Below are 52332 nucleotides of genomic sequence, written 5' to 3' on the forward strand. Positions count from 1 at the left end.
GGCGCGCGCCTTCGCGTCCCGATCTCACCCAATTGGGGGGTTGGGGACGGGGTTGGCTGGTGTGCCGGGTGCGCGCCTTTGCGTCCCGATCTCACCCAATTGGGGGGCTCAGGGACGCAGCGCGAGGAGCTCGAGGAGGCGCGCGGCCTCGTCGGCGACGGCGTCACGGGCGGCCCCGAGGTACTTCCGCGTGTCGACGCTGGGGCGCTCCTCGAGGCTGCGCTGCATCGCCGTCGTCCACACCTGGTTGAGGTGCGTGGCGATGTTGACCTTCGTCATGCCGGCCCGGACCGCCGCGACGAGTCCGTCATCGGGGACGCCGCTCGACCCGTGCAGCACGAGAGGCACCGGCACGACGGCCGCGATGTCCGCGATGAGGTCGGTGTCGAGCACCGCGACCCGCTCGGTCATCGCGTGCGAGCTCCCGACAGCCACGGCCAGCGCGTCGACACCCGTGTCCGCGACGAACTGCGCCGCGTCACGCGGGTCGGTCCGGACACCCGGCGCATGCACGCCGTCCTTGCCGCCGACCTCACCCAGCTCGGCCTCGACGCTCACCCCGGCCTCGTGGCACAGCGCCACGACACGGGCCGTCGTCTCGCGGTTGACGTCGTCGGGCAGCTTCGACCCGTCGAACATCACCGACGTCAGCCCGAGGCGTACGGCCTCCTCGACGAGGTCGACGGACTCGGCGTGGTCGAGGTGCACGACCACGGGCTGGGTGCACGCCTCAGCGATGGCCAGGGTCGCGGCCGCGATCGGGCGCAGCGACCCGTGATACTTCACGGCGTTCTCACTGATCTGCATGACCACTGGCAGCGAAACGCGTTCTGCGGCAACGGCATACGCCTCGGCATGCTCGATCTGGATGACGTTGTACGCGGCGACGGCGTGCCCGCCGTCGCGAGCAGCGGCCAGGACGGGGACGAGTGGCGACAGCGGCATCAGCTGGCGTCGTCGAGGATGATCGAGCGGGTGAGGTTGCGCGGCTGGTCGGGGTCGATGCCGGCCTTCGCGGCACGCATGACGCAGAAGCGCTGGAGCCGCACGAGCTCGGCCATCGGGTCGATGTCACGGTGCTCGAAGTGCGCCCCGGTGCGCCGCACCTCGTCGGCCAGTCCCTCGGGCACCTCGCCGAACGCCCAGGTCGCGCGCCCCGGCGCCGCGATGCTGATCGGCCCGTGGCGGTACTCCATCGCCGGGTAGGACTCCGACCAGAACTGCACCGACTCGCGCAGCTTGAGCGCCGCCTCGTTCGCGATGCCGTTGGTCCAGCCGCGACCGACGAAGGTCACCTGCTCGACGTCGACGAGCCCGTCGTATGCCGTGTCGTCACCTTCGGCGAGCACCGCGCGGGCGTCGCTGATCGCCGCGTCGAGCGAATCTCCCAGAGAAGCGCGAAGGAGGGCGAGAACCGTTGTGGCGAAACGCGTCTGGACCACCGACTGCTCGTCGACCTCGGGCAGCAGGATCGTCGACTCGGCGGCCTCCGCGACGGGCGTTCCGGGCGTCGCGACGATGGCGACGTGCGGGGTGCCGGCCGCTCGCAGTGTGTCGACGACCTCGATGACCTCCGTCGTCGTGCCGGAGCGGGTGATGACGACGACACGGTCGTAGCCGCGGTCGAGGAAGTTCTCCGAGGCGGCGAACGCATCGGTGACGCCGTGACCCAGGGACTCACGCAGGACGGCATACGACTGACCCATGAACCACGACGTGCCGCACCCGATCGTCGCGACGCGCTCACCGCGCTGGGGGAGGAGGTGCGCGACCTCGGGTAGGCGGCCGACGACGGAGGCCCAGTCGTCGGGCTGGGTCGCGATCTCGCGCTCGAGATGGGTCATGGGAGTCCTTCACGCCGGAGGTGAGTACGGAATTGCACGAACTTGATCAGATCGTACGGGCAACGAGCAGTCTCGCTCAACAGAACGACGAAAAGGAGCCTGAGCCACCTCAACTTCGGCGCCTAGGCTGCACCCATGACTGACGCCACGCTCGCCGACTTCTCGGCCACGACGCTCGAGGGCGACCCACAGGATCTCTCCGCCTACGACGGCAAGGTCGTGCTCGTCGTCAACACCGCCTCGGAGTGCGGCTTCACCCCACAGTACGAGGGCCTCGAGAAGCTGTGGCAGGACTACCGCGACGAGGGTCTCGTCGTCCTGGGCTTCCCGTGCAACCAGTTCGGCGGGCAGGAGCCGGGCGATGCCGCGCAGATCGGCGCGTTCTGCCAGCGCAACTACGGCGTGACGTTCCCGATGTTCGACAAGGTCGACGTCAACGGCGACGACGCGCACCCGCTCTTCCAGTGGCTGCGGCAGGAGAAGGGGGGCCTCCTGGGCAGCAAGATCAAGTGGAACTTCACGAAGTTCCTCATCGGCCGCGACGGCAAGGTCATCGACCGCTACGCCCCCACCGCGAAGCCCGAGTCGCTCACCGGCGACATCGAGAAGGCGCTCGCCACCACCTGACGCGCATCCGGCGAGCCCTAGGGTGGGATCCGTGAGCGACACACCCACGGAAGCCGTCGTCCTCGAGCGCGTGGAACGGGTCGACCTCGTCGACCTGCACTGCCATGGGGCCCTCGGGCACGAGTTCGGGCACGACGCCGGTGGCTCCGCAGCGGCTGCCGGCTACCACCACGCCGCCGGTGTCGGGACGCTCGTGGGGTCGCTGGTCTCGGGCTACCCCGACACGCTCGTCGGCCAGGTCGCGACCCTGGCGCCGCTCGTCGCGTCGGGTGAGCTCGCCGGGATCCACCTCGAGGGGCCGTTCCTCTCGGAGGAGCGCCGCGGCGCGCACGACCCGTCGGCTCTCACCGACCCGGACCTCGAGCTCGTCGAGACCCTGGTCGCCACGGCGTCGGACTCGGGCGCGCCGAATGCATTGGTGCAGTGGACCTTTGCGCCGGAACGGCCGGGCGCGGACGCCTTCGTCTCGGCGCTCGCGCGGCACGGCATCCTGCCTGCGGTCGGTCACACGGACGCCGACGCGTCCACGGTTTCGACGATGCTCGCCACGATCGCGGACACGTGCGGTCGCCCTCCGCTCGTGACGCACCTCTTCAACGGTATGCCGCCCTTCCACCACCGCGCCGGTGGTCCCGTCGCCGCTGCGCTCGCCGCCGCGGGGCGGGGCGACTGCGTCGTCGAGCTCATCGCGGACGGCGTGCACCTGGCTCCCGACGTCGTGCGGATGGTCTTCGAGACGGTCGGCCCGGAGCGGATCGCGCTCGTGTCCGATGCGATGGCCGCGACGGGGCTCGGTGACGGCGCCTACCGGATCGGGTCGCTCGACGTCGCCGTCGCGGACGGGGTGGCGCGGCTCGTCTCGCCGGACGGTGAGCCGGGGTCGATCGCCGGGTCGACCTCGACGCTCGCGGACTGCGTGCGGTGGTGCATCGACGTCGTCGGCCTCCCCGAGAGCGACGTCATCACCGCCGCCTCGACCACCCCGCGAACTGTCCTCACATCCTGACCGTGTCGTCGCGACTGTCCCGAACCGTCCAATTGGGTGACTTCGGGACGCGACGGTGAGCGGCGGCATCCCCGCGCGCATGTCCTGAACCGTCCAATTGGGTGACTTTTTCCCGGGTGGGCGGCCACCCGCTGCGCTCGGCGCGTCCAATTGGGTGAGTTCTTCGCGGGCGGTGAGCGGGCGGCTCAGTCGCGGAGCATCGCGCGGAGGGTCTGGATCGTGTCGGCCTCGTCGGCCGGTTTCACGTCGGGCACCGCACCCTGCCGGGGGGCACCCTCGACGCGATACCTCTTGACCCGCGCGAACCGCAGCGCCACCCCGCCCGGGTAGCGCGACGACCGCTGCACGCCGTCGATGGCAATCTCGACGACGACCTCGGGCCGCAGGGTCAGCGCCCACCCGGTGTCATCGGTCGCGAACTCGGGGAACGTCTCGGTCTGCCAGCGCAGCAGCTCGTCGGTCAGACCCTTGAACGTCTTGCCGACCATCACGAACCCGCCCGCCGGCCCGAACTCGCCCTCGGGGTCGCGCGCGCCGAGATGCAGGTTCGACAGCCACCCCTGTCGCCGACCCGACCCGCGCTCGACCCCGATGACGACGAGGTCGAACGTGTGCACCGGCTTGACCTTGACCCAGTGCTTGCCGCGACGCCCGGCGGCATACAGCGAGTCGACCGCCTTGACCATCACCCCCTCGTGACCGTGCGCCAGCGCATCGCGCGAGACCCGTTCTGCGACAGCAGGATCCGCGGTCACCTCACCATCGATCCGGTATGCCGGTGCGATGCGTTCCAGGGTCGCGAGCCGGTCCCGGAGTGGTCGGTCGATGAGGTCCTCACCGTCGAGGTGCAGGACGTCGAAGAAGCGCGGCGCAAGGACCTGCTCACGAGTCTCGCCGGCACCGAAGCGGCTCATCGTGTCCTGGAACGGTCGCGGCGCGCCGTCGTCGTCGAGCATGAGGGTCTCGCCGTCGAGGATGACCGACTCGACGGGCAGGGCCCGAGTGGCCTCGACGATCTCTGGCACGCGGGCCGTGACGTCGGCGAGGGATCGCGTGTAGACCCGCACCTCGTCACCGTCGCGGTGCACCTGGATCCGGGCGCCGTCGAGCTTGTGCTCCACGGACGCCTCGCCGGTGACCTCGAGCGCTGCCTCGGCCGTCGCTGCGGTGGAGGCGAGCATCGGCTGGACCGGCGTGAAGACGCGCAGCCCGACGTCGGCCAGCGCCTCCGGCGAGGTGAGTGCCAACCGCACCGTCCCCGGCAGCGAGCCGCTGAGCATGACGGCCCGACGCACGTCCGCAACGGGCAGCCCGACCGCCTTGGCCAGGCCGTCGGTGAGGACACCCTCGAGGGCACCCGTCCGGACCTCGCCCGTGAACGCCCTGACGAGGAAGTCCTGCTCCTCCGCGCTCGCCCGCTCCAAGAGTGCCGTCAGCGCGGCACTGCGCGCGCCCGCAGATCCTGAGCCGGCGAGACCGGCGATCTCGTCCAGCACCGCATCGACGTCGGCCACCGTCAGCGGGGTGTCGCCAGCACCGCGCACCCCAGCCGACCTCTTCGCGGCGAGCACGGTCCGGTAGCCGAGTCCGATCGACCCCTGCCGCAGCTTGCCGAGCAGCAGCCCGACCGCCGCCTCCGCCTCGGCCGGGTCGAGGTCGCGCAGCACCTCGGCGAGAACCTGCGTCTTCGTCGTGCGCGACCGGGTCGCCGCGAGAGCGGCGGCCGCGTCGACGAGGCGCGCGAGCGGCATACCGCCGTCAGGCATGTCGGGCCTCCTGCCGGGTCTGCCAGTCGGTGTCGAGCATGGCGTAGGAGTACTGGTCGACCCAGCCGAGGTCACGGTGCAGCGTCACAGCACGCTGATGCCCCTCTCGCGTCATCCCCACACGCTCCATGAGAGCCGCCGATGCGGAGTTGGGCGCGTAGCAGTCCGCCTCGACCCGATGCAGCCTCAGGCTGTCGAAGCAGACCGACAGCGCCGCCAACACCGCTTCGGTCGCGAGGCCGCGCCCGCGCACCTCGGGGTCCATCGACCAGCCGAGGTTCGCCTTCGTGGCGCGAGCTGCCTCGACGACGTCGCTCTGCGCCCACGAGTCCATGACCCGGACGTGCAGGTCCATGACGACCCGCCCGTCCCACCGAGACCCGGACCCGTCGTGCAGCTCGACGGCGAGGATCGTCGCGAGCTTCTCGGACGCGCCGAGCCGCTCGAGGTAGACGTCGAGGTCGGGCCACGGGTTGTTCATCCACCGCCCGACATCCTCGCGCCGCCGCCAGGCGTGCCAGATGACCTCGAGGTCGTCGTGCGTGGCCGGGCGCAGGAGCAGCCGCTCCGTGCGTACCGGCCAGTCGACGTCGGCCAGCGAGGGGAGTGCCCGGGCGCTCACCCGTCCCGTCACACCGCCGCGTCGGGTGGGCCGGAGGGCTGGTCACCGGCGATGTTGACCATCCACTGGATGCCGTAGCGGTCGACGCACATGCCGAACTCATCGCCCCACATCTGCTTCTCGAGCGGGACCGCGACGTTGCCGCCGTCGGAGAGCCCGTCCCAGTAGTGCCGCAGCTGGTCGCCGTCGTCACCGGAGAGGCTGATCGAGATCTGCGAGCCCTGGCTCGACGGCATGCCGGGAGGGGTGTCGGCGCCCATGAGCGTCAGGCCACCGGGGGCCGTGAGCTGCGCGTGCATGACGCCGTCGGGGTTGGCCTGGTGGTCGGGGTTGCCCTCGGAGAACTCGCCGAACGTCGAGACGTTCAGCTCGCCGCCGAAGACGCTCTTGTAGAACTCCATCGCCTCGCGGGCGTTGTCCTGGAACTGGATGTACGGGTTGAGTGTCGTCGCCATACGGCTCAACGTAGACCCGTCCGCCGACACCCGGGAAGGGTTCGCGTCGCCCGGATGCCGGCGCCGCATTTCTGCGCCGGTCGCGCCAACGGCGCAGGTCGTGGTCGGGGGCCCAACACCAGCGGGGCGACTTATTGCCCGTTTGTGCCGTCCCAGCGCGGGTGCGCCGTCCCGGGAAGGGCACAAACGGGCAATAAGTCGAGAAACAGGTCCAGCAGGGTCAGCGGCCGTGACGACGGTAGGCGTGGATCACCGACGGACGCGGCTGGCCGTCCCCGCGGTACGGGAACTGCGAGACGACGTTGTCGGGCGACGCGCCGTCGACCTCGCCGGGGTGCTGCACCGCGACGATGACCGAGTCCGGGCCGAGAATCGTCGGGCCGCACGTCTCGGCACCGACCGGCACCGACAGGAACTGCCGCAGCGCACCGGAGTCCTCGCCCTCGACCGGCATCGCGTAGAGCGCGTCACACCAGCCGAGCGTTCCCGGCATGCCGTCGGTCGCGATCCACAGGTTGCCCGCGCCGTCGAAGGCGACGTTGTCGGGGCAGCTGATCGGCGACACCTCGGACTTGTCGTAGCCGTCGAAGTACGTCTGCGGGTCGTTCGGGTCGCCGGCGACGAGGACGATCTTCCACGTGAACGTCAGCGAGCCGTGGTCGCCGCCGTCCTCGGTGAACTCGGTGACGTGGCCGTGCTTGTTGTTCGCCCGCGGGTTGGCCTCGTCGATCTGGGCGGCCGTGCGACGGGTGTTGTTCGTCATCGCGGCGTAGATCTTGCCGGTGACCGGGCTCGGCTGGACGTCCTCCGGGCGGTCCATCTTCGTCGGGCCGACCTTGTCGGCGGCGATGCGGGTCCACACGAGGACCTCCTCGACGCTCATGCCGGGGACCTTCGACCGGCCGTCGACGACGAGCGGAAGCCACTGGCCGGTGCCGTCGTACTCGCCGTCCGCGGCGCCGTCACCGGTGAGCTTGGCGACGTAGAGGTCGCCCTCGGTGAGGAGCGTCATGTTGTGCTTCTTGTCGCCCTCGACGTACTTCGCCTTCGAGATGAACTTGTAGATGTAGTCGAACCGCTCGTCGTCGCCCATGTATGCCGCCGCGCGCCCGTCCGCGGTGAGCGCGATCGTCGCGCCCTCGTGCTTGAAGCGACCGAGGCTCGTGTGCTTCACCGGCGTCGACGTCGGGTCCTCCGGGTCGACCTCGACGACCCAGCCGAACCGGTTGACCTCGTTGGGCTCCTTCGTGACCGAGAAGCGATCCTGGACGCGTTCCCAGCCGCGGCCGCTGGAGGTGATGCCGTAGCGCTTGAGCTTGCCGTCGGGGTCGGGGGCGCCGGTGGCGTCGAAGTACTGGTTGAAGTTCTCCTCGCCGGAGAGGTAGGTCCCCCATGGCGTCTCGCCGCCGGCGCAGTTGTTGAGCGTGCCGAGGATGCGCTCACCGCGCGGGTCCGCCTTCGTGCGGAGGTGGGCCGAGCCGGCGGCCGGGCCGGTCACCGCGAACGGCGAGTCCGTGTGCAGGCGACGGTTGCGCTTGCCGCCCTGCACCCAGCGCCACGCGCTGCTCGCGTTGCGACGGGCGACCTCGGTGATCGTGATGCCGTGCGCGGCCATGATGATCTCGAGCTGCTCGTCGGTGAGGTCGTCCGAGGAGCTGATGCCGCGGAACATGAGCTCGTCGTTGGTGTACTCGTTGTTGAAGGCGAGCAGGCCCTTGTGGGCGCCGTTGTTGCCTGCGCCGCCGAGGTGGAACTGGACGTAGTCGCAGTTGTAGCCGGCCTGCTCACGCTGCGCCTCGGGCGTCTGGTTGTCGAAGTCGAACGCAGGCGTGTCCGCGAAGAGCGGGTCGCCCCACGAGATGATCGGCGCCCACGCGAAACCCTCGGGCACCTTGACGGCGTCGACGTTCGCGGGGGTCGGGGCGATGCCCTCGAAGCCGAGCGCGCTGCCCTTGGCCGGCTTCTTCGCGAGGCCCTTGCCCTTGCCCTTGCCGGGGGCAGCGGCCGCGGTCTGCGGCAGCGTCCACGCGGTGAGGCCGACGAACGCGGCGCCGACACCTCCGGCACGGAGCGCGGCCCGGCGGGTGACACCGGCGGCGACGATGTCGCCGAAGTACTCGTTGTCGGACGTGTTCGGCACGTCCTGGGCGCAGGCGTTGCCGCACCGGTACTGACAGGTCATCGAGCTGCGGCCGCCCTCGTGGGCGGAGGTGAGCAGCGGGAGCATACGGACGGGAGTGGTCACGGCGGGTCCTTCGTCGGTGGCGGGGAACAGGGGATTCAGCCCGCCCTCGACGCTATGGAGCCACCGCTCCCGGGGTCGGGCCCTCCGGTGAACTCTGTATGACACCTTGGGGACGGCTGTGTGACCGCTGTCCGGGCACTACGGGCACTACGGGCGCTCCGGGCGCTGCGGAGGTCAGGTGCGCCGCAGCACTCCGTTGTCGAGCAGGGCCGTGATGCCTTCGGCGACGATGGCGGCTCCGTCGGGGTGCGCGCCAAACTCCGCGATGACCGCCGTCCGCGCCTCGCCGACCGTCACCGGTTGCGCCGCGAGCCCCCACACGACCTCCCCGATGGGGCCGAGGTGGACGACCTCGTCGCCGATGAGCACGACCGAGCCGCCCTCGCCGTGCAGGGCGTCGCACCAGGGCCCGCGCACGATCCGGACGTCGTCGGTGAGCGACCCCGCCGCGGCAACGTTCGCCTCGCCGTCAACCGGACCGTCACCTCCCGCGCCGGTCTCGCCGTGAGCCGGGTCGACGGCCCGGTCGACGGCCTGCCCGGTGGCCGGGTCGCTCACCGCGGGCTCGATGTCGGTGCGTGCCTGACCCGGGGTCGTGAACCACGGCTCGCGCTCGCTGCCGCCGACGCGGCCCGCGAGCAGGTCGGCGAGGAGGTCGACGCAGTCCTCGATGTCCCGGTAGCGCAACACATAGGGACCGCCGCCGAGGCTGAGCAGCTCGGCCAGACGCTCCAGAGGTCGGTCGAGCATCGGCAGCGAGGACGTCTGTCCCGTCACGGCGATGAGCGCCTCGACGAGGGGCAGCGGCTCGAGGGACGGCTCGGACGGGGTCGCCTCGCGGGCGAGGACGACCACCGAGGAGAGGTATGCCGGCCCGCTCGGCTTCCGCAGGTCCGCCTCGTCCGGGCTGAGCTCGTGCTTGTCCCAGGGGGCCCCGGGGTCGGTGATGACCGACACCGGCTTGGGGTAGGGCGAGACCGTGCCGTCGTCCTCGATCGCGACCGTCTCGTCGGTGAGGTAGCCGAAGCGTCGCCCGAGCACCGTCACCGCGGTCGACTTGCCCGCGCCGGAGCGCCCCACGAGCGCGACGGCACGGTCCTCGTCGCTCACGCCCGCGGCGTGGAGCAGCATCGCGGTGCCGCGGCGGCGTTCGAGCGATGCGAGCGTCACGGCGCGCGAGACGGCATACGGGTCACCGCTGGGCACGACGAACGGTTCGACGCCCTCGTCACCCGGCCCGGCACTCGGGACGCGACAGCGCTCCCACAGTTGCCGCAGCCGTGCGGCCTCCTCCTCGGAGACCTCGCGGAAGTCGAACTGCCAGCGCACCCGGATCACCTCGACCACGAAGGGCTGGCTCGGCTCCCCACTCACCCCGTCATGGTGCCAAACGGGACGGGTCCCCGTAACCGGTTCGCGCAGGTCATACTGGTTGAACCCTGCCCTGAAGGATCCCGAATGACTGACCTCCGTACCGAAGCGGTCACTCCCCCGCACGAGGCGCTGCTCTCCGAGATCGGCGGCGTGCTCTCCTCCGTCGACGAGCTCCAGGAGTATCTCGACCGGCTCGTCAACGCCGCCCGCAAGCACATCGACGGCTGTGACGAGGTGGGCGTGACGCTCCTCGTCGACGGCCGCCCGTCGACCGCTGCCTACACCACCGTCACGACGCTCGAGATCGACGCGATCCAGTACCAGCTCGACGAGGGCCCGTGCCTCGAGGCGGCGCGGGAGCGGCACGAGGTCATCGCGTCGCTCTCCGAGGGTGACGACCGCTGGCCGAGGTTCACCGAGGCGGTCCGTCGCGACGGGATGAAGTCGCTCATGGCTTTCCCGCTCGTCAGCGGCGGTGAGTCGGTCGGGGCGCTCAACCTCTATGGCAAGGAGGAGGACGCCTTCGAGCACTTCGAGATCTCCTTGGCGCGGACGACCTCGCAGCGGGCCGCGGACGCGCTCGTCTCGGTGCTGCACCTCGACGGCGCGCAGCGCCTCGCCGGCCAGCTCGAGCAGGCCATGGCGAGCCGCGCCTCGATCGAGCAGGCCAAGGGTGTGCTCATGGCGCTGCGCGGCATCGACGAGCACGAGGCGTTCGAGTGGCTGCGCCAGGTCTCGCAGAACCGCAACGTCAAGGTGCGCGACCTCGCCGAGCAGGTCATCAGCGGCGTCATGAAGCAGGACGCGTCCGCTGCGGCCGAGACGACGGACGGGCACCGTCCGGAGCGGTCCCCGGCAGGCTGACGCACCGACGGCCTAGAGTCGCTTCATGGCCCGCCCGCACCTCGCCGCCCTCGTGGAGGACGCGTGGAACCGTCGCAAGAGCGACACCCTGCGTGAGCGTGGCTGGGGCACGAAGATCGTCCCGCACACGGGCTACGGCAACGTCACCTTCGTGCGGGTCCTCGCGCGCGTCCTCATGTCGCGCGACCCCATGCGCGAGGTGTCCGGTGACGCGGCCGGCAGCGTCCAGTCGCTGAAGTCGGCCGACGAGGAGACCCGCGGGTGGCGCGCCTTCGTCACGGCGCCGGCCATCGACGTTCCCGTGAGCGTGCGCATCGGTGAGCGGGTCATCGACGGCCGCACCGACCGCTCCGGTCTCGTCGACCTCACCATCCACGGCCACGGGCTCGGACCGGGCTGGCACCAGGTGGAGATCTCCTCACCGCTCGCCCGCCCGAGGCAGGCGTCGGTGCTCGTCATCGGCACGTCGCAGACCTTCGGCATCGTCAGCGACATCGACGACACCGTCCTCGCGACCTCGCTGCCGCGCCCGCTCATCGCCGGGTGGAACACCTTCGTCAAGGCCGAGGGCACCCGACACCCCGTGCCGGGCATGGCGACGTTCTATCGCCGGCTCATGGAGGAGCACCCGGGGGCGCCGATCATCTACCTCTCGACGGGCGCCTGGAACACCGCACCGTCGCTGACCCGCTTCCTGCGGCGCAACGGCTACCCGCCCGGCCCGATGCTCCTCACCGACTGGGGCCCCACCCACACCGGCTGGTTCCGGTCCGGTCAGGACCACAAGCGCTCGGCGCTCGCCCGCCTCGCCCGCGAGCTGCCGCACGTGCGCTGGCTCCTCGTCGGGGACGACGGACAGAACGACCCGAAGCTCTACACCGAGTTCGCGTCGCGTCGACCCGAAGCGGTCCGGGGCATCGCCATCCGCCAGCTCTCGGTCGGTGAGCAGGTGCTCTCGCACGGCATCCCCGTCGCCAACGACGACCTCGCCCCGGCTCCGACCGAGGACATCGCCGCCCCCGTGGTGCGCGCGCCGGACGGCTACGCGCTCTCCCGGCTCGTCGGGCCGATCGTCTCCGGTGACGTCGTCGGCGCCGACGTCGCCGCCGATGCGTCCGCCGGGGTGCGCGCACTCGAGGCCTCCGACATGTGGGGGGTGTGAGCGGTGCCCGAGCTGCCCGAGGTCCAGGCCCTGGTCGACTTCCTCTCGGCTCGCACGTCCGGGCTGGCGGTGACCGGGGTCGAGCTGGGCTCGATCTCGGTGCTCAAGACCTTCGACCCGCCGCCGGACGCGCTCGTCGGGGCGCCGGTGGAGTCGGTGACCCGGCACGGCAAGTTCCTCGACCTCGACTGCGGCGGGACGCACCTCGTCTTCCACCTCGCCCGGGCCGGGTGGCTGCGCTGGTCCGACGCGCTGTCCGAGACCCGGCTGCGTCCGGGCAAGTCCCCGATCGCCCTGCGTGTGCGCCTCTCCGACGGGTCCGGCTTCGACCTCACGGAGGCCGGGACGAAGAAGTCGCTCGCGGCATACGTCGTGTCCTCGCCGAGCGACGTGCCGGGGATCGCCTCGCTCGGGCCCGATCCACTCTCGGATGCGTTCTCGCTCAGCGCTTTTCGTGAGATCCTCGAGGGGCGGCGCGCGCAGATCAAGGGCGTGCTGCGCGACCAGTCGATCATCGCCGGCGTCGGCAATGCCTACAGCGACGAGATCCTGCACGTCGCCAAGCTGTCGCCGTTCGCCATCGCCGCGAAGCTCTCCGACGAGGAGACCGAGCGGCTGTATGCCGCGTTGCGCGAGACGCTGTCCGCTGCGGTCCTCGCGGCGTCGGGCAAGCCGGCCGCCGAGCTCAAGGACGCCAAGCGCGCCGGGATGCGGGTGCACGGCCGGACGGGTGAGACGTGTCCCGAGTGCGGGGACGTCGTGCGCGAGGTGTCGTTCGCGGACAGCTCGCTGCAGTACTGCGCGACCTGCCAGACCGGAGGCAAACCCCTCGCCGACCGCCGCACGAGCAAGTTCCTCAAGTAGCCCGGTCCGCCGGCTGCCCCCTCCTGCCCGCACCCCACCGGTCTCAGCATTATCGGGTCACCCGATACCGTCCCGCTCCACCCGACAAGCCTTCTCGGGTGGAGTGGGAGGTCTTCGCCGCCCGACCTGTCCGGTCCTGACCATCGGTTCACCTGATCGTCGCGCCGAGGTCGCCGGGCCGTCGCTGACGTCGCGACAGGGTGGACGTCATGCAGACCACTCGCCGCACCGCCCTTCGCGCCGGCCTCGTCGCCGGTTCCGCCGCCCTCGTCCCGGGCGCCGTCCTCCTCGACCAGCGGCCCAGCGCGGCCCTGGACCAGCGGCCCAGCGCGGCCGCCGTCATCCCGGCATCGAACCCGTTCACGCTCGGCGTCGCCTCGGGCGACCCGGCGCCGGACGGCTTCGTCATCTGGACCCGGCTCGCGCTCGAGCCGCTCGCCGCCGACGGTCTCGGTGGTATGCCGTCCTCCACCTACGTCGTCAACTGGCAGGTCGCGTCGGACGAGGGCTTCGCCGACGTCGTGCGCGCCGGCGCGACGAAGGCCGACCCGGCGTGGGCGCACTCGGTCCACGTCGAGGTCGCCGGGCTCGAGCCAGGGCGGGAGTACTGGTACCGCTTCCGCCTCGGCCGCCACCTCTCGCGCTCGGGGCGCGCCCTCACGACGCCCGCGCTCGGGTCGTCGCCGTCGTCGCTGCACATGGCCTTCGCGTCCTGCTCGAACTACCCCGCGGGTCTCTTCACGGCATACAAGGAGCTGGCGGAAGAGCGCCCCGACCTCGTCCTCCACCTCGGCGACTACCAGTACGAGGGCGGCGGTACCGGCATCGGCCGCACCCATGCCGGCCCCGAGACCAAGACCCTCGCCGGCTACCGCCAGCGGCACGCGCAGTACAAGACCGACCTCGACCTCCAGGAGGCGCACGCCGTCGCGCCCTGGCTCGTCGTCTGGGACGACCACGAGGTCGACAACAACTACGCCGACGACATCGCGTCCCGTCCCGTCGAACAGCCCGGGTTCCTCGAGCGGCGCGCCGCGGCATACCGCGCCTACTACGAGAACATGCCGCTGCGGCGGCGCTCGGTGCCGGCGGGCCCGGACCTCGACCTCTACCGCCGCGTCGCCTGGGGCAACCTCGCGAACCTGCACATGCTCGACACCCGGCAGTACCGCTCGGACCAGGCATGCGGCGACGGCTACAAGAGCTGCCCGGCCGCCGACGACCCGGCGCGTTCGCTGCCCGGGATGGAGCAGGAGCAGTGGCTGCTCGACGGTTTCCGCTCGTCGCAGGCGCGCTGGGACATCCTCGGGCAGCAGGTGTTCTTCGGTCGTCGCGACAACGACCCGACGGCGAAGACGACCGTGTCGATGGACGCGTGGGACGGCTATGGCGCGTCGCGGCGCCGCATCACCCAGGGCTGGATCGACGCCGGGGTGCGCAACCCGGTGGTCCTCACCGGTGACGTGCACGCGCACTGGGCCAGCGACGTCTACCTCGACTGGGACGCCATCGACCCGTCTCGTCCGGTCGGTGCCGAGCTCGTCACGTCGTCGATCACGTCCGGTGGCAACGGCTACGACGAGGCCGACGGCCGTCACCCGTGGGCCGACTGGAACCCGAACCTGCGGTTCTGGACGAACCTGCGCGGCTACGTCTCGACGACGATCACGCCGACCGAGATGACGGCGCGGTTCCGGTGCGTGCCGTTCGTGACGACGCCGGGTGCCGAGGCGTTCACGCGGGCGACGTTCGTCATCGAGGACGGGGTGCCGGGGCTGCAGGAGGTGCAGGCGGCGCCGCGGCCCGAGCGGATGTCGTCGCGTACCGACGCGCAGAAGATCGCCGACACCATCCGCGCCGAGACCCACGGCGACTGAGCCACGGGGAACACGGCGGTGAGCCGCTAGGGCGGTGAGCCGCTGAGGCGGTGAGCCGGCGAGCGTTCGGCGCGCGGACGGCATACCCGCGCCTCTCGCGCGACCGGCGCAGATCGTGACAGGGGGCGCAGCGATGGCTGCGCCCCTCGTCAGCTTCTGCGCCGCCGGTGACGGATGCAGCGTCGCTGGTGACGGGCGGGGCGCCGCGGCGGATTGGGTAGCGTCGGGGCATGAGTGAGTTCCAGCAGGTCCAGATCACCGACCTCGCCGACGACGCCCCGATCCTCGACATCCGCGAGCAGGACGAGTGGGACCGCGGGCACGCGCCGGGGGCCGTGCACATCCCGATGAGTGAGCTGCCGGCGCGGATCGACGAGCTCGCACCGTTCCTCGACCGGGACGAGCCGCTCGTCGTCACCTGCCGCAGCGGTGGCCGGGTGTCGCGGACCCTGCCGTGGCTCGAGCAGCAGGGCTACGACGTCGCCAACCTCGACGGCGGCATGCGCGCGTGGCATGCGGCGGGCAAGTCGATGGAGACCGCCGACGGCAGCGAGCCGCAGGTTCCCTGACCTGTCCCTTTGTCGTATGCCGTCCGCGCCCCTCGGTGCACACGCCGGCTGGCTCACCTGTGCCTGCCGGCCGGAGTGCGCACCAACGGGTCATACGTTGTCGACGGGTCAGCCGCCGGCGTAGGGCTGGAACTCCGAGGTGACCGCGAGGTCCTTCGGCGCGAGCCAGGGCTCGACCGTCGTCAGCACCTTGTCCCACGTCGCCTGGTCCAGCGCCGTCACTCGGACAGTGAGTCGCCCGGTCTGCGCATCGGGTGCCGTCGTGATGCCGAGACCGGCCTTGGTCAGCGCCTCCTGCGCAGCGGTGAGGTCGGCCTGGGTCGGGGCGTCGCGCTGCTCGACGCAGAGCCCACCCGGCCACACGGTCCGCAGCTCCTTGTGAGCCGCCGCAGCATCACCGGTGACGAGGACGTTGTAGAGGTCGGAGCCGTTCGACACCCACGAGCCGATGTAGCCGTCGAGCGACTCGAGCTTCTGCGACAGCGCAGCCTGCTGCTCGGGGGTGCCTCCACCCTTGCGCCCGCCCCCGGCATACGGGTCCTCGCACAGTTGCGGGAAGGCGCCGTCGGACGGCCGCGGGTCCGGGTCGCTCGGAGCTCCGGGCGGCGGAGTGAGACTCGGGGCGCGGTCGAGGGTGACGGTGCCCTGCTCGCCCGCGTCTGGGTCGTACGTCCCGACGACCCAGACCATGCCGGTCCACGTCACGCCGCTCGCGCGTTCGGGCTTGAGTGCGTCCCAGTCGATGTCGCCGACAACGGTCGGGCCGCTGCACTGGGGCGGGTAGGACTGCGCCATGACGAAGCACAGTTCGACCGGGCTGGTCGAGGACTTCTGGTAGAGCGAGCCCTGCGCGACGACGAGGTCGTCGGCCTGGACGATCTGTCCCTGGGCGGGGCCGGGGCCAGCGGTGGAGTCGGCGTCCACACTCGATGATCCCGACGGCGAGGGTTGCTGCGCGGTGCCGTCGGCGGGCTGCGCGTCGCCGCAGGCGCTGAGGCCGAGCGCGAGGGCGACAGCGGCGAGCGTGGTCGCGACAGTCGTGAACGGGCGGAGGCGAGGGATGGCTACCAGCGTCATGTCATTGGGACGGAGCTCGGGGCTGTCCGGTTCCCTGTGTTCCCTGTGCGTCGGCATTGCGCGTCGGCGCCCATGAGACGTCATGACCAGACGGCGCGTCACGACTCGACGGTCACGGGTCGCCCGGTATGCGGTCGCGCAGGACCGCCACGCCCGGCCCGTCGAGGTCGGCCAGGGCGTGGGCGCGGCCGGCGACGGCCATCGCCACGGCTTCGCTCGCGCCGCGAACCTCGTCTCCCTCACCCCATGCCCAGTCCTGGTCGGTGGCGACGAGCCGGAGTCCGCGCAGCCGGTCCTTGGTCACGAAGCCGCGCATGGCTGGCTTGGACGTGAGGAAGTCGAGCGTTGCGCGCCACGCATCGAGATCGGGACTGACGTCGATGCCGAGGGGCCGTGCGGCATCGCGCAGGTGGATGGCGGAGTCGGCCATCGGTCCGCCGGACCCGGTGAACGGCACGGTCAGCTCGGTGTCGGCGAGATCGCGCAGCCGGGCGACGAGCTGGTCGGTCGGTCGCGCCGAGCGCTCGCGGGTCTGCTCGTCGACGTAGCGCCCGAGGTCGCCGCGGTAGCGCACGATGATGCCCAGGACGCTGCGCCACGTGAAGTCGGACTCCAGCGGCGCGATGAGATGGCCCGCGATCTCGCGGACGGTCCACCCCTCGCAGAGGCTCGGCGTGGCCCACTGCTCCGGAGTGAGCGCTGCCAACATGTCCGCGGCGAGCAGCCGGTTGCGGGTCGCGATGGCGTGGTGGGGGTCAGCCATGGTTCTCCTCGTCTTCGTGGATCGCTCGGGCTTGGCGCACACTGCCTCGTCCTCAACACTCTGGTCTTGACCCGTACTTTGGAACAACGCCGAAGCACTGGGCTGCGGGGTGTGGGATCGGAGTGCTCTGATCTTGCGTCGTGCTTCGGGCCACTGGCGGGCCGGGGTGATGTTCTGGTCCTGTCTTGCGTTGCTCTGGTCTTCCGCCGTGCTTCGGTCCACTGCACCCCGGGCTGATGCTCTGATCTTGCGTCGTGCTTCGGGCCACCGCACCCCGGGCTGATGCTCTGATCTTGCGTCGTGCTTTGAGCCACCGCGAGCTCCCTTGCTGCCCACCGCTGGGCAGTCGGGCGATGCGCGCCGTCGCGAAGGCGGCGGACAGGTCCGGGCAGGGCAAGCACGGCCTTGGCAGGTCGGGGTGCGGCGGCGCGCGAGCACGCGCGAGGGAGTTGGGGTGAGTGGCGGGGGCGGGGCGGGTCAGCCCTAGGGTTGTCGATGAGGGTCGTCGCGTCGGTGGGGGTCGTGGAACCGGATCGTCCAGGCGCCGCGGTCGTCGCGGTGGAGGGTCCAGGTGAGGTCGGTGCGGTCGATCCAGCGGTGGTGTTGTCCGCACAGGGGGATGGCGCGGGTGAGGTCGGTGCGCCCGCCGGATGCCCAGGGGTCGAGGTGGTGCAGCTCGGTCCAGGCGAAGGGGCGGTCGCAGCCCTGCACGGCGCACGAGTCGTACAGGTGCGCGAGGGCGGCTTTCTGGTTGCTGGTGAAGCAGCGGCGTTGTCGGCCGAGGTCGAGGGGTTGGGGGGTCGCCGGCGAGGACCAGCGGTAGGAGCCCGGCGCCGCAGGCGAGGCGGCGCACGTCGCCGGCGGAGACGTGGTCGCCGACGTCGGTGCCGGCGGCGCGCAGCTGGCCGCGCAGGGTGTCGATGCTGGTGGTGACGACGATGGTGGCGGCGATCTTGTCGTCGAGGTGGTCGGTGGGCAGGTGCCCGAGGAGCTCGGTGAACGCGACTCCGCGCCGGTGTTGCCAGTCCAGCTGCTCGCCCTTCCAGCCGGCGCCGTCGCTCGACGCGGTCCCCACGCTCCCCGCGGTCCCCACGCTCTCCGCGGTCCCCGCGGTTGCCCGGGTGCCGGCAGCGTCGCGGGTGAGGGCTCCGGTGCGGCGGCGGGGTGCGGTCATGGCGTCGATGATCTTCTTGAGCTGGGCGCCGGCGAGCCAGGGCACGGTGAACTGGCCGGTCATCGTGCCGTCGTGGTTGTCCTTGACCCAGAACGCTGCCGCCTGCCACGCCCAGTCCTCGTCGCTGGTGACGAGGGTGTTCTCGTGCGCGTCGACCTCGACCGGGTCGGAACTGACGACCTTCAGGACGCGGCGGGCGGCGATCCGCAGCTTCGCCGGAGTCCGGTTCTGCGCGAGCCGGAGCAGCTCCGCCTCACACTCGTCCCGTCCGCCGGCGTCGACGGTGTCGGGCAGGTCCCGCAACGCGGCCACAATGACCTTCGCGTGCGCCGCCGAGATGTCCCCACGATCCAACGCTCGCCCGGTTGCGGTGCGCCCCGCCTGCCCAGCCTCCGCAGAGCCGGTTCCTGCCTCGCCGGAGGTGTCGGGTCCAGGCCCGGTGCCGGGGTGGTCGCTGACAGCGGCGAGCAGCGTCCCACCCGGCGCGCCCGCGTCACCATCGGCGTCGAGGCCAGCGGGCCCGTCGCCGAGCTCGGCCGCCATCGCCGCATCCGCGGCGGCATCGCGCTGGTTCTGCTGGGTGTGCCGAGACACCCACGACCCGGTGTCGGCGAACCCTGCCGACTCGGCCACCCCGTCACTCTCGGCGCGCGCGATGATCCGCAACCGAGCCGCCTCCACCCTCCGCCCGAGCCGTTCCAGCTCGGTCAACGGCCCCTTCCAGTCGCGCCCGGCCCCGCCGGTCACCGCGCTCGACGCCACCGACGCCAGGATCCGATCCACCGCCGCGTGCCCGTCCGCGATGGCAGCCGCGACCGCATCCCCACGGGGCGGAAGGACGGCTGCGGTGCTCATAGAAACAGTCAAGCAGCCACCACTGACAACGCCCTCGGACGAGGTTTGTCAGTCGAGACCCAGAGCCCGCTCCAGCTGCCGGCACGCCTCGATCGCGGCCATCGTGTGCTCGGCATGGAGCGAGGCGGCCGCGCTCCCCGACGCCTCGGCGAGGGCCACCTCCACTAGACGGGCCCTCGCCCGCACGTCCGCTGCGAGCAGGTCACCGAAGTCCTCGCCATTCTGCGACACGCCTCCCAACAGCGCGTCGCCCACGGAGGCGTCACCGTCCGGGGCAGCGACCTCCAACACCCCGAGAACCCGCCGCTGCTCGGCCGCGAAGCCCTCGAGAACCTCGAGCACCGACCCGCCGGCAGCGGTTGGCCGATCAAGGTCCCCGCGGCTCGCCTCGGTCAGGGATGCAGCGATGTCCGCATTGATGCGGTGCAAGATGGTGATGTCCACGGCTCCTCCGTCCCGGTCGGGCCAATCGTCTACCACCGTAGACGATTTTGATCTACCGCGGTAGAGGAGTCGCATGACCAGCCCCGAACGAGCGTCCACCAGCGATCCCGACCTGGGGGCTCTCTTCGCCCGGATCCTGCCGCGGCTCGCCGAGCTTGAGGGGCCGATCCTTCAGGACGTCGGCCTGTCGATGTGGGAGTACGCCATTGTCACAGAGCTCGCGACCGGCCAGGCCCTCTCGCAAGCGGATCTGTCGAAGCGCACTCGCCGCGACCCCACCCGCCTCGGCCGTCACCTCGACGACCTCGAGGGACGTTCTTTGATCACGAGGGAGGCGGCCGACGACAAGCGGCAGCGCACGGTGACGCTCACGCGAGCCGGCCGCGCGGCATACCGCACTGCCAAGAAGCGCATCCGGCGCATCGAGGACGAGCTCCTCGCCGAAGCCCTCACACCGGCACAGTCGGCCTCCCTGCGGCGCGGTCTCGCGCGGCTCGCCGACGTCTGTGCGCCGGACGAGGCCTGACAGACCTGACTGACGACCGCGCCGCGGTGAGCGAGCGACCGCGGTGAGCGTCACGGCATACGAACGACAACGTCGTATGCCGTGCCGGTCACCTTGACGAGAGCGCCACGACCCACGTCGCCGCCACGCCGCTGAGCATGAGGACGAAGGCGAGCGGAGCTGCGGCGGCCACACCGGCGAGGGCGAGCGCGAACGCGAGCACGGCGACGGCGGCGACCAGCCCCACGACCACCCACCCGGCGCGCAACCGGTTCGCCGGGAGACTGTGCAGCGAACCCGCCGCAGCCGCCCAGAGCGCGCTCCCGACCGCCACGAGGAACAAGGTCTCGGGACCGGTCGTCAGGGCGAGCCCGACCGCGACGAGCGCGGCGACCATGAAGCCGAGGGAGGCCATCGTGGCCCGCTTCGTCATCGTCGGCAGCAACCCGCGGCCATAGGGGCTGGCGAGCAGGACCGCGTTCATCAGCGGTTCGATGAGCCAGCTGATCGCGACGACGGTGATGACGACGCTGACGGCGACGTTCGTGAGGGTCGATCCCTCACCCGCGCGCAAGATCCGGATGAGGAACAGGGGCGCGAGCAGGGCGGCCCAGCGCGCCCCACCGGGCAGCGAGTCCAGCCAGTCGGAGTAGCGCCACATCCAGCGATAGAGCGGGTTGCGCGCCTTCATCGTCAGGGCGAGCTGCTCACGCGCCTGGGCGTTGGTGGGGTCGAGGCGAACGGCGTCCCGCGACGACGCCACCGCATCGCGACTCGAGCCGCCACGCAGGTCGAGCAGGGCGTTGATGCGGTGCGCGTCAGCGCAGTTGGGGTCGATGGCGAGGGACTCGGCGACCGCCTTGCGAGCCTCCTCGGGGCGACGGAGATCGAACAGCGCCCCGCCGATGGCGGCGGGGATCTCGGCGTCCTCGGGGTCGAGCGCCCGCGCCCTGGTGAAGCTCTCCAGAGCCGGCCCCGGCTGTCCGAGGTTGTGCAGCGCGTGTCCACGCTGGACGTGTAGGTCGGCGAACTCGGGCGCGAAGTACAGGGCACGGTCGAAGGTCTGCAGGGCCTCCCGCTCCTGTCCGGCGGCGCGCTGCGCGATCCCGTGGATGTACAGCACCAGCGGGGAGTCCGGCGCCCGGTTCACCGCATCAGCCGTAATGGATCGCGCCTCGTCGACTCGCTTCTGGATGAGCAACGCGCGCCCGAGGTCGACCATGACCCACGGGTCCTCGGGGGACTGGGCGAGGGCGCCGCGCAGCAACCGTTCGGCCTCGGCGCCGCGGCCGAGCTCGAGGAGCGCGCGAGCGCGGGCGTGCTCGGAGTCGGACTGGGTGTCGGTCATGGGGTCCCCCGGGGGTGAGATGGTGGCGGTCACCCTACTGAGCGGAGTGCAGTTCGCGCGGGGCTTTGGGATGAAGCATCGAGGAATCCTTCGCAGAAAGCTGTCCGTCGGATCAGCGCAGGCCCTAGCGTGCTCGATGTGTCGAACGAGCCAGTCATCGCCGCCCTGCGCGCCTCCCTCGCCGCCGACCCGGGCAACCACGACGTACGGGTCCACGTCGCCAGCCTGTTGAGCGCCGACGGGCGCACCGATGAGGCGCTCGCGGAGGCGTCGGCGGTGCTCGCCGGACGTCCCGACCACCTCGGCGCGTTGACGGTGGCCGAGTCCGCGGCGCGCCGCCTCGGCGACATCGACAGAGCGGATGCGTATGCCCGCCTGCTCGCCGCCCTGGGCGGCTCACCGTCCAGCGCCTCGCCTTCGCAGGGCGGGGACCCGGCAACGGGAGCGGGTGCACCCGGGCGCGCGGACGGCATACGGGAAGCGGACGGCATACGGGGGGCGGACGGCATACAGGGGAACGAGCCAACGGTGAGCGACGGGGAACCGGAGGGGAGCGACTCGTCGACCGACCCCGTGGAGATTGCCTATGCCGGCACGATGCCGGACTCGCCGGAGGACCTGTTCGCGGAATGGAGCGAGAGCGAGGCGGCGCGCGAGCCCGAGGTCGGCACCTTGGGTCGCCCGGGCGTCACCCTCGCCGACGTCGGTGGGCTCGCCGACGTGAAGAAGCGGCTCAACCAGTCGTTCCTCATGCAGATGCGCAACCCGGAGCTGCGCGCGACGTTCGGCAAGTCGCTGCGCGGCGGTCTCGTGCTCTGGGGCCCGCCGGGGTGCGGCAAGACGTTCATCGCGCGGGCGGTGGCGGGGGAGCTGGGCGCGAGCTTCTACGAGGTCGGGCTCGCCGACGTCCTCGACATGTACATCGGCAGCAGCGAGCGGAACCTGCGCAGCATCTTCGACGCGGCACGGCGCAACCGGCCGTGCGTCCTCTTCTTCGACGAGCTGGATGCGTTGGGGCAGAAGCGCGCTCAGCTCCGTGGTGCGGGCGCGATGCGGGGTGTCGTCAACCAGATGCTGGCCGAGCTCGACGGCGCCTCGACTGACAACGAGGGCCTGTTCGTCCTCGCCGCGACGAACCATCCGTGGGACGTCGACTCCGCGCTGCTGCGTCCAGGACGGTTCGACCGCACGGTGCTCGTCCTTCCTCCGGATCGCGAGGCGCGGGAGGCGATCTTCTCGCTCCACCTGCGCTCGCGGCCGATGGACCGGGTCGATGTGGGACAGCTTGCCAAGGCGACGGACGGCTACTCCGGCGCCGACATCGCCCTCGTGTGCGAGCAGGCCACCGAGTCGGCGATGGAAGAGTCGATGGCGGCGGGCCAGGTGCGGCCGATCACCGCGCAGCACCTGCGTGACGCGGTGGCCAGTGTCCGGCCGAGCATCGGTGAGTGGATGGAGACGGCGAAGAACTATGCGCTGTACTCCAACAGCAGCGGTGAGTACGACGAGCTGACCGCGTACCTCAAACGCCGGCGACGCTGACTGCGGGCGTTGCGGTAACGCGGCGCGGCGCGACACGGCATACGGGCTTATTCGGATGTATGCCGTCCGCGCTAGAAAGCGCGATACGGTCCGATCGTGGATCCCATCCGTAATCCCTATGCCCCCGGCGCCGGTCAGCGCCCGCCCGAGCTCGCCGGTCGTGACGAGCAGCTCGACGCGTTCGAGGTCGTGCTCGAGCGGGTGTCGCGCGGGCGGCCCGAGCGCTCGATCGTCCTCACCGGGCTGCGCGGTGTCGGCAAGACGGTGCTGCTCAATGCGTTGCGGTCAGCGGCTGTTCGCGCGAAGTGGGGCACCGGCAAGCTCGAGGCGCGGCCGGACCAGTCGCTGCGGCGGCCGCTGTCCTCGGCGCTGCACCAGGCGGTGCGCGAGCTCGGTCACCCGAGCGAGAACGAGGTGCAGCACGTCCTCGGCGTCATCAAGGCGTTCGCCCAGCGGAGCGCGCCGGCCGGGGCGAAGCTGCGCGAGAAGTGGAGTCCGGGCATCGACGCGCCGGCCGTGACCGGACGGGCAGATTCCGGCGACATCGAGATCGACCTCGTCGAGCTGTTCACCGACCTCGGTGGGCTCGCGGCGGACACGGGACGGGGGATCGCGGTCTTCATCGACGAGATGCAGGACCTCGGGCCCGATGACGTGTCGGCGTTGTGTGCGGCCTGCCACGAACTGTCGCAGTCGGGTCTGCCGGTCATCGTCGTCGGGGCCGGGCTGCCGCACCTGCCGGCGGTGCTATCGGCCTCAAAGTCATACTCCGAGAGGCTTTTTCGATACTCCCGCATCGACCGGCTGCCGCGGGCGGCGGCCGACGCGGCGCTGGAGCTGCCCGCGGAGGACGAGGGGGCGGCATACGACTCTGCAGCGCTCGACGCGATGTATGCCGCGACCGGCGGCTACCCGTACTTCATCCAGGCGTACGGCAAGGCGGTGTGGGACGTCGCCGCGGCGTCGCCGGTGACGGCCGAGGACGTGCGGGTCGCGGCGCCGGAGGCCGAGTCGGAGCTGGCGGTCGGGTTCTTCGGGTCGCGGTTCGAGCGGGCGACGCCGGGGGAGCGGGAGTACCTGCGGGCCATGGCCGACGTGGCGTTCGCGGTGGCCGAGGCGGGGGAGGAGGCGCTCGACGAGATCGAGTCCGTTCCGACGGCCGACGTCGCGGCACACCTGAAGCGCAAGCCCCAATCCCTTTCTCCCGCAAGGGATGCACTGCTCAAGAAGGGGTTGATCTACTCCGGCGAGCGCGGGCGGATCGCGTTCACCGTGCCGCACTTCGGGAGGTACCTGCGCGAGCAGACCGGGTGAGTCGGGCGACTGAAGGCCCGTTGGTGCAACTGTTCGTTTTGTTCGTTTCGATGTAGGCTGAGGGCACTCTCAGGGAGGTCGCCATGAGCCGCACACGCACAGCTGCAGTGTCTGCACCGCACACCTACATCGCGAATGACCGCGAGGACGCGCAGATCCTCGACATCGTCCGAGCCTTGGAGGCTGCCGGCGGTCGTGCGCCGAAGGTGACGCCGTCGCTGGTTGCAGCCGACGGGACGCGCCTCGAGCTCCCGCCTGCCATGTTCGCCGTCCTCAAGCAGGTCGCTGAGGCCCTTGCCGACGGGATGGGTGTGTCGGTGGCGCCGCTCAACGCGTTGCTCACCACCCAGGAAGCTGCCGACTACCTGGGCATCTCCCGGCCGACGTTGGTGCGGATGCTCGAGCGGGGCGATCTCCCGATGGAGAAGCCGGGACGTCACCGTTTCGTGCGCCTCAGCGACCTCGTGGAGTTCCAGAAGCAACAGCGTGCGGACCGACGACACACGCTGGCCGAGATGCAGCGGCAAGGTCAGGAGGATGGCCTGTACGACGCCACGGATGGTCCCCCTCCTCGGACGCGCTGACTGTGGCGTTCCCGGTCTTCTTCGACACGTGCGCACTCTTCGGTGGCACGCTCAACGACACCTTCCTCCGATTGGCGGAAGTCGGCGCGTACCGGATTTTGTGGTCGGAGGACGTTCTCGTTGAGCTGGAGCGGAACCTTGCGCGCAGGGTGGGTCCGGAGGCGGCGGCCCGTCGGGTCTCCGCGATGCGTACTGCCTTCCCCGACGCCTCCGTTGTCGACTACGAGGACTTGGTGGTCTCGATGACCTGCGACCCCAAGGACCGTCATGTTCTGGCGGCCGCGGTACGGGGTCAAGCGGAGGTCCTCGTCACGATGAACACCAAGGACTTTCCCGCATCCTCGGTCGATCCCCATTCGTTGACTGTCGTGCACCCAGATGACTTCTTGCTCGATCAACTGGACCTCCACCCGTCGCGCGTTCGCCTCGCTCTGGTCGGACAAGTCGTCGATGGGAGCCGCCCGCCACTGACGATGTCGAGACTTCTCGGGATTCTGGAACGTTCCGCCGTGCCGCGCTTTGCTACCGAAGCGAGGCGTCGTGACTTTCAGGTGACCCAAGATTCGGATGACTGAGGATCTCTGGCGGCGACCGACGTGTTCCGCATCGAGATGACGAGCTCCGCGGGGCGACCGGCGCTAGCGGTCCCGGCCTGTCGGCCTCCCGCTAGCCTGACGTGCATGTCCCCCAGGACGAAGGTGGTCGACGTCGACCTCGCGCGCCTCACCGTGCGCCCGCTCGACGCGTCGACCTGGGACGCCTACGCCGCCCTCATGGAGCGCCACAACGGCGTCTTCGGCGGCTGCTGGTGCACCTTCTTCCACACGATGTCGGCCGACAAGACCTACGACGCCGATGACAACCGCGCCCTCAAGGAGCGCCTCGTCCGCGCCGGCCGCTCCCACGCCGCCGTCGTCATGGACGGTGACGAGGCGATCGCGTGGTGCCAGTTCGGGCCGCCCGCCGAGCTCCCGAACATCTACCACCGCAAGGACTACGACGCGACGACGACGCAACCGCCCGACTACCGGATCACCTGCCTCTTCGTCGACAAGCGCTACCGCCGCAGCGGCGTCTCGGCCGTCGCGGTCCAAGGCGTCCTCGACCTCATCGCCGAGGCCGGCGGCGGCACGGTCGAGGCGTACCCGCACGACAACGCCGGCGCCCGCGTCTCGGTGCTCTACTCCGGCACGCGCGCCCTGTTCGAGCGCGCCGGCTTCACCTACGACCGCCCGAAGGGCACGAAGAACTGCGTCATGACGCGGGTGGTCTGACCGCCGCGTGCCGCGGTCACCCGCGTGGTCGCCGTCGACTCAGTCATTCCGTATGCCGTGCAGCCGAGCATGCAGTTCCCTCACCTCGGCCTCGAGCTGCGGAGCCGGCCCGTCGACGGTGACGCCCGGCGCGACCTCCTGCACCGAGAGTGGCCGGACCGGCGACGGTCCCACGCCCCACTCGCGAAGCCACTCGACGAGCTGCTCGGTCGAGACGGCATACGCGATCCGCCCCAGCCCGACCCACGCGTGCGCGGCGGAACACATCGGGCAGTGCTCGCCCGAGGTGTAGACCGTGCAGCCGGCCCGGTCCTCGGGCGCCACGTGCTCGGTCGCCCACCTCGCGAGCTCGAACTCCGGGTGCCGCGTCTGGTCGCCGCCCTTGACGCGGTTGCGGTCCTCCCGCAGCACCTGGCCCGAGGCGTCCACGAGGACCGAACCGAACGGCTCGTCCCCGTCGTCGAGTGCCTCGCGCGCCAGCTCGACGCACCGCCTCAGGTGGGTCAGGTCCGTCTCGTCGAGAGCCATGTCGAGATCGTGGCACAGGAGAGCAGGAGAGCAGGAGAGTCGCCCCGGTGGCCGCGCATCACGACGACGATGCCTCGAGGCGCTTCGCCCACTCGATGAAGAGGCGCGTCTCCGCCGGCCCGAGGACGTCCGGATGAGCCGCCGCATGCTCGATCGCGGATCGCGTTGTGCCAGAGCCTTTTTCGTATGCCGTGGAGCCGGTGATCGCAGCGATCACGCCTTCGCGGACCGCGGCCGAGAGGGCGTCGTCCCGCTCGCCGGTGACGATCTGGCGCAGGGTGACCCCGATGTTCGCGACGAGCACGTGCGCCGCCGCCTGGTCCGCCGGGACGACGAGCCGTCCCTGCTCCTCGGCCGCCTCGGTGATGGCCCGCAGCAGCTCGCTCGGGCGGGACTGTGCCGGGGGCGAGTAGCCGGGCCGGACCGTGCCGTACATCAGTGCGTAGAAGCCCGGGTTCTCGAGCCCGAACTCGACGTGCGCGTCCCAGCCGGCGCGCAGGTCACGGATCGGGTCGCCGCTGGACTCGGCCGACTCCTTTCGCGCGAGGTACAGGTCGAAGCCACGCTCGACGACCGCCTCGAGCAGCCCCTGCTTGCTGCCGAAGAAGTGATAGAGCGTCGGCATCTTCACGCCGGCGGCGTCGCACACGGCGCGCAGCGAGATCTCCTCGCCCGGAGCGGACGCGATGAGATCGGCCGCGGCATCGAGCAGCCGCGTCCGTGTATCGCTCTGCACCTCCGCTGTCACAGTGCTACATTAGCGGTGTAGCACCGATATACACGGATCGATCACCGCTACACCCGACATCCCGCACCACGAGCCTTCAGGAGCGACAGTCATGACCGAGCACACCCTCCAGGGCAAGAACGTCCTCATCGCCGGCGGCGCGAAGAACCTCGGCGGCCTCATCTCCCGCCAGGTCGCGCAGGCCGGCGGCAACGTCGCCATCCATTACAACTCCGAGTCGAGCCGCGCGGATGCCGAGCAGACGCGCGCCGACGTCGCGGCCGCGGGCGGCAAGACCGTCGTGCTCACGGGTGACCTCACCCAGCCCGCCAACGTCGAGAAGCTCTTCGCCGACGCGACCGAGGCCCTCGGGCCGATCGACGTCGCCGTCAACACCGTCGGCAAGGTCCTGCGCAAGCCGATCGTCGAGACGAGCGAGGAGGAGTACGACTCGATGTTCGACGTCAACGCCAAGGCCGCGTACTTCTTCATCAAGGAGGCCGGCAAGAACCTCGCCGACGGCGGCAAGGTCATCACCATCGTCACCTCGCTCCTCGGCGCGTTCACCGACGGCTACTCCACCTACGCCGGCGGCAAGAGCCCGGTCGAGCACTTCACCCGGGCGGCCGCGAAGGAGTTCGCCGAGCGCGGCATCTCCGTCACCGCCATCGCGCCCGGCCCGATGGACACCCCGTTCTTCTACGGCCAGGAGACGCCCGAGCGCGTCGAGTTCCACAAGTCGCAGGCGATGGGCGGTCAGCTCACCCAAATCGAGGACATCGCGCCCATCGTCCACTTCCTCGCGACCGAGGGCTGGTGGATCACCGGCCAGACGATCTTCGCCAACGGCGGCTACACCACACGCTGACCACGGCGAGAACCGCTGCGGCACAACGCAAGACGCGCGGCCGGCATACCGATCTTCCGGTATGCCGGCCGCGCGCCTTCGCGCGAAGCCTCGCCCGCGCGTCGCCGCGCCCAAGCGTCGTCGCGCCCGTCGGTCAGGCCGTCACGGAGTCGCGACCGGTCTCGACATGACCGGTGAGCCGCAGCCGCCAGTCGGAGTCCTCGGCGACCGTGAGCTCGACGTCGTACCAGCCCTGGTCGGTCTCCCACACGAGCTTCTTCGTCGCGCCGGCCTTGAGCCGCACCGGCCGCGACCCACCGCGATACGCGAGCGCCGACACCGTCACGACGAGATCCTCCGACCCGCGGTTCGTCAGCACCAGCCCGAGGTTCGGCCGCTTCTCGACATACTCGTGCGACACGACGAGGCCCGCCGCAGCACCGGACAGCGCACCGGCAGAGTCCATCCAGAACCGGTCCGGACCCTGCACCGTGACGTCCCAGCGCCCGTCAGCCGCCCCGAGCGTCACCGTCTCGGGCGAGCCCGCCGCAGCCACGACGTACTCCGGGCGAGACGCGCTCGCGGCATACGGGTAGACCGCGAACGGCACGTCCGTCGCCGCCCCACCGGCAACCCACACCGACACCGAATTCCCTTCCACCGCAACGGAAGCCGACGGACGATAGGGCAGCGCACGCGCCGGACGGCGGCCGGGCTCCTGCAGCGGCAGCTCCTGATCGGACGGGGCCGACGGACGCCACCGGGCACGCTTCGACGGCACCGGCCCCGGCTCGGCCAGCGCGGGCGGCGACCCCTGCCGGGCGAAGTCGAACGCCGACGTCAGGTCCGAGCAGACCGACCGCCGCCAGTCCGAGATGTTCGGCTCGCGCACGCCCGTGACGAGCTCGAGGAACCGCAGCGTCGATGTGTGGTCGGCGATCGACGAGTCGACGAACCCGCCGACGGTCCACGGTGACACGATCGTCATCGGCACGCGCGGTCCGAGGCCGATGGGTCGACCGTCGTACCAGTCCGGACCGGCGCCGCTCGCCGGACGCGGGGGCGTGGCCGGCGGCACGTGGTCGAAGTACCCGTCGTTCTCGTCGAAGTTGATGAGGATCGCCGTCTTGGACCACGTGTCGAGGTCGGAGGCGACGAGGTCGAGCAGGTCGTGGATGAGGTTCGCCGACCCGACCGGCGTCGATGCGCCGGGGTGCTCGGACAGCGCCGCGGTCGGCACGAGCCAGCTCACCTTCGGCAGCGTTCCCGCCTTGATGTCGGCGCCGAGCCGCTCGAGCAGCGTGCCCGGGCGGCTGCGGTACGCCGCCCGGTCGAAGAGCGAGCGCTCGGCCTCCGACAGCGACGCCCGCCCGGTCTCGAACTGCGCCAGCAACCGGTCCTGCTCGGACGCCGACTTGCCGGGCAGAGAGTCGTAGAACGCCTCCGTCGTGAGGTACGCCCCGTCGACGTGGGCGAGGATCTTGCGGCCGATCTCCTTCCAGGGCTTGAAGTACTCGACCGCGTTGTCGGTGAAGTTGTCCCACTCCTGGTAGATCTGCCAGGACACCCCGGCCGCCTCGAGCCGCTCCGGGTACGTCGTCCAGTCGTAGCCCTTGTGGGCGTAGTTGTAGGCGGCGTTCGTCACCGCGCGCTGGGTCGTGCTGCCGGGCTCGTAGCCGGTCGTGCCGGTCCAGAAGTAGTTGCGGTTCGGGTTCGTCGAGCCGTAGACCGAGCAGTGGTAGGCGTCGAGCGCGGTGAACGTCTCGGACAGCTCGTACTGGAGCGGGATGTCGCGACGGTCGTAGTACGTCATCGTCGTCACGGTCTTGGCCGGCACCCACTGGTCCCACCAGCCGTCCGCCCACGCGCGCGTCGCGTCCGAGAATCCGTGCGGCAGGTCGCCGAGGTACTGGATGTCGTCGTTCGAGCGTCCCGCCGCCTTGGCGGCCTCACGCAGCGAGAACGGCAGGACGGTGCCGCTGAACGAGCGCGGCTGCGCCAGGACGTTCGGCAGCTCGCCCGGTTCGGGGTCGCGAAGCCGCAGCGGGTGCCGGTCGCCGTAGCCGCGGACGCCGCGCAGCGTGCCGTAGTAGTGGTCGTAGGACCGGTTCTCCTGCATGAGCAGGATGACGTGCTCGACCTGCTCGAGACCGCCCGTGCGCATCGGTGCCGCCATGGCGCGGTGCACCGAGGCCGGCAGGAGCGAGCCCGTGGCGGCGAGGGCCGCGGCGGCGGTGCCGCCACCGAGGATGGTGCGCCGGCTCGGCCGGAGGCCACCCGAACCAGAGTCACTCGAGACAGGGCCGCCGGAGACGGCGCCACTCGAGTCAGGGGTGTTGGACGAGGAAGGGGGAGGGGTTGTCATGTCCGCCAGCGTGGCCCGACCCGACGAGCAGATGAAGGACATCCGATGAATTGTGGGCAAACCCTGACCACGGTGACTGGTATGCCGTCCGCGCGCGGACGGCATACCGGCTCACCTCGGTGCGTGGAGACTCAGGTGCGTGGAGCCCCCGGCGCGGGAACGGCTCAGGGGGCATCGGGCAGGTCGTCGAGGAAGTCGAGCGTCGGCACGAAGAACAGGCACCCGGTCTGCGCCGTCGAGAAGTCGAGGATCCGGTCGGTCGTGCCGGGCGGGTTGCCGAGGAACATGTGCTGCAGCATCTGCTCGGTGACGCCGGGGTCGCGCGCGTAGCCGATGAAGAACGTCCCGAACTCCGCCGACCCCACGCGCCCGAACGGCATGTTGAAGCGCATGATGTCGCGCTCGTTGCCGTCCTCGTCGTGGATCGTGTTGAGCGTGACGTGGCTGTCCGGCGCCTTCTCGTCGTCGGGGAACTCGACGTCGTCGAGCTTGGTCCGCCCGATCGCGCGCTCCTGCTCCTCGACGGTGAGGGCGTCCCAGGCCGCGAGGTCGTGCACGTACTTCTGGGTGATGACGTAGCTGCCGCCCGCGAAGTCGCGGTCCTCGTCGCCGACGATGACCGAGTCCGCTGCCGCGGCGCCCTCGGGGTTGGCCGTGCCGTCGACGAACCCGAGGAGGTCGCGCTCGTCGAAGCTGCGGAACCCGTGCACCTCGTCGACGACCTCGCCGGCGTCGCCGAGCCGACCCACGATGAGCTGGGCGAGCTCGAAACACAGGTCCATCCGCTGCGCCCGGATGTGCAGGAGCACGTCGCCGGGCGTCGACGGTGCGGTGTGCCGCGGTCCGTCGAGCTGCTCGAACGGGTGCAGCTTCGCCGGCCGCGGACCCGTGAAGATCCGGTCCCACAGGTCCGACCCGATCCCGACGACGCACGTCAGCTGCCCCTCGGGGATGCGGAACCCGACCGACTTGCGCAGGTCGTTGACCGCGCCGAGAGTCTCCCGGATCCCGTCCTCGCCACCGTCGCGCACCCTGATGACGAGGAACATCGCGGACGGCGTCAACGGTGTCAGCACCGCCTGAGGATCCGTCCCCGGTCGCGCCACCCGCGCCGCGTCCGGCGCACTTCCCGACTGCCCTGCCACATCGCTCATCACGTCGCCCTTTCGTCGTGGGCTCTCACCGTATGCCGTCCGCGCACCTTCGCGGTCGCGCGGCGCGCGTGCGCGGTCGCGCTGCGTGCGCTCAGGGTCGCGCTGTCTGCGCGCGCGGTCGCGCCGCCCCCGGTGAGGTCACGACGTCGGGCGCCAGCCGTCCGGGGGGTCCTCGCCGGTGCGCCCGTCGACCGCCTCTCGCAGCAGGTCGGCGTGACCGGTGTGGCGGCCGTACTCCTCGACGAGGTCGAGCAGGACCCGACGCCGCCCGACCCGTTCGCCCCTGTCGGTCGTGATGGCCGCGGGCCGGTCGAGACCGCCAGCCGCGAGCGGGGCGGCGAGGCGTTCCCTGGACCGCTCCACCGCCGCGTCGTAGGCGCGGTAGAGGTCCTGCGGGTCGTCGTCCGCGGCCGAGTCGATCTCCCAGTCGGGGTTCTCGTCCCAGCCGTTGTCCGCCCACGCGTCCGGCATCGGCTCGCCCGCGATCTTCGCCGCGAAGGCGTGGTCCTCCTGCACCGCGAGGTGCTTGAGCAGGCCGCCGAGGCTGAGCGACGAGGCGCCGACCGTGGCCTGCAGCTGCTGCGCGCCGAGATCGTCGGCCTTCCACCGGAACGTCCAGCGCAGTCGCTCGAGCGCGCCCAGCACGTGGTCGGCCTCGTCGCCGTCGAGCGGCTCCCAGGGCGTGACATCGGACCCGGGCACCGGGTCGCTCATCCGAGGCGCTCCAGGAACGCGAGCGAGCGGTCGAGCACCTGGCGCGCTGCCGGTTCGTCGTATGCCGTCAGCGAGCTGTCCGTGAAGAGGTGCCCGTCGCCGGGGTAGAGGAAGAGCTCCACGTCGTCGTGGGCGTCGACGAAGGGGCGCGCGGCCTCCAGGTCGCCCTCGCCGACGAAGAACGGGTCGGCGTCCATCGAGTGGATCTGCGCCGGCACCCCCTCGGGCCACTCGCCGAAGAACGACGGGTCGGCGAAGGAGTGGTAGAACAGTCCGCCCAGCGCCCCCGGCCGGGACTGCAGCGCCTGCTGAGCCGGCATGACGCCCAGCGAGAACCCGGCATACACGATTCGCTCGGGCAGCCCCTCGGCGAAGGCGACGCCACGCGCACGGGTCTCGGCGAAGCCGACCTCGGCGAGGTACTCCTGCCCCTCCTCGATGGAGTCGAAGGTGCGCCCGTCGAACAAGTCGGGAGTGTGCACGGTGTGGCCGGCCTCGCGGAGCGCGTCGGCGAAGGCGACGACTCCGGGGGTGAGGCCCTGGATGTGGTGGAAGAGCACGATCTCGGTCATGGCAGTCACCGTAGGACCGGTTGCGGACGAACCACTTCCGCAATGACAGAACCTGGGCCAGACTTCTCGGCATGGTCGCCCCAGCCCGCGAGACCAGCCCGACCGCGCGGGCGCTTCTCACCCTCGAGCTCGTCCAGGGCCAACCGGGCGTCACGGCCGACGCGATCGGGGAACGGCTCGGCGTCTCGCCAAGGGCAGCCCGGCGCTACGTCGCGATGCTGCGCGAGGTCGGCATACCGATCACGTCCACCTCCGGACCGGCGGGTGGCTACTGGCCCGGCCGTGGGCTGCGGCCGCCACCGCTGCTCTTCACGCCGGCCGAGGCGCTCGGTCTCGTCATGGCGGTCCTCGACGGGCACCACGACCCGGACGACACCCAGGACCCCGTCGGCAGCGGCATCGGCAAGATCTTGCGAACCCTGCCGGAATCCGTTGCGGCAGAGGCGAACACGGTGCGTCGAGTTGCGGAGGCAGCGCCCGACCGCTCAGCGTCGCGACCCACGCCGGAGGCCACTGCGCGGCTCGTGCGGGCGTGCGTCGACCGACAGGTCGTGCGGCTGGGTTATCGGACCGAGGCCGGTCGCGACCTCACCCTCGACGTCGAGCCATGGGCCGTCGTCGTCCGGCACAGCCGCTGGTACCTCCTGTGCCACTCGCGCACCTCGGATGCGACGCGCGCCTACCGCATCGACCGGGTCACGCAGGTCGAGGTCGTGCCCGAGACCTTCGAACCTCCGGCGGACCTCGAGCCGGTGAGCGCACTCGAGCAGCACCTCGGGCAGGGGTGGGACCACCCCGTCGAGGTCGTCGTGGGGGCGCCCGCCGACGTGGTCGAGCGGCACCTCCCGCGGACGATGGGTCGCGTCGAACCCGTTGGGGCGAGGCGCTGTCGGCTCGTCGGCAGCACGAGCAACCCCGCGGCCTACGCGGCCGACCTCGCCGGGCTCCCGGCCGACTTCACGGTCGAGGTGGGTGACGAGGTCCGGGCGGCGGTGCTGGCCCTGGGGCGGCGGCTGGTCGCGGCGGCCCGCTCGCAGTGGTAGGACGGAAGGCATGGGCGACCACCCGGCATACGTGCACACGTCCTTCGACACGGAGCGGCCGCGCGAGCTCGCGGAGTTCTATCGGCAGCTGCTCGGTCTCGTCTATCGCGCCGGCGACGAGCCCCCGACCGACGGCAGTCCGGACGACCTCGACTGGCTCGTGCTCACCCAGCCCGACGGGACGCGCCAGCTCGCCTTCCAGCAGGTCGAGACGTTGACGCCGACCACCTGGCCCGATGACGACGTGCCCATGCAGGCGCACATCGACTACACCTTCGACAGCGTCGAGGAGCTCGAGCGGCACAAGGACATCGCGCTGCGGCTCGGAGCCACACTCCGGCTCGACCGCACCGACGACGAGGAGCCGCTCTATGTCCTCGCCGACCCGAGCGGGCACCCGTTCTGCCTCTTCGTGAGCTGAGCGGAACCTCCACGTTCTCTCGGTATGCCGTCCGCGCGTCGTCGTCGGCGCGTCACGGCAGTGTGACGATTGCGTGAGGATCGACGGGAGAGACGGTCGGGAGCGTGCACGTTGCGGCGACCCCCTGACAGAGTGACGGTGCGGCTCCGACCCGGGGTTCGCACGTCGACGCCGGAAGGGTGTGAGTGGTGGCTTCACGTGGGTGGGGAACGAAGGTCGGGATCGCGGTGCTCGTCCTCGCGCTCGTCGCCGGGGGAGCGTGGGGCGCGTGGACCTGGCTGGGCCGGGACACGGGAGCGGCACGGGCGGCTGCCGAAAAGGTCGCTGCCGGGCTGGCCGCCGGCGAGCTGCCCCCGGGGGTCGTGACGGGGGAGCCCACCGGTGAGGGGGAGGGGCTCGCCGCGATCGTCGAGGACATGGAGGGTGCCAAGCACGCCGTGTCCGTGGCCTCGGTGACCGAGCCCGAGTCGGGGTCCGCGACGGCGACCCTGCGGCACGAGTGGTCGGTGCCGGGCGCCGAGAAGCCGTGGACCTATGAGACCCCCGTGGAGCTGCGCAAGGGCGACGAGACGTGGACCGGGGTGTGGTCGCCGGCGATGGTGGCGCCCGACCTCACCGACGCGGAGACGTTGCGCCTCAAGCGAACCCAGGCCGAGCGCGCCGACATCCTCGGCCCCGACGGCAAGCCCATCGTCACGGAGCGACCCATCCAGCGGGTCGGCATCGACAAGACCAAGGTGTCGGGTGCGGCCGCGGCGACGTCGGCACGGGCACTCGGGACGGCGCTCGACATCAACGTCGACAAGTTCGTCACGGCGGTCCAGCAGGCCGGGCCGAAGGCGTTCGTCGAGGCGATCACCGTGCGCTCGGGGAGCCCGGAGGAGCAGGCCGCGCGGGCGGTGGACGCACCGGGTGTCTTCCTCGTGGCGGGCACGCGGGAGCTCGCTCCGACGGCGACGTTCGCGCGGCCCATCCTCGGGACCGTCGGGGAGGCGACGGCGGAGATCATCGAGAAGTCCGGTGGCACCGTCTCGGCGGGTGACGTCGTTGGCAAGGGAGGCATCCAGGAGGCGCAGAACGCGCAGCTCTCCGGGCAGCCCGGCGTGACCGTGTCGGCTGTCGGCGGGGGTGACCCTCGTGTGCTCTTCGAGACAGCGCCGGTCGCGGGGAAGCCGGTCACGGTCACCCTCGACATCGCGACCCAGAACGCAGCGGAGGCGGCTCTCGCGGATATCGAGCCGGCCTCGGCGATCGTCGCGATCCGCCCGTCCACCGGAGCGGTCCTCGCCGCCGCCAGCGGGCCCGGGAGCAACGGGCAGTCGACGGCGACGCAGGGACGCTTCCCGCCGGGATCGACCTTCAAGACCGTGTCGACACTGGCCCTGCTGCGCTCGGGTGTGACGCCATCGACGCCCGTCGAGTGCACCCAGACCTTCGTCGTGGACGGCCGCCAGTTCAAGAACGTCGACAGCTATCCGAAGGACGCGCTGGGCAAGGTGCCGTTCTCGACGGCGTTCGCGAACTCGTGCAACACGGCGTTCATGCGGCTGGGAGCGGACCTCGAGCCGGCGGCGCTGCCGACTGCTGCGGCGGGGCTCGGGCTCACGGCCGACCCCTCCCTCGGGGTGCCGACGTTCCTCGGGTCGGTGCCGACGCCGAAGCCCGGCACCGACGAGGCGGCGTCGATGATCGGTCAGTCCAAGGTGCAGGCGTCCCCGCTCGGCATGGCCACGGTCGCCGCCTCCATCGCGGCCGGCAAGACGGTGACGCCCACCCTCGTGACGGGTGTGGAGCCGGATGCCTCGGACGGTGACGGTGGTGCAGGCTCGTCCGCCTTGCCGACCGCGTCGCCGTCCGGGTCGGCGTCCGCCTCGCCCGCCTCGCCCGCCGCGTCGGGGTCGCCCGCCGCGTCGCCGACCGGTGCCACCCCCACGCCCAGCAACCCCATCACCGCTGCCGAGGCCAAGCAGCTGCAGACGCTCATGCGCGGCGTCGTGGAGCAGGGCAGCGCCGACTTCCTCCTCGACGTCCCGGGCGCACCCGTCCTGGCCAAGACCGGCACGGCCGAGTTCGGCGAGGCGGGCGCGCTCAAGGAGCACGCCTGGATGATCGGGATCCAGGGTGACCTCGCCGTCGCGGTCCTCGTCGTCGAGGGTGAGGGCGGCGCATCCACGGCCGGGCCGGTGCTCGAGAAGTTCCTGCGCGCCGTCGCCTGACCCCGTCCCCTTTCCCGACTTATTGCGCACAGCTCGCACGATCCTGGCGCCGTCCGTGCGAGCTGTGCGCAATCAGTGGCGCCGACCGGTCAGCGCTTGGTCTCCTCGAGGCGGCGCAGGGCCTCGCGGCGCTCGTCCGCATGGTCGACGATCCGCTTCGGGTAGTCGTGCGCGTAGCCGTCGGGATGCTCCCACGGCTGGTGCACGGCCTTGCCCGAGAGGTGTCGCAGCTCGGGCACCCACTGCCGCACGTAGTCGCCGCTCGGGTCGAACTTCTCGCCCTGCGTCACCGGGTTGAAGACGCGGAAGTACGGCGCCGCGTCGGTCCCCGTGCCGGCGACCCACTGCCAGCCGTGGTTGTTCGAGGCGAGGTCGCCGTCGATGAGGTGGTCGAGGAAGTGCCGCGCCCCGACCGGCCACCACACGTGCAGGTCCTTGGTGAGGAAGCTCGCGGTGATCATCCGGAGCCGGTTGTGCATCCACCCCGTGGCGAGCAGCTGGCGCATCCCGGCATCGACGATGGGGTAGCCGGTCGTCCCGGTGCGCCATGCCTCGATCGCGTCCTCGGGTTCGTCGTAGGCCATGCCCTGCAGCGCGTCGCGCAGGTCGCTCCACGCGCTGGAAGGGTTGTGCCACAACACATCCGCATAGAACTCGCGCCACGCGAGCTCGTCGACGAACGTCTCCGTGCCCTGGCCTCGCCGGCTCGCGAGGTCGGCGAGCAGCGTGCGCGGGTGGGTCGTCCCGAGCTTGAGGTGGGGGGAGAGGCGCGACGTCGCGTCGACGTCCGGTCGGTCGCGGTCGTTGGTGTATGCCGTGAGCGCGCCATCGAGGAACTCGCGCCACCGCGCGTGCGCGGCTCGCTCGCCGGCCTCGGGCATGTCGGGTAGGTCGGGTGCGGTGAGGGCGTCGTCGAGGGCCCGGGCCGCCTCGGGGTCGTCCTCAATGTGCATGAGCGGCAGGTCGCGGGGGCGGGGCGCCGGGTCGGGCCAGCCATGGCGGCGCCACGCCTTGGCGAAGGGGGTGAAGACCTTGTAGGGAGCGTCGCTGCCGTTGACGACGAGACCCGGCCCCACGGCATACGGCGTGCCTGTCTCGACCCACGCGATGCCTTGCGTCGCAAGAGAGTTCGCGACCTGCTCGTCGCGGCGGCGCCCGAAGGGTGTCGTCTCCCGGGTGACGTGCACGCTGCTCGCGCCGACGCGTTCGGCGAGGTCGGGGATGACGGTGGCAGGGTCGCCCCAGAGGAGGGTGAGCGCGCCGTCGTACTCGTCGTTCGTGGCGCGCAGGGTGGCGGCGAGCCAGGCCCGACGAACGGCTCCGGCGCCTTCCCACAGCGTCGGGTCGACGACGAAGGCGACGACGAGGTCGCCGTCGGCGGCGTCGCGCGCGGCAAGGAGGGCCGGGTGGTCGCTCCGTCGCAGGTCCCGACGGAGCCAGAGGATGGAGGTCACGTCGACCGCAGCACGTCGAGCAGGGTGTCCGCGCCGTGGAGCAGCTCTGCGGCCCGATCCTCGTGGCCGGTATCGATCAGCTCGTCCGCGGCATTGCGCAGGTCCTGGACCTCGGTCTCGACGATGTCCAACTGGTCGTTGTGGGTGAGGGTTCGGCGCTCCGCCTCGGTGGCCCCGACGCCCACGGCTGAGCCCGCGATGGGGGAGGCCTGGGTTGCTGGGGCGGCGCCGACGGGGATCGCCTCGGCGTTGTCGAGGGCGGCGATGGCCGACCGCAGCGCTGCCGCGGCGGCGCGGTCGCGCGAGCGCATCGCCTGCGTGAGCGCGGTGCGCAACGCCGAGCGCAGGTCGACGTCGGAGCCGAGACTGGGCGTGGTCATGTCAGCGACCCTAGTTCCCCCGCCCACCGCCGACTTATTGCCGGTTCCGTTCGGAGTGGGGTGAACGGAATCGCCAATCAGTGCCGACTTATTGCTGGTTCCGTTCGGGTGGGGTGAACGGATTCGGCAATCAGTGCGACTTACTGCGCACAGTTCGCACGGTGGGGTGCGAAGTCTGCGCAATAAGTCGGGGGTTCCGGGGTCAGGTCGTGGGGCGGAAGGACTTGAGGCGGAGGCTGTTCGTCACGACGAAGACCGACGACAGGGCCATCGCGGCACCGGCGATCATCGGGTTGAGCAGCCCGGCCATGGCGAGCGGGATCGCGGCGACGTTGTAGCCGAACGCCCAGAAAAGGTTGCTCTTGATCGTCGAGAGGGTGCGGCGGGCGAGCCGGATCGCGTCCGGCGCCACCCGCAGGTCACCGCGGACGAGCGTGAGGTCGCTCGCCTCGATCGCGACGTCGGTGCCGGTTCCCATCGCCATGCCGAGGTCGGCCGTGGCGAGGGCGGCGGCATCGTTGACCCCGTCGCCGACCATGGCGACGACCCTGCCCTCGTCCTGCAGGCGGCGCACGACGTCGACCTTGTCGGCCGGCATGACGTCGGCGATGACGTTGTCGGCGTCGATCCCGACCTGCCCCGCGACATGGCGGGCGGCCTCGGGGTTGTCACCCGTGAGCAGCCACGGCGTGAGGCCGAGGTCGCGCAGCTGCGCGATGGCCTGGCGTGACGTCGTCTTGACCGTGTCGCCGACGACGAGGACGCCGCGGGCCGTCCCGTCCCAGCCGACGACCACGGGAGTGGCGCCCGAGGCACGGGCCCGGGTCAGTGCCGACTCGAGCTCGTCACCGACGGTGATCGACCAGTCGCGGAGCAGCTGCGGCCGACCCACGACGACGGCGTGTCCGTCGACGACGCCCTGCACCCCGAGGCCGTCGACGCTCGTGAAGTCCTCCACCCGCGCGACTCCCACGCCGCGCTCCTTCGCCCCGGCCACGACGGCCCGCGCGATCGGGTGCTCGGACCCGTCCTCGAGCGAGGCGGCGAGGCGGAGGACCTCGTCGGCGTCCTCGCCCGTGGCAGCGACGACATCGCGCAGCGACATCTCGCCGGTGGTCACGGTCCCGGTCTTGTCGAGCACGATCGTGTCGATGCGCCGGGTCGACTCGAGGACCTCGGGGCCCTTGATGAGGATGCCGAGCTGGGCGCCCCGGCCGGTGCCGACCATGAGGGCCGTCGGCGTCGCGAGTCCGAGGGCGCAGGGGCAGGCGATGATGAGCACGGCAACGGCCGCCGTGAAGGCCGCCGCCCAGCCGCCACCCGTGCCGATCCAGAAGCCCAGCGTCCCGACGGCCAGCGCGATGACGATGGGGACGAAGATCCCCGAGATCCGGTCCGCGAGCCGCTGGACCTGTGCCTTGCCGTTCTGGGCGTCCTCGACGAGCCGCGCCATCTGCGCGAGCTGGGTGTCCCCGCCGACGCGGGTCGCGCGGACGAGGAGCCGCCCGCCGGAGTTCACGGTCGCACCGACGACGGCGTCGTCGACACCGACCTCGACCGGGACGGACTCACCGGTGAGCATCGACGCGTCGACGGCGGACGAGCCCTCGACCACGATGCCGTCGGTGGCGATCTTCTCGCCGGGTCGGACGACGAACTCGTCCCCGACGGCCAGCTGCGACACCGGGATCCGCGTCTCGACACCGTCACGAACGACCGCGACGTCCTTCGCGCCCATCTCGAGGAGCGCGCGCAGCGCGGCGCCGGAACGACGCTTGGCGCGCGCCTCGGCATAGCGGCCGGCGAGGATGAACGTCGTCACCCCGGCCGCGGCCTCGAGATAGATGTTGCCCGCGCCGTCGGTGCGTCCGACGGTGAGCTCGAAGGGGTGCTTCATGCCGGGCGTGCCCGCCGTCCCGAGGAAGAGTGCGTAGAGCGACCAGCCGAGCGCGGCGAGCGTGCCGACGGACACGAGCGTGTCCATCGTCGTCGCGCCGTGGCGCAGGTTGACCCACGCGGCCCGGTGGAACGGCCAGGCACCCCACACGACGACGGGTGCCGCGAGGACGAGCGAGGCCCACTGCCAGTAGGTGAACTGCAGCGCCGGGACCATCGCCATCGCGATGACGGGCACCGAGAGCACCGCCGAGATGACGAGCCGGTCACGCAGCGACCGCGTCGGGTCGACCTCCTCCTCGGATTCGCCTGTCGCAGAAGGCGACTCGTCCACGCGAGGCAGGCGGGCGGCATACCCGGCGGACTGGACCGTGGTGAGCAGGTCGTCCGGTGAGACGGTCTCGGGGAACTCGACGCGCGCCTTCTCGGTCGCGTAGTTCACGGTCGCCGTGACGCCGTCGAGCTTGTTGAGCTTGCGCTCGATCCGGTTCGCGCAGGAGGCGCAGGTCATCCCGGAGATGTCGAGCTCAATGCTGGTGGTCACTGCTGCCTCCTGACGCGGTGGGTTCCGGGCTGGACGTGGGCGAGGAGGTCGGCGCGGAAGGCTCCGACGCACCGCCCGCGGTGAGGACGAACTCCGCCGTCCGGACGACGCCCTCGTGCTGGAAGTCGAGGAAGAGCCGGTAGGTCCCCACACTCGGCACGCTCGTGCCGAAGGTGATGTCGGGCCCGGGCCTCGTCGTGCCATCGCCCGGCTCCCCCTCCGGGTGGACGTGGAGGTAGGCGAGGTCGCCGGTGCGCAGCGCGACGAGGTGCCCGTACGCGCCGAGGTAGGGGTCGAGATCGGTGACCGGCCGCCCGCCCTTGCTCACCGACAGGGTGAGCTCGGAGTCGGCGCCGGGCGCGACATCGCCCTGGAGGGTGACGGTGTAGCCGTCCACGCTGGCGGTGCGGACGTCTCGACCGGGGACGGGGGCCGGCTGCACGTCACCCGAGACGACGAGGTCCGCACCGAGCGTCAGCGGCTCGGCACCTCGTGCGGCGAAGTCGGCGAACAGCCGCCAGCTTCCGGGAGTGAGGTCGAGCCGGGTGCTCCACGTGCCGTCGGCCGCCCGTGTCGGGTGGACGTGCTGGAAGCCGCTGAAGTCGCGACGCACCGCGATGAGGTGCAGCTCCTTCTCGTGCTGTGGTGTGTATGCCGTGACCGGCCTTCCGTCGCGACCCTCGATCGTGAAGCTCACCGGGGTCGCGGCGCCCGGGGCGAACGTCGTCCGAGAGAGGGCGAAGGTGAAGCCGCCCTGGCTCACCTGGAGTCCGCCGGGGACGTGGTCGCCGGCCCCGGCCGCACCGGAAGGTGCGGTGGTCGGCTCGCCGGGACCACCCGGCATACGGCTCATGTCGTGGCCGCCCGAGGATGCCGCGTCGGCGCGGTCGGCGACCGGGCCGACGAGGCGCCCGAGGCCGAGGGCGAGCGCGAAGACCGCGGCCAACGCGGCGACGAAGCCGACGGCGCGGACCGGCGTGCTCATGCCAGCTGGTAGCCGGCTTCCTCGACGGCGGCGCGCACAGCGTCGTCCTCGAGCGGCTCGCTGCTCGTGACGGTGACGGCTCCGGTGGCCAGGTCGACGTCGACGTTCTCGACGCCGGCGATCTCGCTGACCTCCTCGGTGACGGACGCGACGCAGTGGCCGCAGGTCATGCCGGTGACGGTGAAGGTCTGGGTGCTCATGGGGACTCCTGGGTTAGGGGGTCGGGATGGTTCGGACGGGTGGGGTCAGGACTTGACGAGGCGGGCGATGGCGTCGCTCGCCTCCTTGAGCTTGGCGTCGGCCTCGGGACCGCCCTTGCGGGCGGCGTCGGCGACGCAGTGGCTCATGTGCTCGTCGAGGAGGCCGAGAGCGACGGACTGCAGGGCCTTCGTCATCGCGGAGACCTGGGTGAGGATGTCGATGCAGTACTTCTCGTCCTCGACCATGCGCTGCAGGCCGCGGGCCTGGCCCTCGATGCGCCGCAGCCGCTTGAGGTAGTCCTCCTTGTGGCCGCTCGCGATGTAGGCGTGTGCGTGGCTGTCGTGCTCGCTCATGGCGGCGATACTATACCCCCCCTAGGTATCTGGCAAGCCGCACGACATCCGCGCCCGGCGCGCGACCCCTCAGTGGCGACCGGTGCGGGTGCGGGGACGCAGCTCCCCGCGCGGCAGGTCGGGTGCGGGCAGCCAGCTCAGCCGGCCGGCATACCCCTCGACCTCGCCGAAGCGCTCCGAGCGCGCCTGCCACTGCTCGCGGAAGGCGACCACCTCGTCGTGGTTGCGGCCGATGAAGTTCCACCACATGACGATCTCCTCGTCATACGGCGTCCCGCCGAGCAGCACCGCGCGCACGTCGCCGTGCGCCTCGAGGGTGAGGGTCGACGCGCCCGCCTCGACGATGCCGAGGTCGCCGCGCCCCAGGCGCTGCCCCGCGAACGTCACCTCGCCGGTGTCGACGAGCAGACCGTGTTCGTATGCCGTGTCGACGTCGAGCGTGACCGTCGCACCGTCCGCGATCGTCAGCTCCGCGCCGAGCAGCGGGGTTCGGGTCTGCACGGGCGAGGTGTGTCCGGCGAGCGTGCCGATGAAAACCCTTGCGGTGCAACCCTCCCCGAGTGGCACGGAGGGTGCTGCGTGGTGCTGGAACTCGCGCCCCATGTCGCGGTCAACCTCGGGCAGGACCACCCAGAGCTGGACGCCGTGCAGGGTGCGTGTCTCCGGCGTCGAGACCTCGGAGTGGGCGATGCCGTGCCCGCTCGTCATGAGGTTGACCTCGCCGGGGCGGACCATCTCGTGGACGCCGGCGGTGTCGCGGTGCTCGATCTCGCCCTCGAAGAGCCAGCTCACCGTCTGCAGTCCGGTGTGCGGGTGCGGCGGGACGTCCATGCCGCCAGTGGTCGACACGTCGTCCGGCCCGTAGTGGTCGACGAAGCACCACGCCCCGACGAAGGAGCGGTCGCGGTGCGGCAGCGTCCTGCGCACGGTCATCGATCGAGGGCCACCGAGGGGCACCTCTCGTGGCGCCAGCACCTTCACGTCGGTCATGATGACCAGCATGGCTGACGTCACCGTGACCAACAACACCGACGAGAACCGCTACGAGGCCCGCCTCGGCGACGAGCTCGCCGGTGTCGCCGAGTACCAGCTCACCGACGAGCTCATCGTCTTCACCCACACCGAGGTGGAGCCGAAGTTCGAGGGCAAGGGGATCGGGTCGGCGCTCGCACAGTTCGCCCTCGACGACGTCCGCGACGCCGGTACGCGCAAGGTGCTGCCGCTGTGCCCGTTCATCAAGGCATGGATCGGCCGGCACCCCGACTACATCCCGCTCGTCTACGGCGCGCCCGAGTCGACCGCCAAGGACTGACCGCGTCCTCGTTCCTTCACTCGCCCGGCGACGCGGGCGGGCCGTCCCCGCCGAGCGGCTTCTGGAACCACGCCACGTCGCGCCACGCCCCGTGCTTCCAGCCGATCCGTCGGTAGGTCCCCACCGGCTCGAACCCCATCGACTCGTGCAGCGCCATGCTCGCCCGGTTGGGCAGCGTGACCCCGCCGCAGGCCATCCGCATACCGAGCTCCTCCATGCGCGCGAGCAGAGCGGCATAGAGCGACCGGCCGATCCCTCCGCCGCGCTCGGTGACGTCGACGTACACGCTCACCTCGCAGGAGAACCGGTATGCCGTCCGCGCCTTGAAGGGACCGCCATAGGCGTAGCCGACCACGCGCCCCTCGCGCTCGGCCACGAGCCAGGCGTGACGCCGCTGGGCGGTGGCGATGCGCTCGGCCATCTGCGCGGCGTCGGGTGGCTCCTCCTCGAACGTCGCCGTCGAGTGCTCGACCCAGTGCGCGTAGATCGCGGCGCACGCGGCGGCGTCCTCGGGTGTGGCGTCCCGGGTCTCGAGAGCGAGCGTCATGCGTGACATCGTGGCAGGCGTGAGCGCGTCCGAGCCGACCTACGCCAAGTCCGTGCCCGGGGCGTCGCAGGGCTACGCCGAGTGGGAGGCCGCGGGTCTGCGCTGGCTCGGGGAGGCGACGGCGCAGGGCGGGGCGCGGGTCGTGGGGGTGCGCGACGTGGCGCCGGACCGGTTGCTGCTCGACCGGCTGACGCCGGCCCCGCCAAGCGTCGCGGCGGCCGAAGAGTTCGGTGCCGGGCTCGCTGCCACGCACCTCACGGGTGCGCCGGCGTGGGGTGCCGCACCACCCGGCTGGGAGGGCGAGGGATGGTTCGGGCCGGCGTCCGACCCGCTACCGCTCGAGGTGGGCGAGTGGTCGACGTGGGGTGAGCTGTATGCCGTCCGGCTGGCGTCGCTGACCCGGCTCGCCGTCGATGGCGGCGAGCTCACGACGGCCGAGGCCGCCGAGGTCGACGCGCTCGGGGAGCATTGCGCCGCAGGGGATTTCGACACCTCCGACACCCCGGCCCGGATCCACGGCGACCTGTGGTCGGGCAACGTCATGTGGACCCCGGACGGCGTCGTCCTCATCGACCCCGCCGCCCACGGCGGCCACCGAGAGGCCGACCTCGCGATGCTCGACCTCTTCGGTGCGCCGCACCTCGACCGCGTCCACGCGGCATACCGCGACGCAGCACCCCTCGACGACGGCTGGGAGGAGCGGGTCGGGCTCCACCAGCTCTACCCGGTGCTCGTGCACGCGGTGCTCTTCGGTGGCGGTTACGCCGGGCAGGCAATGCGTCTCGTCCGCGCGCTTGGGTCTTGACCCGCACTTTGGAACAGCCGAGCGGCGCGGGTGTCCCAAAGTACGGGTCAAGACCTGAGTATCGGCAGGGGTGACATCGGGCCGCACCGCGCCGACCTTGACCGGCGTTGACGGTCTTTGCCGGGCCTTGACCAAGCCTTGGCCGAATGCGGAGCGCCGCGTGACCGGTGACTAGTCCGTGGGTTCCTAACGTCGAAAGTGCCCGCGGAAACACCGCGTGGCACCCACCAAGGAGAAAACATGACCCACCGAAGTGTCACCCTCCTGGCCGGCGTCGCCTCGGCCGCCGTGGCGGCCACCGCGCTCTACGCGACCCCTGCCAGCGCCGCCAGCGCCGAGCCGAACGACTCCGTCGCCGAGATGTCGGCGCAGTGGCTCGCGAAGGACAGCGGACTCACGATCGAGACCGCCCGCGACCGCATCGCCGCGCAGGACGGCCTGTCCACCAAGGCCGCCGCCCTCGAGAAGGCCCTCGGCGCCAAGGCCGCCGGCTCGTTCATCGACCAGAAGGCCGGCACCCTCGTCGTCAACGTCACCGACGCCGCCGCCGCCAAGGCCGTGCAGGCCAAGGGCGCCACCGCCAAGGTCGTCGCCAACGACACCGCCGAGCTCGCCACCGCCGAGAAGTCCGCCAGGGCCGTCGCCGGCGCCGACGCCATCTCCACCTACTCCGACCCGATGACGAACAAGGTCGTCCTCACCGTCCCCGCCGACAAGGTCGCTGCCACGAAGGCCAAGGTCGACACCAGCCGCGTCACGGTCGAGGGCACCGAGGCGACGATGACGACGCAGGCCAACGTCTACGGCGGCCAGCAGATCGAGTTCTCCGGCTACGTCTGCTCGCTCGGCTTCAACGCCACCCGCAGCGGCACGCCCGTCTTCATCACGGCCGGCCACTGCGCCGAGGGCTACCAGAGCTTCAACCGCAACGGCACCTACCTCGGCAAGACCCAGGCCTACTCGTTCCCGGGCAACGACTACGCCTACTCGAGCCTCGCGTCCACGTGGACCGGCGTCGGCGCCGTCGACATGTACAACGGCTCCGCCCGCCGCGTCTCCGGCTACAGCAACGCCGCTGTCGGCACCGCGGTCTGCAAGTCCGGCCGCACCACGGGGTGGACCTGCGGCTCGGTCCAGGCCAAGAACGCCACCGTCAACTACAACAACGGTGACGGCACCTACAGCACCGTCTCCGGCCTGACGAAGTCGAACACCTGCACCGAGGGTGGCGACTCCGGCGGCTCGTGGCTGGCGAGCACCCTCGCGCAGGGCGTCACCAGCGGCGGCGCGGGCTACGGCGTCAACGGCGTCTGCGGCGAGAAGGTCGGCCAGCCGAACATCGCCTACTTCCAGCCGGTGGACGAGATCCTCAGCGTCTACGGACTCACGCTGAAGACCTCCTGACCCGAGGTGCGCGGCGCCTTTCCCCCTGCGCGCGCCGCGCATCTCTCCCCGACGTATGCCGTGCGGTCACCTCCCTCCGGGGCCGCACGGCATACGTGTATCCGGGTGCCGACTCCGTCGGGGAACGCCCGGTCGTGTCCCGAACCGTCCACTTGGGTGAGATCGGGACGCCATGGCGCGCGGACGGCATACGGTCGATGCATGGCGACGCATGCCGAGAAGTGGCCCGCCGGCACCCCCTGCTGGGTCGAGCTGACGGTCAAGGACCTCGACCGGAGCCAGCAGTTCTACAGGGCCGTGCTCGGCTGGGAGTTCGACGATGCCGGTGAGGCCTACGGCCACTACACCAACGCGCTGCTCGGCGGGCGTCGCGTCGCCGGGATCTCCCCGCCGTCGGACGACATGGACTGGCCGTCGATGTGGACGACCTACCTCGCGACCGACGACATCGACGAGACCGAGGACGCCGCCATCGGGGCGGGCGCCAAGCCGGTCATCGAGCCGATGGAGGTCGGGGAGTTCGGTCGCGTCGCCTTGTGGGTCGACCCGTCGGGGGTGGCGTTCGGGGCGTGGGAGGCAGACGCGCACACCGGCTACGAGGTGCACCACGAGCCCGGCGCCGTGGCGTGGATCGACCTCGTGACTGCTGACCTCGAGGAGTCGAAGGCGTTCTACGGCAACGTTTTTCGCTACACGTACGAGGACACGCCGATGGGTGACATGGCGTATGCGGTGTTCACGCCACCCGGCACCGGGGTCCCGGCCGGCGGCATGGGGCCGCAGTCGCCGGGCGACCGGCTGCCCCCGCGGTGGACGGTGACGTTCGAGGTCGACGACGTCGACGCGGCGATGGCTCGGGTCGTGGAGGCGGGCGGTCGTGCGGACGACGAGCCGTTCGAGTTCGAGTACGGCCGGCTCGTCTCGGTCAAGGGTCCCGACGGCGAGGACTTCTCGCTCATCACTCCGGCCCCGGTTTCCGACGACTGATTGCGCACCGTTCGCAGGGGGTGTCGTGCGCCGATGCGAACGGTGCGCAATCAGTCGGGTCAGCGGGCGCGGGCGACGCGGGCCTCGTCCCACACCGGCTCCGGCGTCTCGACGACGCGACCGTCGCTGCCGAAGACGAGGAACCGGTCGAAGCCGCGCGCGAACCAGCGGTCGTGCGTCACCGCGAGGACCGTCCCTTCGTATGCCGTGAGCGCGGCTTCGAGCGCCTCGGCCGAGTGCAGGTCGAGGTTGTCGGTCGGCTCGTCGAGCAGGAGCAGCGTCGCACCGCTCAGTTCGAGCAGGAGGATCTGGAAGCGGGCCTGCTGACCGCCGGAGAGGTTGTCGAACGTCTGCTCACCGGCGCGCGCCAGCTCGTAGCGGTCCAGGACGCGCGACGCTTCCTCCCGTCCACGCCCGGCGCGGTGCTCGTCGCCGCGGTGGAGGATGTCGAGCAGGGTGCGGCCGCGCAGGGCGGGGGAGTCGTGTGTCTGGGCAAACCAGCCGGGGCGCACCCGCGATCCGAGCCGCGCGATCCCGTTGTGCCGCACCGGTTCCGGCGCGATCTCGCCGACGGGTCGATGCTCGGCCTCGGGGTCGGTGCCGCCGCCGGCGAGGAGCCGGAGGAAGTGCGACTTGCCACTGCCGTTGGAACCGAGGACGGCGACCCGCTCGCCGAACCACACCTCCAGGTCGAAGGGTCGCATGAGGTCGTCGGCGCCGGAGCTCGGGTCCGGCGCCAGCAGTTCGAGCCCCTCGCAGACGACGGCGCGCTTGGCCGTGCGCCCACCGGTGAGCCGCATCCGCACGTTCTGCGGGATGGCGACCTTCTCGGGCGGGCCGGCCTTCTCGAACCGGTCGAGCTTGGTCACGGCGGCCTGGAGACGCGAGGCCATGTCGGAGTTGTAGGCCGCCTTCTGCCGATACATCACGACGAGGGCCTTGAGCTTGGCGTGCTCCTCGTCCCAGCGACGGCGCTGCTCGTCGAGGCGCTCGTTGCGGGCGACCCGGGCGTCGTGCCACGTCGCGAACGAGCCGGGGTGCGTCCACGCCGTCGCACCGAGTGCCCCCGGCTCGAGAGTGACGACGGCCGTGGCGACCCGCGACAGCAGCTCGCGGTCGTGGCTGATGAAGAGCACCGTCTTGTCCGAGGCGATGAGCCGCTCCTCGAGCCAGCGCTTGGCCGGCACGTCGAGATAGTTGTCCGGCTCGTCGAGGAGCAGCAGGTCCGCCGGCCCGGTGAGCAGCGCCTCGAGGACGACCCGCTTCTGCTCGCCTCCCGACAGTGAGGTGACCGCGCGCCACTGCGCACGCTCGAACGGCATACCGAGGGCGCTCGTCGTCACCGTGTCCCAGACGGTCGTCTCGAACTCGTAGCCGCCCGCGTCACCCCAGTCCGCGAGCGCCTGTGCGTAGGCCAGCTGGGCGGGCTCGTCGTCGACCTCCATGATCCGCAGCTCGGCCGCGTCGACCGCGCGCGCTGCGGCCCGGATGCGTTCTGGCGCAACGGAAATGAGCAGATCGCGCACCGTCGAGTCGTCGCGGACCTTGCCGACGAACTGGTCCATGACGGCGAGCGTCCCGCTCAGGGTGACCGCACCCTCGTGCGGTGTGAGGGCGCCGGAGATGATGCGGGTCAGCGTCGTCTTGCCGGTGCCGTTGGGGCCGACGAGCGCGACCCGCTGCCCGTCGCCGACGCGGAACTGGACCCCGTCGAGCAGCGGCCTGCCGTCGGGCAGGCTGAAGCCGACCTGGTTGACCTCGAGATGCGCCACGAGAGAGCAGTCTGACCGCCCGTATGCCGTCGCGTCACCCGAGTTTCGCCCGCCCCTCGCGCCGTGGGTCACCGCGGTGGGTCACTCCATGCCCAGCGCGGACACTGCGGACGCCCGCGACCACGGGCGACGGTGAGTGTGACGAACGGCGCAGCTCCACGGCATACGACCGCCGGTAGGTTGAGGTCATGGCACAGCAGTCCGCGCGCAAGAAGCCCGACCTCGAGGAGTCCATCGAGGTCGCGGCGCCGCCGTCCGTCGTCTGGTCGCTCGTGAGCGAGCCGACCGTCATCGCGGCCCAGTCGCCACAGGTCGTGCGGACCATCGTGCGCGGCCGGCCGGTCACCGAGGGCACGCGGATGATCAACCTCAACCGCAGCGGGTTCAAGGTGTGGCCGACGCGCGCGAAGGTCGTCGAGGCCGATCCGGAGCGCCGGTTCGCCTTCCGGGTCAAGGAGAACGCGACGATCTGGTCCTTCGAGCTCGAGCCGACCGCGACCGGGACCAGGCTGACCCACAAGCGCGAGAACCCGACCGGCACGACCGCCCTCTCGGACTCGCTCGTCGACCGGTTCCTCGGCGGGCAGGAGCGGTTCACTCGGGACCTGACGGCCGGGATGAAACGCACCCTCGCCGGCATCAAGAAGCGCGCCGAGGCCACCTCTCGCTGATCCCAACTTTTCCGCCCCATGCGAGAAGGTTGAGCGAGGTGCGGGAAAGGTAGTCGCACCTCACTCAAAGGTTCCACCATGGGGCGGCGGGTCCCACGTTCCACGTGGGCAAGTTGGGGCTCGCCTAGGTTGGGGGCATGCCCGCTGACTCCTCGCCCGTACAGCACCCGCTCGACCTCTTCGGCATCGACGGACTCCTCTCCGACGAGGACCGCGGCATCCGCGACACCGTGCGGGCCCGCCTCGACAAGGACGTCCGACCGCACGTCGCGCAGTGGTTCGAGGACGCGCAGGTCCCTGTCCGCGAGCTGGCCAGGCAGTTCGGCGAGATGGGTCTGCTCGGTATGCACCTCGAGGGGTACGGCTGCGCCGGGACGAGCGCGACGGCATACGGCCTCGCCTGCGCCGAGCTCGAGGCGGTCGACTCCGGCATCCGCTCCCTCGTCTCGGTCCAGGGTTCGCTCGCGATGTTCGCGATCTGGCGCTTCGGCAGCGAGGAGCAGAAGCAGGAATGGCTGCCGCGGATGGCCGCGGGCGAGGCGATCGGCTGCTTCGGCCTCACCGAGCCCGACTTCGGCTCGAACCCCGCGGGCATGCGCACCCGCGCGCGCCGCGACGGTGACGACTGGGTCCTCGACGGCTCCAAGATGTGGATCACGAACGGCTCGGTCGCCGATGTCGCGATCGTGTGGGCGCGCAGCGACGACAGCGACGGTGCGACGATCCGCGGCTTCGTCGTGCCGACCGACTCAGCAGGCTTCTCCGCCAACGAGATTCGCGGCAAGCTCTCGCTGCGCGCGTCGGTCACGTCCGAGCTCGTCCTCGACGGTGTCCGTCTGCCCGCCGACGCGATGCTGCCCGAGGCGCGTGGCCTGTCCGGTCCCCTGTCCTGCCTGTCCGAGGCGCGCTTCGGCATCATCTTCGGTGCGCTCGGCGCGGCCCGCGACTGCCTCGAGACGACGATCGCCTACACGCAGGGGCGAGAGATCTTCGACAAGCCGCTCGCGGCATACCAGATCACCCAGACCAAGCTCGCCGACATGACCCTCGAGCTCGGCAAGGGCATGCTCCTCGCGCTGCACCTCGGCCGGCTCAAGGACGCCGGCGACCTCGCGCCGGACCAGGTCAGCCTCGGCAAGCTCAACTCGTGCCGCGAGGCCATCGCCATCGCGCGTGAGTGCCGCACCCTGCTTGGCGCCAACGGAATCAGCGGCGAGTACCCGGTGTTGAGGCACGCGAACAACCTCGAGTCCGTGCTCACCTACGAAGGCACCTCGGAAGTGCACCAGCTCGTCATCGGGCAGGCGCTCACCGGGGTGCCCGCGTTTCGTTGAGCGGCCGGCCGGCGATGCGTCGTCGTGTCGTATGCCGTTCGCTCGCCGCGGTGGGACCCGCGCCCGCCGCGGTGGACCGGTCTCGATCCCGCCCGCTAGCGGTGTCTATGGCAGAAACAAGACAGCGCTAGCCAATCCCATCGAGGAGTGACCATGAGCTTCGAGCCCTTCGACCGAGACTTCGCTGCCGAGTACGAGAACGCCCGCGCGCTCTTCGAGGCCGAGCAGTACGCCGAGGCCGCGACCCTCTTCGCCGAGCTCGTCGACCGGAGCGCCCTCGAGCCGCCGCTGCACGGCACGAACGAGCTGCGGCTCTACCTCGCGCGTTCGTACTACCACTCGGCGCAGCTGTCCCGCGCCGAGGAGATCCTGCGCGCGCTGCTCGTCGACCACCAGGACGACCACTACGCTTTGCTCCTGCTCGGGCGCACCCTGCAGCGGCAGTCGCGTCACGAGGAGGCCAAGCCGCACCTCGCGATGGCCAAGCTCCTCGGTGGGTACGACATCGAGGGTCCCGACCTGCCCGAGGACTGACCCGCGCCCCCTTTGACCCCACTGATTGCCCGTTGTGGTTCCGAGGAACGAGGAACCACAACGGGCAATCAGTTCTGTGCGCCCGTTCCGGGCGGCCCGTTCCGGGGAGAAAATGGGCATGCGGGTGCCTGTTCACGTCGGCCGACATTGACCCTTGAGGTCGTCAATCAGTTTGGCGCGGGAGCGGACTTGTGGGCCCTTCACTGTTGCTTCGAGCACGCGGATCAGATTCAGTTCCTTCCCTGACCGCTCCTACAGGCACCCGGCCTTTGAGGTCACGTCCCAAGTTGGAGGTGATGACGATGAACCTCGACAACGACGTCGATGACGACGTCACCCTGGACAGCGCACCGCTGGTGGAGCGGGTGGCTGCTCTGGACATCGGCAAGGCCGAAATCTGCTGTTGTGTCC

General features: G+C 71.0%; 51 protein-coding genes. 24 read left to right on the top strand and 27 right to left on the bottom strand.

The genetic code is table 11. The features are described 5' to 3' along the window. Positions 1–108 precede the first annotated feature (108 nt). Both BCF74_RS13845 and BCF74_RS13850 read right to left on the bottom strand, forming a co-directional pair. Positions 109–945: a class II fructose-bisphosphate aldolase gene (locus BCF74_RS13845; protein ID WP_106298553.1), complete on the bottom strand. Its 837-nt coding sequence runs from the start codon at positions 943–945 to the stop codon at positions 109–111. After that, the gene (locus BCF74_RS13850) at positions 945–1844 is read right to left on the bottom strand and encodes an SIS domain-containing protein (protein ID WP_106298554.1); all 900 of its coding nucleotides are present in this window, start codon (positions 1842–1844) and stop codon (positions 945–947) included. The genes BCF74_RS13845 and BCF74_RS13850 overlap by 1 nt, the downstream gene beginning before the upstream one ends. 135 nt (positions 1845–1979) lie before the next feature. Between BCF74_RS13850 and BCF74_RS13855 the strand changes: the two genes are divergently transcribed. Both BCF74_RS13855 and BCF74_RS13860 read left to right on the top strand, forming a co-directional pair. Continuing rightward, positions 1980–2471 carry a glutathione peroxidase gene (locus BCF74_RS13855; RefSeq protein ID WP_106298555.1) on the top strand — a complete coding sequence of 164 codons (492 nt, stop codon included), beginning with the start codon at positions 1980–1982 and terminating at the stop codon, positions 2469–2471. 31 nt (positions 2472–2502) lie between these two features. Further along, the gene (locus BCF74_RS13860; protein ID WP_245889369.1) at positions 2503–3477 is read left to right on the top strand and encodes an N-acetylglucosamine-6-phosphate deacetylase; all 975 of its coding nucleotides are present in this window, start codon (positions 2503–2505) and stop codon (positions 3475–3477) included. Positions 3478–3662: 185 nt separating this feature from the next. Here the strand turns inward: BCF74_RS13860 and BCF74_RS13865 are convergent, their stop codons facing one another. The 5 genes from BCF74_RS13865 to BCF74_RS13885 form a co-directional block, all read right to left on the bottom strand. Next, on the bottom strand, positions 3663–5228 hold the full coding sequence (locus tag BCF74_RS13865; RefSeq protein ID WP_106298556.1) for an ATP-dependent DNA ligase: 1566 nt from the start codon (positions 5226–5228) through the stop codon (positions 3663–3665). A gap of 7 nt (positions 5229–5235) precedes the next feature. Then, complete coding sequence (locus tag BCF74_RS13870; RefSeq protein WP_245889370.1) at positions 5236–5865, bottom strand: GNAT family N-acetyltransferase; 630 nt, start codon at positions 5863–5865, stop codon at positions 5236–5238. 8 nt (positions 5866–5873) lie between these two features. Then, positions 5874–6320 carry a VOC family protein gene (locus BCF74_RS13875; RefSeq protein WP_106298558.1) on the bottom strand — a complete coding sequence of 149 codons (447 nt, stop codon included), beginning with the start codon at positions 6318–6320 and terminating at the stop codon, positions 5874–5876. Positions 6321–6540: 220 nt separating this feature from the next. Next, positions 6541–8565: a PhoX family protein gene (locus BCF74_RS13880; protein ID WP_106298559.1), complete on the bottom strand. Its 2025-nt coding sequence runs from the start codon at positions 8563–8565 to the stop codon at positions 6541–6543. A gap of 174 nt (positions 8566–8739) precedes the next feature. Then, complete coding sequence (locus BCF74_RS13885) at positions 8740–9939, bottom strand: hypothetical protein (protein ID WP_146132977.1); 1200 nt, start codon at positions 9937–9939, stop codon at positions 8740–8742. Positions 9940–10023: 84 nt separating this feature from the next. Here BCF74_RS13885 and BCF74_RS13890 point away from each other — a divergent pair, with 84 nt between their 5' ends. The 5 genes from BCF74_RS13890 to BCF74_RS13910 all read left to right on the top strand — a co-directional run bounded on the left by BCF74_RS13890 (position 10024) and on the right by BCF74_RS13910 (position 15275). Next, positions 10024–10803 (top strand): GAF and ANTAR domain-containing protein, encoded by a 780-nt coding sequence (locus tag BCF74_RS13890; protein ID WP_170070255.1) that lies wholly within the window; start codon positions 10024–10026, stop codon positions 10801–10803. A gap of 25 nt (positions 10804–10828) precedes the next feature. Further along, a complete protein-coding gene (locus tag BCF74_RS13895) occupies positions 10829–11965 on the top strand; it encodes an App1 family protein phosphatidate phosphatase (RefSeq protein WP_106298562.1) in 1137 nt (378 codons plus the stop codon). Positions 11966–11968: 3 nt separating this feature from the next. Next, positions 11969–12829 carry an Fpg/Nei family DNA glycosylase gene (locus tag BCF74_RS13900; protein WP_106298563.1) on the top strand — a complete coding sequence of 287 codons (861 nt, stop codon included), beginning with the start codon at positions 11969–11971 and terminating at the stop codon, positions 12827–12829. A gap of 209 nt (positions 12830–13038) precedes the next feature. After that, on the top strand, positions 13039–14706 hold the full coding sequence (locus BCF74_RS13905; protein WP_106298598.1) for an alkaline phosphatase D family protein: 1668 nt from the start codon (positions 13039–13041) through the stop codon (positions 14704–14706). Positions 14707–14936: 230 nt separating this feature from the next. Continuing rightward, positions 14937–15275 (top strand): rhodanese-like domain-containing protein, encoded by a 339-nt coding sequence (locus BCF74_RS13910; protein ID WP_106298564.1) that lies wholly within the window; start codon positions 14937–14939, stop codon positions 15273–15275. Positions 15276–15383: 108 nt separating this feature from the next. On the opposite strand, the gene BCF74_RS13915 is transcribed toward BCF74_RS13910, so the two are convergent. The 4 genes from BCF74_RS13915 to BCF74_RS13930 all read right to left on the bottom strand — a co-directional run bounded on the left by BCF74_RS13915 (position 15384) and on the right by BCF74_RS13930 (position 19588). After that, positions 15384–16352 carry a hypothetical protein gene (locus BCF74_RS13915; RefSeq protein ID WP_106298565.1) on the bottom strand — a complete coding sequence of 323 codons (969 nt, stop codon included), beginning with the start codon at positions 16350–16352 and terminating at the stop codon, positions 15384–15386. 112 nt (positions 16353–16464) lie between these two features. Next, on the bottom strand, positions 16465–17115 hold the full coding sequence (locus BCF74_RS13920; protein WP_106298566.1) for a maleylpyruvate isomerase family mycothiol-dependent enzyme: 651 nt from the start codon (positions 17113–17115) through the stop codon (positions 16465–16467). A 52-nt stretch (positions 17116–17167) separates the two neighbouring features. Further along, positions 17168–19144, bottom strand: coding sequence for a DUF222 domain-containing protein (locus BCF74_RS13925; protein WP_106298567.1), 1977 nt, complete (start codon positions 19142–19144; stop codon positions 17168–17170). 48 nt (positions 19145–19192) lie between these two features. Next, complete coding sequence (locus tag BCF74_RS13930) at positions 19193–19588, bottom strand: hypothetical protein (protein WP_106298568.1); 396 nt, start codon at positions 19586–19588, stop codon at positions 19193–19195. A 73-nt stretch (positions 19589–19661) separates the two neighbouring features. Between BCF74_RS13930 and BCF74_RS13935 the strand changes: the two genes are divergently transcribed. Beyond that, the gene (locus BCF74_RS13935; RefSeq protein WP_106298569.1) at positions 19662–20114 is read left to right on the top strand and encodes a MarR family winged helix-turn-helix transcriptional regulator; all 453 of its coding nucleotides are present in this window, start codon (positions 19662–19664) and stop codon (positions 20112–20114) included. A gap of 88 nt (positions 20115–20202) precedes the next feature. Here the strand turns inward: BCF74_RS13935 and BCF74_RS13940 are convergent, their stop codons facing one another. Beyond that, positions 20203–21474: a tetratricopeptide repeat protein gene (locus BCF74_RS13940; RefSeq protein WP_146132978.1), complete on the bottom strand. Its 1272-nt coding sequence runs from the start codon at positions 21472–21474 to the stop codon at positions 20203–20205. A gap of 105 nt (positions 21475–21579) precedes the next feature. On the opposite strand from BCF74_RS13940, the gene BCF74_RS13945 reads away from it, so the two are divergent. From BCF74_RS13945 to BCF74_RS13965, 5 genes are all read left to right on the top strand, one after another. Next, a complete protein-coding gene (locus tag BCF74_RS13945; protein ID WP_146132979.1) occupies positions 21580–22983 on the top strand; it encodes an ATP-binding protein in 1404 nt (467 codons plus the stop codon). A 96-nt stretch (positions 22984–23079) separates the two neighbouring features. Further along, entirely contained in the window at positions 23080–24297 is a 1218-nt protein-coding gene (locus BCF74_RS13950) for an ATP-binding protein (protein ID WP_106298571.1), read from the top strand. An 83-nt stretch (positions 24298–24380) separates the two neighbouring features. Further along, entirely contained in the window at positions 24381–24881 is a 501-nt protein-coding gene (locus BCF74_RS13955) for a helix-turn-helix domain-containing protein (protein ID WP_106298572.1), read from the top strand. A gap of 2 nt (positions 24882–24883) precedes the next feature. After that, positions 24884–25456 carry a PIN domain-containing protein gene (locus BCF74_RS13960; protein ID WP_106298573.1) on the top strand — a complete coding sequence of 191 codons (573 nt, stop codon included), beginning with the start codon at positions 24884–24886 and terminating at the stop codon, positions 25454–25456. A gap of 105 nt (positions 25457–25561) precedes the next feature. Further along, positions 25562–26155, top strand: coding sequence for a GNAT family N-acetyltransferase (locus BCF74_RS13965; protein WP_245889371.1), 594 nt, complete (start codon positions 25562–25564; stop codon positions 26153–26155). Positions 26156–26194: 39 nt separating this feature from the next. Here BCF74_RS13965 and BCF74_RS13970 read toward each other — a convergent pair whose 3' ends face one another. Beyond that, complete coding sequence (locus BCF74_RS13970; protein WP_106298575.1) at positions 26195–26683, bottom strand: nucleoside deaminase; 489 nt, start codon at positions 26681–26683, stop codon at positions 26195–26197. A 58-nt stretch (positions 26684–26741) separates the two neighbouring features. After that, on the bottom strand, positions 26742–27431 hold the full coding sequence (locus BCF74_RS13975; protein ID WP_218279279.1) for a TetR/AcrR family transcriptional regulator: 690 nt from the start codon (positions 27429–27431) through the stop codon (positions 26742–26744). 91 nt (positions 27432–27522) lie between these two features. Here BCF74_RS13975 and BCF74_RS13980 point away from each other — a divergent pair, with 91 nt between their 5' ends. Next, positions 27523–28278, top strand: coding sequence for an SDR family oxidoreductase (locus BCF74_RS13980; RefSeq protein ID WP_106298576.1), 756 nt, complete (start codon positions 27523–27525; stop codon positions 28276–28278). Positions 28279–28411: 133 nt separating this feature from the next. Here BCF74_RS13980 and BCF74_RS13985 read toward each other — a convergent pair whose 3' ends face one another. From BCF74_RS13985 to BCF74_RS14000, 4 genes are all read right to left on the bottom strand, one after another. Beyond that, positions 28412–30622 carry a phosphocholine-specific phospholipase C gene (locus tag BCF74_RS13985; protein WP_106298601.1) on the bottom strand — a complete coding sequence of 737 codons (2211 nt, stop codon included), beginning with the start codon at positions 30620–30622 and terminating at the stop codon, positions 28412–28414. Between the two features lie 164 nt (positions 30623–30786). Then, complete coding sequence (locus tag BCF74_RS13990) at positions 30787–31776, bottom strand: Dyp-type peroxidase (RefSeq protein ID WP_106298577.1); 990 nt, start codon at positions 31774–31776, stop codon at positions 30787–30789. 138 nt (positions 31777–31914) lie between these two features. Further along, on the bottom strand, positions 31915–32490 hold the full coding sequence (locus tag BCF74_RS13995) for a mycothiol transferase (protein ID WP_106298578.1): 576 nt from the start codon (positions 32488–32490) through the stop codon (positions 31915–31917). Continuing rightward, complete coding sequence (locus BCF74_RS14000) at positions 32487–33062, bottom strand: dienelactone hydrolase family protein (protein WP_106298579.1); 576 nt, start codon at positions 33060–33062, stop codon at positions 32487–32489. The genes BCF74_RS13995 and BCF74_RS14000 overlap by 4 nt, the downstream gene beginning before the upstream one ends. Positions 33063–33133: 71 nt before the next feature. Here BCF74_RS14000 and BCF74_RS14005 point away from each other — a divergent pair, with 71 nt between their 5' ends. The 3 genes from BCF74_RS14005 to BCF74_RS14015 all read left to right on the top strand — a co-directional run bounded on the left by BCF74_RS14005 (position 33134) and on the right by BCF74_RS14015 (position 36742). Beyond that, the gene (locus tag BCF74_RS14005) at positions 33134–34105 is read left to right on the top strand and encodes a helix-turn-helix transcriptional regulator (RefSeq protein WP_106298580.1); all 972 of its coding nucleotides are present in this window, start codon (positions 33134–33136) and stop codon (positions 34103–34105) included. Between the two features lie 10 nt (positions 34106–34115). Then, positions 34116–34526 (top strand): VOC family protein, encoded by a 411-nt coding sequence (locus BCF74_RS14010; RefSeq protein WP_106298581.1) that lies wholly within the window; start codon positions 34116–34118, stop codon positions 34524–34526. Between the two features lie 188 nt (positions 34527–34714). Next, complete coding sequence (locus BCF74_RS14015) at positions 34715–36742, top strand: penicillin-binding transpeptidase domain-containing protein (RefSeq protein ID WP_106298582.1); 2028 nt, start codon at positions 34715–34717, stop codon at positions 36740–36742. Positions 36743–36831: 89 nt separating this feature from the next. Here the strand turns inward: BCF74_RS14015 and BCF74_RS14020 are convergent, their stop codons facing one another. From BCF74_RS14020 to BCF74_RS14050, 7 genes are all read right to left on the bottom strand, one after another. Beyond that, positions 36832–38196, bottom strand: coding sequence for a cryptochrome/photolyase family protein (locus BCF74_RS14020; RefSeq protein ID WP_106298583.1), 1365 nt, complete (start codon positions 38194–38196; stop codon positions 36832–36834). After that, positions 38193–38576 carry a hypothetical protein gene (locus BCF74_RS14025; protein WP_106298584.1) on the bottom strand — a complete coding sequence of 128 codons (384 nt, stop codon included), beginning with the start codon at positions 38574–38576 and terminating at the stop codon, positions 38193–38195. The genes BCF74_RS14020 and BCF74_RS14025 overlap by 4 nt, the downstream gene beginning before the upstream one ends. Positions 38577–38778: 202 nt before the next feature. Continuing rightward, complete coding sequence (locus tag BCF74_RS14030; RefSeq protein WP_106298602.1) at positions 38779–40983, bottom strand: heavy metal translocating P-type ATPase; 2205 nt, start codon at positions 40981–40983, stop codon at positions 38779–38781. A 16-nt stretch (positions 40984–40999) separates the two neighbouring features. Beyond that, positions 41000–42001, bottom strand: coding sequence for a hypothetical protein (locus tag BCF74_RS14035; protein WP_106298585.1), 1002 nt, complete (start codon positions 41999–42001; stop codon positions 41000–41002). After that, the gene (locus BCF74_RS14040) at positions 41998–42201 is read right to left on the bottom strand and encodes a heavy-metal-associated domain-containing protein (RefSeq protein ID WP_106298586.1); all 204 of its coding nucleotides are present in this window, start codon (positions 42199–42201) and stop codon (positions 41998–42000) included. The genes BCF74_RS14035 and BCF74_RS14040 overlap by 4 nt, the downstream gene beginning before the upstream one ends. A gap of 45 nt (positions 42202–42246) precedes the next feature. Then, positions 42247–42555: a metal-sensitive transcriptional regulator gene (locus tag BCF74_RS14045; protein ID WP_106298587.1), complete on the bottom strand. Its 309-nt coding sequence runs from the start codon at positions 42553–42555 to the stop codon at positions 42247–42249. A 69-nt stretch (positions 42556–42624) separates the two neighbouring features. After that, positions 42625–43545 (bottom strand): pirin family protein, encoded by a 921-nt coding sequence (locus tag BCF74_RS14050; RefSeq protein ID WP_218279280.1) that lies wholly within the window; start codon positions 43543–43545, stop codon positions 42625–42627. Between the two features lie 10 nt (positions 43546–43555). Between BCF74_RS14050 and BCF74_RS14055 the strand changes: the two genes are divergently transcribed. Beyond that, the gene (locus BCF74_RS14055) at positions 43556–43867 is read left to right on the top strand and encodes a GNAT family N-acetyltransferase (protein WP_106298588.1); all 312 of its coding nucleotides are present in this window, start codon (positions 43556–43558) and stop codon (positions 43865–43867) included. 16 nt (positions 43868–43883) lie between these two features. Here BCF74_RS14055 and BCF74_RS14060 read toward each other — a convergent pair whose 3' ends face one another. Then, complete coding sequence (locus BCF74_RS14060; RefSeq protein ID WP_106298589.1) at positions 43884–44414, bottom strand: GNAT family N-acetyltransferase; 531 nt, start codon at positions 44412–44414, stop codon at positions 43884–43886. Positions 44415–44433: 19 nt separating this feature from the next. On the opposite strand from BCF74_RS14060, the gene BCF74_RS14065 reads away from it, so the two are divergent. The 3 genes from BCF74_RS14065 (at position 44434) to BCF74_RS14075 (ending at position 47610) form a co-directional block, all read left to right on the top strand. Further along, positions 44434–45219 (top strand): fructosamine kinase family protein, encoded by a 786-nt coding sequence (locus BCF74_RS14065; protein WP_245889372.1) that lies wholly within the window; start codon positions 44434–44436, stop codon positions 45217–45219. A gap of 240 nt (positions 45220–45459) precedes the next feature. Beyond that, positions 45460–46623 (top strand): S1 family peptidase, encoded by a 1164-nt coding sequence (locus BCF74_RS14070; RefSeq protein ID WP_106298591.1) that lies wholly within the window; start codon positions 45460–45462, stop codon positions 46621–46623. Between the two features lie 201 nt (positions 46624–46824). Beyond that, a complete protein-coding gene (locus tag BCF74_RS14075) occupies positions 46825–47610 on the top strand; it encodes a VOC family protein (protein ID WP_106298592.1) in 786 nt (261 codons plus the stop codon). Positions 47611–47669: 59 nt separating this feature from the next. On the opposite strand, the gene BCF74_RS14080 is transcribed toward BCF74_RS14075, so the two are convergent. Continuing rightward, entirely contained in the window at positions 47670–49382 is a 1713-nt protein-coding gene (locus BCF74_RS14080) for an ATP-binding cassette domain-containing protein (RefSeq protein WP_106298593.1), read from the bottom strand. Positions 49383–49570: 188 nt separating this feature from the next. Here BCF74_RS14080 and BCF74_RS14085 point away from each other — a divergent pair, with 188 nt between their 5' ends. The 3 genes from BCF74_RS14085 to BCF74_RS14095 all read left to right on the top strand — a co-directional run bounded on the left by BCF74_RS14085 (position 49571) and on the right by BCF74_RS14095 (position 51921). Next, the gene (locus BCF74_RS14085) at positions 49571–50053 is read left to right on the top strand and encodes an SRPBCC family protein (RefSeq protein ID WP_106298594.1); all 483 of its coding nucleotides are present in this window, start codon (positions 49571–49573) and stop codon (positions 50051–50053) included. A gap of 137 nt (positions 50054–50190) precedes the next feature. Continuing rightward, positions 50191–51387, top strand: a complete 1197-nt coding sequence (locus BCF74_RS14090) for an acyl-CoA dehydrogenase family protein (RefSeq protein ID WP_106298595.1) — start codon at positions 50191–50193, stop codon at positions 51385–51387. Positions 51388–51540: 153 nt separating this feature from the next. Further along, the gene (locus BCF74_RS14095) at positions 51541–51921 is read left to right on the top strand and encodes a tetratricopeptide repeat protein (RefSeq protein ID WP_106298596.1); all 381 of its coding nucleotides are present in this window, start codon (positions 51541–51543) and stop codon (positions 51919–51921) included. Positions 51922–52332 lie beyond the last annotated feature (411 nt).

The sequence above is a fragment of the Knoellia remsis genome (genome assembly GCF_003002895.1).
GTDB lineage: Bacteria > Actinomycetota > Actinomycetes > Actinomycetales > Dermatophilaceae > Knoellia > Knoellia remsis.

Bases quoted from the DNA above. Each gene is read 5' to 3' on its own strand.
- BCF74_RS13890 (WP_170070255.1), top strand. From the start codon at position 10,024: ATGACTGACCTCCGTACCGAAGCGGTCACTCCCCCGCACGAGGCGCTG.
- BCF74_RS13985 (WP_106298601.1), bottom strand. From the start codon at position 30,622: ATGACAACCCCTCCCCCTTCCTCGTCCAACACCCCTGACTCGAGTGGC.
- BCF74_RS13970 (WP_106298575.1), bottom strand. From the start codon at position 26,683: ATGGCTCTCGACGAGACGGACCTGACCCACCTGAGGCGGTGCGTCGAG.
- BCF74_RS13905 (WP_106298598.1), top strand. From the start codon at position 13,039: ATGCAGACCACTCGCCGCACCGCCCTTCGCGCCGGCCTCGTCGCCGGT.
- BCF74_RS14050 (WP_218279280.1), bottom strand. From the start codon at position 43,545: ATGACCGACGTGAAGGTGCTGGCGCCACGAGAGGTGCCCCTCGGTGGC.
- BCF74_RS13875 (WP_106298558.1), bottom strand. From the start codon at position 6,320: ATGGCGACGACACTCAACCCGTACATCCAGTTCCAGGACAACGCCCGC.
- BCF74_RS14095 (WP_106298596.1), top strand. From the start codon at position 51,541: ATGAGCTTCGAGCCCTTCGACCGAGACTTCGCTGCCGAGTACGAGAAC.
- BCF74_RS13855 (WP_106298555.1), top strand. From the start codon at position 1,980: ATGACTGACGCCACGCTCGCCGACTTCTCGGCCACGACGCTCGAGGGC.
- BCF74_RS14035 (WP_106298585.1), bottom strand. From the start codon at position 42,001: ATGAGCACGCCGGTCCGCGCCGTCGGCTTCGTCGCCGCGTTGGCCGCG.
- BCF74_RS13850 (WP_106298554.1), bottom strand. From the start codon at position 1,844: ATGACCCATCTCGAGCGCGAGATCGCGACCCAGCCCGACGACTGGGCC.
- BCF74_RS14025 (WP_106298584.1), bottom strand. From the start codon at position 38,576: ATGACCACGCCCAGTCTCGGCTCCGACGTCGACCTGCGCTCGGCGTTG.
- BCF74_RS13995 (WP_106298578.1), bottom strand. From the start codon at position 32,490: ATGAGCGACCCGGTGCCCGGGTCCGATGTCACGCCCTGGGAGCCGCTC.
- BCF74_RS14045 (WP_106298587.1), bottom strand. From the start codon at position 42,555: ATGAGCGAGCACGACAGCCACGCACACGCCTACATCGCGAGCGGCCAC.
- BCF74_RS14000 (WP_106298579.1), bottom strand. From the start codon at position 33,062: ATGACCGAGATCGTGCTCTTCCACCACATCCAGGGCCTCACCCCCGGA.
- BCF74_RS13935 (WP_106298569.1), top strand. From the start codon at position 19,662: ATGACCAGCCCCGAACGAGCGTCCACCAGCGATCCCGACCTGGGGGCT.
- BCF74_RS13990 (WP_106298577.1), bottom strand. From the start codon at position 31,776: ATGAGCGATGTGGCAGGGCAGTCGGGAAGTGCGCCGGACGCGGCGCGG.
- BCF74_RS14090 (WP_106298595.1), top strand. From the start codon at position 50,191: ATGCCCGCTGACTCCTCGCCCGTACAGCACCCGCTCGACCTCTTCGGC.
- BCF74_RS13895 (WP_106298562.1), top strand. From the start codon at position 10,829: ATGGCCCGCCCGCACCTCGCCGCCCTCGTGGAGGACGCGTGGAACCGT.
- BCF74_RS14055 (WP_106298588.1), top strand. From the start codon at position 43,556: ATGGCTGACGTCACCGTGACCAACAACACCGACGAGAACCGCTACGAG.
- BCF74_RS14085 (WP_106298594.1), top strand. From the start codon at position 49,571: ATGGCACAGCAGTCCGCGCGCAAGAAGCCCGACCTCGAGGAGTCCATC.
- BCF74_RS14005 (WP_106298580.1), top strand. From the start codon at position 33,134: ATGGTCGCCCCAGCCCGCGAGACCAGCCCGACCGCGCGGGCGCTTCTC.
- BCF74_RS13915 (WP_106298565.1), bottom strand. From the start codon at position 16,352: ATGACGCTGGTAGCCATCCCTCGCCTCCGCCCGTTCACGACTGTCGCG.
- BCF74_RS14060 (WP_106298589.1), bottom strand. From the start codon at position 44,414: ATGACGCTCGCTCTCGAGACCCGGGACGCCACACCCGAGGACGCCGCC.
- BCF74_RS14040 (WP_106298586.1), bottom strand. From the start codon at position 42,201: ATGAGCACCCAGACCTTCACCGTCACCGGCATGACCTGCGGCCACTGC.
- BCF74_RS13920 (WP_106298566.1), bottom strand. From the start codon at position 17,115: ATGGCTGACCCCCACCACGCCATCGCGACCCGCAACCGGCTGCTCGCC.
- BCF74_RS13965 (WP_245889371.1), top strand. From the start codon at position 25,562: ATGTCCCCCAGGACGAAGGTGGTCGACGTCGACCTCGCGCGCCTCACC.
- BCF74_RS13980 (WP_106298576.1), top strand. From the start codon at position 27,523: ATGACCGAGCACACCCTCCAGGGCAAGAACGTCCTCATCGCCGGCGGC.
- BCF74_RS14075 (WP_106298592.1), top strand. From the start codon at position 46,825: ATGGCGACGCATGCCGAGAAGTGGCCCGCCGGCACCCCCTGCTGGGTC.
- BCF74_RS13910 (WP_106298564.1), top strand. From the start codon at position 14,937: ATGAGTGAGTTCCAGCAGGTCCAGATCACCGACCTCGCCGACGACGCC.
- BCF74_RS13955 (WP_106298572.1), top strand. From the start codon at position 24,381: ATGAGCCGCACACGCACAGCTGCAGTGTCTGCACCGCACACCTACATC.
- BCF74_RS13845 (WP_106298553.1), bottom strand. From the start codon at position 945: ATGCCGCTGTCGCCACTCGTCCCCGTCCTGGCCGCTGCTCGCGACGGC.
- BCF74_RS14030 (WP_106298602.1), bottom strand. From the start codon at position 40,983: ATGACCTGCGCCTCCTGCGCGAACCGGATCGAGCGCAAGCTCAACAAG.
- BCF74_RS13865 (WP_106298556.1), bottom strand. From the start codon at position 5,228: ATGCCGCTCGCGCGCCTCGTCGACGCGGCCGCCGCTCTCGCGGCGACC.
- BCF74_RS13925 (WP_106298567.1), bottom strand. From the start codon at position 19,144: ATGAGCACCGCAGCCGTCCTTCCGCCCCGTGGGGATGCGGTCGCGGCT.
- BCF74_RS14010 (WP_106298581.1), top strand. From the start codon at position 34,116: ATGGGCGACCACCCGGCATACGTGCACACGTCCTTCGACACGGAGCGG.
- BCF74_RS14070 (WP_106298591.1), top strand. From the start codon at position 45,460: ATGACCCACCGAAGTGTCACCCTCCTGGCCGGCGTCGCCTCGGCCGCC.